The 40,986-nt window shown below is 43.2% G+C and carries 30 protein-coding genes, 1 pseudogene and 2 riboswitches; of the genes and pseudogenes, 16 read left to right on the forward strand and 15 right to left on the reverse strand.

The features are described 5' to 3' along the window. Positions 1-167: 167 nt before the first annotated feature. The 3 genes and pseudogenes from A4S05_RS42955 to A4S05_RS03785 form a co-directional block, all read right to left on the reverse strand. Positions 168-597, reverse strand: a 430-nt coding sequence (locus A4S05_RS42955) for a universal stress protein (RefSeq protein ID WP_256090812.1), incomplete at its 5' end; no start/stop codon positions are given. 2 nt (positions 598-599) lie between these two features. Next, positions 600-2,837: pseudogene (locus tag A4S05_RS03780) on the reverse strand (chloride channel protein); the annotation flags it as partial. A 169-nt stretch (positions 2,838-3,006) separates the two neighbouring features. After that, positions 3,007-4,320 (reverse strand): TldD/PmbA family protein, encoded by a 1,314-nt coding sequence (locus tag A4S05_RS03785; RefSeq protein WP_069068492.1) that lies wholly within the window; start codon positions 4,318-4,320, stop codon positions 3,007-3,009. 166 nt (positions 4,321-4,486) lie between these two features. On the opposite strand from A4S05_RS03785, the gene A4S05_RS42535 reads away from it, so the two are divergent. Further along, positions 4,487-4,756, forward strand: a complete 270-nt coding sequence (locus A4S05_RS42535; RefSeq protein WP_218107928.1) for a hypothetical protein — start codon at positions 4,487-4,489, stop codon at positions 4,754-4,756. On the opposite strand, the gene A4S05_RS03790 is transcribed toward A4S05_RS42535, so the two are convergent. Further along, positions 4,746-5,606 (reverse strand): Tab2/Atab2 family RNA-binding protein, encoded by an 861-nt coding sequence (locus tag A4S05_RS03790; protein WP_069068493.1) that lies wholly within the window; start codon positions 5,604-5,606, stop codon positions 4,746-4,748. The genes A4S05_RS42535 and A4S05_RS03790 overlap by 11 nt on opposite strands. A 484-nt stretch (positions 5,607-6,090) precedes the next feature. After that, positions 6,091-9,138 (reverse strand): beta strand repeat-containing protein, encoded by a 3,048-nt coding sequence (locus A4S05_RS44080; RefSeq protein WP_141699637.1) that lies wholly within the window; start codon positions 9,136-9,138, stop codon positions 6,091-6,093. Positions 9,139-9,744: 606 nt separating this feature from the next. Here A4S05_RS44080 and ggt point away from each other — a divergent pair. Further along, a complete protein-coding gene (ggt, locus tag A4S05_RS03805) occupies positions 9,745-11,523 on the forward strand; it encodes a gamma-glutamyltransferase (RefSeq protein ID WP_069068515.1) in 1,779 nt (592 codons plus the stop codon). Between the two features lie 77 nt (positions 11,524-11,600). On the opposite strand, the gene A4S05_RS03810 is transcribed toward ggt, so the two are convergent. Beyond that, on the reverse strand, positions 11,601-11,864 hold the full coding sequence (locus A4S05_RS03810; RefSeq protein WP_069068495.1) for a hypothetical protein: 264 nt from the start codon (positions 11,862-11,864) through the stop codon (positions 11,601-11,603). Between the two features lie 549 nt (positions 11,865-12,413). On the opposite strand from A4S05_RS03810, the gene prfB reads away from it, so the two are divergent. The 6 genes from prfB to A4S05_RS03835 all read left to right on the forward strand — a co-directional run bounded on the left by prfB (position 12,414) and on the right by A4S05_RS03835 (position 16,779). Continuing rightward, a protein-coding gene (prfB, locus tag A4S05_RS03815; RefSeq protein WP_141699638.1) for a peptide chain release factor 2 occupies positions 12,414-13,536 on the forward strand; the annotation gives its coding sequence in 2 pieces (ribosomal slippage) (positions 12,414-12,485 and positions 12,487-13,536; 1,122 coding nt in all). Between the two features lie 191 nt (positions 13,537-13,727). Next, the gene (locus A4S05_RS38510; RefSeq protein WP_084226969.1) at positions 13,728-13,883 is read left to right on the forward strand and encodes a DUF3285 domain-containing protein; all 156 of its coding nucleotides are present in this window, start codon (positions 13,728-13,730) and stop codon (positions 13,881-13,883) included. Positions 13,884-13,922: 39 nt separating this feature from the next. Beyond that, on the forward strand, positions 13,923-14,450 hold the full coding sequence (gene ybeY, locus A4S05_RS03820; RefSeq protein ID WP_069068516.1) for an rRNA maturation RNase YbeY: 528 nt from the start codon (positions 13,923-13,925) through the stop codon (positions 14,448-14,450). 153 nt (positions 14,451-14,603) lie between these two features. After that, positions 14,604-15,059 carry a diacylglycerol kinase family protein gene (locus A4S05_RS03825; RefSeq protein ID WP_069068497.1) on the forward strand — a complete coding sequence of 152 codons (456 nt, stop codon included), beginning with the start codon at positions 14,604-14,606 and terminating at the stop codon, positions 15,057-15,059. A 349-nt stretch (positions 15,060-15,408) separates the two neighbouring features. After that, positions 15,409-16,008, forward strand: a complete 600-nt coding sequence (locus A4S05_RS03830; RefSeq protein WP_069068498.1) for an anthranilate synthase component II — start codon at positions 15,409-15,411, stop codon at positions 16,006-16,008. Positions 16,009-16,011: 3 nt separating this feature from the next. Next, positions 16,012-16,779 carry an MBL fold metallo-hydrolase gene (locus tag A4S05_RS03835; protein WP_069068499.1) on the forward strand — a complete coding sequence of 256 codons (768 nt, stop codon included), beginning with the start codon at positions 16,012-16,014 and terminating at the stop codon, positions 16,777-16,779. Between the two features lie 100 nt (positions 16,780-16,879). Here A4S05_RS03835 and A4S05_RS03840 read toward each other — a convergent pair whose 3' ends face one another. Then, positions 16,880-18,121 (reverse strand): FG-GAP repeat domain-containing protein, encoded by a 1,242-nt coding sequence (locus A4S05_RS03840; protein WP_069068500.1) that lies wholly within the window; start codon positions 18,119-18,121, stop codon positions 16,880-16,882. Between the two features lie 756 nt (positions 18,122-18,877). On the opposite strand from A4S05_RS03840, the gene A4S05_RS03845 reads away from it, so the two are divergent. Continuing rightward, positions 18,878-20,191: an aminopeptidase P N-terminal domain-containing protein gene (locus A4S05_RS03845; protein ID WP_069068501.1), complete on the forward strand. Its 1,314-nt coding sequence runs from the start codon at positions 18,878-18,880 to the stop codon at positions 20,189-20,191. A 305-nt stretch (positions 20,192-20,496) separates the two neighbouring features. Here the strand turns inward: A4S05_RS03845 and A4S05_RS03850 are convergent, their stop codons facing one another. Beyond that, positions 20,497-21,687, reverse strand: coding sequence for a sensor histidine kinase (locus A4S05_RS03850; RefSeq protein WP_069068502.1), 1,191 nt, complete (start codon positions 21,685-21,687; stop codon positions 20,497-20,499). Positions 21,688-22,127: 440 nt separating this feature from the next. Continuing rightward, a riboswitch (cyclic di-AMP (ydaO/yuaA leader) is annotated at positions 22,128-22,354 on the forward strand. A gap of 97 nt (positions 22,355-22,451) precedes the next feature. Between A4S05_RS03850 and ntrB the strand changes: the two genes are divergently transcribed. From ntrB to A4S05_RS03875, 5 genes are all read left to right on the forward strand, one after another. Continuing rightward, entirely contained in the window at positions 22,452-23,303 is an 852-nt protein-coding gene (ntrB, locus tag A4S05_RS03855) for a nitrate ABC transporter permease (RefSeq protein ID WP_176726903.1), read from the forward strand. Between the two features lie 152 nt (positions 23,304-23,455). Further along, entirely contained in the window at positions 23,456-24,898 is a 1,443-nt protein-coding gene (locus tag A4S05_RS03860) for an ABC transporter substrate-binding protein (protein WP_069068503.1), read from the forward strand. A gap of 456 nt (positions 24,899-25,354) precedes the next feature. Next, a complete protein-coding gene (locus A4S05_RS03865) occupies positions 25,355-26,191 on the forward strand; it encodes an ABC transporter ATP-binding protein (RefSeq protein WP_069068504.1) in 837 nt (278 codons plus the stop codon). A 16-nt stretch (positions 26,192-26,207) separates the two neighbouring features. After that, positions 26,208-26,425: riboswitch (cyclic di-AMP (ydaO/yuaA leader) on the forward strand. Between the two features lie 179 nt (positions 26,426-26,604). Next, entirely contained in the window at positions 26,605-27,225 is a 621-nt protein-coding gene (locus A4S05_RS03870; protein WP_069068505.1) for a universal stress protein, read from the forward strand. Between the two features lie 114 nt (positions 27,226-27,339). Then, the gene (locus A4S05_RS03875) at positions 27,340-28,677 is read left to right on the forward strand and encodes an ArsB/NhaD family transporter (RefSeq protein ID WP_069068506.1); all 1,338 of its coding nucleotides are present in this window, start codon (positions 27,340-27,342) and stop codon (positions 28,675-28,677) included. A 205-nt stretch (positions 28,678-28,882) separates the two neighbouring features. Here the strand turns inward: A4S05_RS03875 and A4S05_RS03880 are convergent, their stop codons facing one another. Beyond that, positions 28,883-29,086 carry a high light inducible protein gene (locus A4S05_RS03880; RefSeq protein WP_069068507.1) on the reverse strand — a complete coding sequence of 68 codons (204 nt, stop codon included), beginning with the start codon at positions 29,084-29,086 and terminating at the stop codon, positions 28,883-28,885. Positions 29,087-29,572: 486 nt separating this feature from the next. Here A4S05_RS03880 and A4S05_RS03885 point away from each other — a divergent pair, with 486 nt between their 5' ends. Continuing rightward, the gene (locus tag A4S05_RS03885) at positions 29,573-32,692 is read left to right on the forward strand and encodes a hypothetical protein (protein ID WP_069068508.1); all 3,120 of its coding nucleotides are present in this window, start codon (positions 29,573-29,575) and stop codon (positions 32,690-32,692) included. A 316-nt stretch (positions 32,693-33,008) separates the two neighbouring features. On the opposite strand, the gene A4S05_RS03890 is transcribed toward A4S05_RS03885, so the two are convergent. The 4 genes from A4S05_RS03890 to A4S05_RS40005 all read right to left on the reverse strand — a co-directional run bounded on the left by A4S05_RS03890 (position 33,009) and on the right by A4S05_RS40005 (position 36,904). Then, positions 33,009-33,683 carry a HupE/UreJ family protein gene (locus A4S05_RS03890; protein WP_069068509.1) on the reverse strand — a complete coding sequence of 225 codons (675 nt, stop codon included), beginning with the start codon at positions 33,681-33,683 and terminating at the stop codon, positions 33,009-33,011. 361 nt (positions 33,684-34,044) lie between these two features. After that, a complete protein-coding gene (locus A4S05_RS03895) occupies positions 34,045-35,796 on the reverse strand; it encodes an ABC transporter ATP-binding protein (RefSeq protein WP_069068510.1) in 1,752 nt (583 codons plus the stop codon). A gap of 190 nt (positions 35,797-35,986) precedes the next feature. Then, entirely contained in the window at positions 35,987-36,640 is a 654-nt protein-coding gene (locus tag A4S05_RS03900; RefSeq protein WP_069068511.1) for a septal nanopore formation protein FraI, read from the reverse strand. Positions 36,641-36,643: 3 nt separating this feature from the next. Beyond that, positions 36,644-36,904 carry a hypothetical protein gene (locus tag A4S05_RS40005; protein WP_141699639.1) on the reverse strand — a complete coding sequence of 87 codons (261 nt, stop codon included), beginning with the start codon at positions 36,902-36,904 and terminating at the stop codon, positions 36,644-36,646. Positions 36,905-37,068: 164 nt separating this feature from the next. On the opposite strand from A4S05_RS40005, the gene galE reads away from it, so the two are divergent. After that, positions 37,069-38,067 carry a UDP-glucose 4-epimerase GalE gene (galE, locus tag A4S05_RS03905; RefSeq protein ID WP_069068512.1) on the forward strand — a complete coding sequence of 333 codons (999 nt, stop codon included), beginning with the start codon at positions 37,069-37,071 and terminating at the stop codon, positions 38,065-38,067. Between the two features lie 88 nt (positions 38,068-38,155). On the opposite strand, the gene A4S05_RS03910 is transcribed toward galE, so the two are convergent. Together A4S05_RS03910 and A4S05_RS03915 are read right to left on the reverse strand one after the other, a co-directional pair. Beyond that, positions 38,156-38,854, reverse strand: coding sequence for a hypothetical protein (locus tag A4S05_RS03910; protein ID WP_141699640.1), 699 nt, complete (start codon positions 38,852-38,854; stop codon positions 38,156-38,158). After that, positions 38,829-40,100, reverse strand: coding sequence for an urease accessory protein UreH domain-containing protein (locus tag A4S05_RS03915; protein WP_069068513.1), 1,272 nt, complete (start codon positions 40,098-40,100; stop codon positions 38,829-38,831). Before A4S05_RS03915 ends, A4S05_RS03910 begins: the two co-directional genes overlap by 26 nt. Positions 40,101-40,986 lie beyond the last annotated feature (886 nt).

Raw genomic sequence — 40,986 nt, forward strand, 5'->3', positions numbered from 1 at the left:
AAAATTTTCAGTCTACTTCAGTAGACTTGAGCAATTAGTCAGGGATTTACAATCCCTGGCGGGTGAACAACACCCAATCAGTACGCTATTTTTGGCAAAAGTAGACACCAGTGGCTTTTCGGCCCACCCCACAAGAATCATCCCTTGATTGAGCAACGCCGCTTTTTTTAAGTATTAATTGCACCCCTAACCAAAATCACTGTACTTTCTACACCAGAGGCGATCGCTTCGGGAATATTACCTTGAATCGCCTGCTGCAACAATCCCTCGCGCGAAGCTCCCAAAACTACAACATCATAACCTTCGGTTTTCACTAGGTTAATTACACCTTCCGCAACGGAATCAGCTTGGACTGGGAGCGCAACTACAGTACTGGACAATTTTCGCCGCCGCATCAAATGGCGGATGGCTTGTTCTAAAACTGACATATCTGGCTTGAGTTCCGATGGCTTAAACACCTGTGTCAGGCGAATTTGCGGATCATTTCCCAATGTAATTAAAGCCGGTAACAATTTAATCGCCAGAGGGGAATTGGGGCCACCAGCCATTGGGACTAGCCAGCGGTTGAAGGAGTGGGGGATTGGGGATTGGGGATTGNNGACTGGGAATGGGGAGTGGGGAGTGGGGAGTGGGGAGTGGGGAGTTTTGCCCAATTTTACTAAGACTACTTCGCAGGTGGCTTGGCGAATTACGGTGTCTACGACTGTGCCAAAAATCCGACCTGGGGTAGATGTGTTACCTTTCCATCCCATTAAAATTAGGTCGATATGTTGTTCGTTAATTGTTTCCAAAATTGCCTGCGCCACGTCGTGGGTAACTCGAATCTGCGTGTGCAGGGGAATTTTCCATTTTTTTGCTAAGACTTCTGCCTGTCGTAGCAAGCGGCGACTTTTTGCCGTTCTTACCTGTGTTTCCGATGGGGAACTGTGGCGGGGTATCAGCATCACTTGCACGCAATCTATTTCATAATGGCGATCGCGGGCAATAGCTGCTGCCATAAGTAACAAAATACCTGCTGTTTCGGGATTAGCTACGGGCACTAATAATCTACCTCTGCCGATGCTGGGCGAGCGCGTTTGGTAAACTATGTATGAAGGTTCTGGTCGCAATCCAGGAGTCCTGTTGTCACAATTGAGATGATCTGCTTCTGCCCGAATAATATCTGCACGGGTAATAATCCCAATCAGTTTCCGTCCATCCACCACTGGTAAGCGACTGATTTGATAGCGATCGAGTAAATACAGTACATTCCCCAAGGTGTGGATTGGTGTTACTGTCACTGGGACAGATGTCATAATTTCTTTTAAAAAAACATCGGCTAGGTTGCGATCGCGAAGTGTGTGATTTGTACTCTCGCGTGTTTTTAGCAAATCTGATTGCGTCACAATCCCCACTAACTTGCTATCTTCTACCACAGGAAAACCGCGATGATGGGAACGGGCAAAAGCTTGCATTGCTTCTTCCAAACTCATCTCTGCATCTAGAGTTTCCACCCGTTCTTGCATCACATCTTTTGCGGTTAACTTGGTTAATGCTCCCTCCATCGGTACTTCTTTAGTTAAAGTGATGCCCTTTAACTCCAAAAGTTTCTCATAAAGCGAACCAGGCACAACCTTATCCGCAACCAAATAAGCTGCTACAGAAACAATCATCAAAGGTAACACCAGATTGAAATCTGTAGTCATTTCAAACACAATCACAATTGCTGTGATTGGAACCTTGGAAACGGCACTAAAAAATCCACCCATACCCGCTAAGGCGTAAGTAGTAGGAGAACCAGATCCAGTAACATATAACTCAAATACACCGATAATATGTCCCAAACAAGAACCCAAAATCAGACTGGGAGCGAATAATCCCCCTGGTGCGCCTGAACCAAATGCTATCAGTGTGAGGATGAACTGGGCAGCAAAAGCGATCGCTGCTACGCTAGGATGTGCCCCTCCAGTAATTAAAGACTCTCGTAATCCGGTATTATCACGGAATGACGCCGGGAGTATGGCCACAATAATACCAGAGATAAATCCAGCTAAAGCCACCCGCAGCGGTAAGCTGATATGTAATCTTCTATAAAATTTAATACTAAATATTAAGCCGCGATTAAACAATGCACCAAACAACCCTGCCAAAATACCCAATAGCACAAAAAAGGGAATTTCGGGTATAGAAAATTGGCTGGAAGATTGCGTCAATTGCAGGTTAAGGTCAAGAGAGCCACCACCTAAAAGTCGGGATATTACCCCACCAATAAAGGATGCGATAATGGCAGTTCCCAGAGTCAGCCCTGATAAATCCTGGAGTAACTCTTCAACGATAAATAATACACCTGCGATCGGGGCATTGAAAGCAGCCGCCAAACCAGCACCCGCACCTGCTGCAATCATTTGCCGTCGATGATCTGGGGAAGTGGGAACCCAACGACTCATCCCTGCTGCTAAACTAGCCCCAACTTGGACAGTGGGGCCTTGGCGTCCCAGCGTCATACCGGAACCGATGGCGATAATAGCACTGAGTAACTTTACACCTGCCACCCGCCAAGATAATGACATCGGTACATTGGCAAGAGTTGCTTTCACTTGCGGGATACCGCTACCAGCGGCTTCTGGTGCCAACCTATCCACCAACCATCCAGCCACAAACCCCAGGATCAGACCAATTGCTGGTAGTGCCAGCCATACCGGGAAAAGGTGGGTAGTATGGACTCGCCATGTTCCCAGCCATCCCGAACCCACTTTCAGGAACACCGCAGATAGGGCAGCAACCAAACCGATAATACAAGCTTCGGCGATCGCTAAACCCTTTCTAGGCTGCCACCAGGTGCGAAAGCGCTGATTCATACCAATTTTGGATTTTAGATTTTGGATTTTGGATTGCTGTTACCGGAATCTCAGAGGATGTTTTAAAAGTCATTGGAAAATGTAACTTGTTGCTACACAGCACTATCCTCAATTACGAATTACGAATTACGTTAGCGTAGCGTTAGCGACGTAGGAGCGTCATTACGAATTAATTACTTCTCCCCGTGGTGGATAGCCCTTCTACTATCAGAGACGGAGTATAACAAGAACCATTCCAATCAGCATCATTGCCCAGTGTAACCAATTGTTTGAGGGCTGTGTAGACATTACCTGCTACCATCGTATCCTTAACACGCCCAATTACCTGACCATTTTGGACGCGGTAGCCTAAATCAACATTGATTGAAAAATCTCCAGAAATACTGCCGCCACCACCCAACATTTGATCCACAATCAAGCCATCATCTAGTTGTTCAATTAAGTCTGGTAGTGATGCCGAACCTGGCTGGATGAGAAAATTAAATAAACCAGGGGTGGGATAGCTGCCCAAGCCAGGGCGAAAACCATTTCCAGTGGTGTCAGTTCCCAATTGGCGTCCGGTGGTGCGATCGCCATAAAAATGCTGTAAAATCCCGTTTTGGATAAATACTAAAGATTTAGTTGGAGTGCCTTCATCATCAAAGGGGCAACTATAAGGGCCCGCTTCTGGATCTTGGTAGAGGGTAAGACTGGGTGCAACTACTTCCTTACCCAAACGTTCTGCCCAAGGGGAAGCCACTTCTAAGACTCGCTTGCCATTCAACGCTGCTTGTACAGTACCCCAAAGCATATCGGCGGCTTTAGAAGTGAATAAAATCGGGACACGGCCAGTAGGAGGTGAAACATTTTCTCTGGCCCAAATTAACCGTTGTAAAATTTGGTTAGCTAATCTTTCCGGGTGGAGTTCTCCCCGCTTAGTTTGACCATCAGAAACACTTAAAAAATCATCGCCGCGTACCCATTCTGCTGATATGTAGCAGCTGAGGGTAGTATCCGTATAGTGACAATCTAAACCTTTAGTGTTGACTAGTCTAGTGGTTTCAATATCACATTCCCAGTCACCATTGCATACAACATCGGGATAGGCATCACGGATGAGTGCGATCGCTTCCTTGCCCCAATCTACCAAAACCTCTATGGGCACACTTTCCCCTATATCTGGGTAGGAGGGCTGAGAGTTAGAGCCTAATTCTACTGTTTCTGGTTGATTGAGTTGACTGAGTGCCAGAGCTTTTTCCACCATTACTTCGGCTGTGACAGAACCGTAAGCCACCGTGAGTCCTGGTTGCCCGTTTCGCCAAAGCCTTAGTGCTGTGCCTTCAGATTGACTGGTTTCTAGCTGTTTGAGCCGGTTTGCCTCAAAAAACACTGGACGAGAAAGCGATCGCGACTGATACACCTCAGCTGCTTCTGCTCCAGATTTTATAGCTAGTTCCAGCAGCTGTTCTGCTAGTGTATCTTGTGACAAATTTTCAGAACCCATGACCCTTAGTGAATTGTGGATTTTGAACCGCATATCAACGCTTTCTCAAGAAAAGTGCGATCGTCAAAAGCCGACGATCAGACTTTCTGCTGATGAACGCAGATAACTATCCAAAAATCATCAGCGTATTTCGATAGTTACGATTTAAAACCGCAGATCAACACTGATGGACGCAGTTAATTATCCCAAATCATTGCCATGTCTCAACGGATCTGGTCATTTGTCATTTGTCATTTGTCATTTGTCATTTGTCATTGGTCATTTGTCATTGGTCATTGGTCATTGGTCATTGGTCATTGGTCATTGGTCATTGGTCATTGGGCATGGTTATTCTCCTTGTCCCCATGCCCCATTCCCCATTCCCCATTCCCCATTCCCCATTCCCCATTCCCCAATCCCCATTCCCCACTCCCCACTCCCCACTTTCAAAGATTAACCTCTTGCAACAGCCAAAAACCAGCAAAAGATTCTGCTTTAGGATCAGACTGCACACCGATAAAATGCACTCCGTTAGCTTTTTGCTTGGCTTCTTCAAAACCTTTAGCTTCTGCTAAGATTTGAGGCTTCTTAATATTTGCCACAATCCAGCTTTCAGTTACACCGGTTTCTAAAAGCAATCTTGCCTCTTCGCTGGTGTCAAATCTCAAAAAAGCCAACTCCAAACCAGACATCCAGCCAGCTAAGGGCAACGCTCTCGGTGAGAAAATCAAAATACCAGGAATCCGAGCTTCTGGTGAAACTTTCGCCAACTCTAAAGGAAAAGCTTCACCAAAACCAATTTCCCACTCTGGCATCTCAGCAAAATCCGCAGCATCTAAGGTAACAAATACCCACTGCTGTCCTTCCAAAGCATCTGGTAAACGTTGCGGCAAAGGTTTTTCCAAGCGGACTGAGGGATTAGTCCCCCCTTGATACCCTGCCTCTTGAGGATACACTTCCTCCATCCGCTGTTCTAACCATTGGTTGAGAACCAAAGTACGGCGGCTAGGTTGGGCGGGAATGCTCAAGTCTTGACAGGCTTTAGTAATCATATTGTTCATTTGGCGGCGGAAAAAGCGGATTTTAATTGGTGCTTTTCCAGCTTGGTCAATAGCCTCCTGCAATGCTGTCCGCAACCAGCCCGAATTTACCTGGGTACTGGGACAATATTGAGCATAGCGAAACAAAGAATCTGGTTTTGTGTCGATATCTAAGGGGCTTTCGCAGACTAAGACTTCCCAAACTTTTTTCTGATTAGCGTCCAAAATCGGACGAGAGTAAAAATCGATTTCCCAAATACTGCCCATGTTTTGCGGTAAAAATCTGGCTGTTATGTTTTCCTGATATGTTGATCATACGAGTCTTGGGGCAGCATTGGACATTGGACATGGGGCATTTGACATGGGGCATGGGGCATTGGGAATTGAGATAAATGAGTCTTTGAGGTGGATGAAGGGAGTTCTGAGATGGATGTTTGAAATTTTAACTCTTCACCATCAATCTTATTTTTTATCAGGCGATCGCTCAAGCATGGATTGCTCACAAGTGAAAAATCAAGGAGTGTGGAGAGTGTGGGGAGATAGAAAAAAGCAACAAACCTCCCACACCATGAGTGAGAAATCCGGGTCAAGGAGGATTTTATAGGTTGGCAAGTCCAAAAACTGACGATTCCTTAACCATCCCACTCCCTAATCAACCTGGCGGTTGATATAGGTCGGAGATGTTTTCGTCATCGTCCGGCTATCCATCCCCTTCCTCAGCGCAGCAGGAAGGGGAATTCCGCCGAATTAGTTAAACAACCACAAAATTGTTGTTCGTTAGTGACAACCCAGTAGATAATTCTGCAAATTGTACCTGAGTAAATGCGCCTGCATTACCATCTTGGTCAAAGAACAATGCACCTGTAGTGGAGTTATAAATAAATCGCTGGCTGCTAGTGGTTGCAGATTCTCCAAGTGTAAACTGACTTGTCTTAAGTACACCTGCTGATAAACCGCCACCAAAACCAGCAGCCGACACCTGAATTAGTTCATTAGTGGCATCGAAGTCACGTATCAGATTAAAACCTCCTTCATTGAAGAAGGTATCGAAAACAAAGGTATCAGTGCCACCTTCCCCATAGAGACTATCATTACCATAGTTACCTCTGAGGGTATCATCACCATTACCACCTTTAAGGGTGTTATTACCTGAGCTACTAGAGGCTATCAGGGAATCATTACCATCGCCCCCATCTAATAGATTATTGCCTGCTGAAAAGCTACCATCCAATGTATCGTTACCAACACCACCTTTAAGGGTGTTATTACCTGAAGCACCAGAGGCTATCAGGGAATCATTACCATCGCCCCCATCTAATAGATTATTGCCTGTTGAACCGGAAATACCCAATGTATCGTTACCAACACCACCTTTGAGGGTGTTCTCACCAGAGGTGTTAACAGCAGAGAGTAAATCATTACCATCGTCCCCATCTAATAAATTATCGCCTGTTGAACCGTAAACATTCAAGATATCATCACCAGCACCACCGTTGAGGGTGTTATCGCCAGATATGCTACCCTGAACGTAATTTCCGAATTCGTCGTAAATGTAACTAAAAGCCTGTAAAGAATCATTGCCATTGCCTCCATTGAGGAGGTGATCCCCTGTCGAAAGACTAATATTCAAGAAATCGTCACCAGCGCCACCATCTACTGTATCGTTACCATTGCCTGGGCGGAGCGTATCATTACCATTGCTTCCCACAAGATAATCATCGTAGTCTGTACCTGTGATATTTAATTGTTCGATATTCTTATAGCTAAACACTGTTGTGTCTGCCGTCGAAGAAATTACTGTAATGTTAGTAGCAGGATTGAAAGTCGAAGTAATTCCCGTGGTAGCACTGCTATAACTGAAAGACAAGATGTCGTTACCTGCTCCCCCGTCTACTGTTTGAGTGACTAACGTAGATAGGGAGTCAAAATTTAAGGAATCATTGCCATTGCCACCATTAAGGGTGTTATTGCCAGTGCCACCATTGAGAGTATCATTGCCATCGCCACCGTTGAGAATATTATTGCCATCGCCACCCCTCAAAATGTCATTGCCACTTAAGCCTTCAAGAATGTCATCACCCCCTTGACCATTGATGACATCATTTGAATTGTCAAAGCCACTAACATTGTTGTCTAGGTCGTTTAGGAAGGTGACTGTGTTTTTTTTAAAGACAGTGCTTTGGGTGGAGTTGGCATCGAAGACATCAAAGCTGTCGGTGATGGCAGTTTGCCCATAAAACAGAATATTGCCCAAATCTACAGTGGCTCCAGTAGATTTGGTAAGGTTTTCTAGGTTTTCCAGAGCAAAGTTTTCCAGGATGAATCTGGTATCACCATACCCTTGAAAGCTAATTTCCAAACTTGTGCCATTCTGGGTGAGAAGTAAATTGTCGGCAGTGAAGCTACTATCGTTCTGGAATATTAGAGTGTCCACTTCGGCTGTAACTGCTGCTGTGGGGTTTGTTCCTTTACCTACTCCATCAAAATCGGCGATCGTAGTAGTGCCATTATTAATGGTGTCGCTGTATCTACCATTGTCGTTGTATGAGCCGTCGTAAACAAATTTATCCTTACCACCGCCGCCTGTGAGGCTATCATTGCCATTACCACCACTGAGGCTATCATCGCCATTACCACCACTGAGGGTGTTGTTACCAGTGGCACCAGAGGCTGTTAGAGTATCATTGCCATCGCCTCCATCTAGGAGGTTATTGCCTGAGGAGATAGAGTTGAAGTAGGAGTCTTGATATATAGACAAAAAGCCAGAGATGTCTAGAAAATCATTGCCATCGCCTCCAAAAAGCAGGTTATCGCCTGATGATCCACTAGCACTCAAGATATCATCACCATTACCGCCGTTGAGGGTGTTATCGCCATCTGAGCCAGAGTCAGACGATGTGTACTGCTCACTCCTTACAATCCCAGAGATAGAGAGAGAATCATTGCCATCGCCCCCATCTAAGAGGTTATCGCCTAATGAACCACTAGCATTTAAAGTATCATCACCAGCACCACCGTTGAGGGTATTGTTGCCTAAAGAGCGATCGTCGTAGCCTGGTATGTAGGCGTTGTATTCGTCGCTGCCAGAGGTGGAGAGAAAATCATTGCCATCGCCCCCATTAAACAGATTATTGCTTGAGGGGGAGTCAGCATACAAAGTATCGTCACCAACACCACCGTTGAGGGTATTATTGCCCGCGCCACCCCTCAAAATGTCATTGCCACTTAAGCCTTCAAGAATGTCATCACCCCCTTGACCATTGATGACATCATTTGAATTGTCAAAGCCACTAACATTGTTGGATAGGTCGTTTAGGAAGGTGACTGTGTTTTTTTTAAAGACAGTGCTTTGAGTGGAGTTGGCATCGAAGACATCAAAGCTGTCGGTAATGGTAGTTTGCCCATAAAACAGAATATTGCCTAAATCTACAGTGGCTCCAGCAGATTTAGTGAGGTTATCCAGGTTTTCCAGAGCAAAGTTTTCCAGGATGAATTTGTAACTACCAAATCCTTGAAAGCCGATTTCCAAACTTGTACCATTCTGGGCGAGGAGCAAGTTTTGAGCAGTAAAACCACTATAGCGCTGGAAACTTAGGGTATCCACTTCGGCAATGACTGCTGCTGTGGGGTTTGTTCCTTTGCCTACTCCACCGAAATCGGTGATCTTATTAATGTAGTTTGAGCCGCCGTCAAAAAATATATCGTTGCCACCGCCACCAGTTAGGGTGTCAGTGTAACCGTTGTGTTCAAAAGCACCCTTTAGTGTGTCGTTACCGCTGGTTCCAATGATAATTGGCATAAATTTTTCCTGATTGAATAGATTTTTGGAGTAACTTCAGTTGTCAATAATCGAGTTTATGCTGTTTTACGGCACAAGTAATTTGCCAAAAGTTTAAAGCTTTCGGCATACAATATTCATTCTTTAGATAGATAGACTCGCAAATTGTTCATTAAATATTTCCCCTTTAATTCGCTTCCAAACATTACTTATCCCAGTGTTGAGAACTATCTAAGTCTTAAGCTCTGTACAAAATTTAGTTGATTTGTCAATGCATAAGTCTTACTAGTTTCAAAACACGGAATACTTGAGACAGCATAAAACAGGAAATCTTTATACATTCGTTGTCAGCGTAGCTTGCCGCTGTAGGCATCGCTCTTGAATTTCTATCTGGAAAATAGAAAACATCAAAATAACCTGACATCTAAGTAAATATTCGATATTTACTTAGATGTCTATCTTTTCAAAAAATCTTTGCATACTCTTCATATTTGTAACTGTTCAAGGAAGAGTAGGAGAGTGATGCTTACGGCGGCAAGCTACGCAAACAATGGTAATCAAAATCTGATAAATTAAGTACACTCAGATCCTATATATGTATAAGTTTTTATGAAAAATGGTATAAAAATGCTTACTGTTACTAAAGCCAAGCGAGTTGCGATGCCTGCGACGCACGTAGCCATCGCAGTCTTTTCTTTCACACTCTTTGTTTATAGCCAAGTCGCCTCGGCTGCTTTAACTTTACCCCTACGCAGCAAAAAGGGAATGGTAGTTTCAGCCCATCCCCTAGCGAGTGAAGCGGGAATTTCGATGTTACGCAAAGGTGGTAATGCAGTGGATGCAGCTGTAGCCACAACCTTTGCAATTTCTGTAGTTGAGCCTTTTTCAGCCGGAATCGGTGGCGGCGGATTTTTGCTGATGCACTCTGAAAAAACTGGCGACATCAAAGCGTTAGATTTCCGTGAACGCGCACCCCTGAAAGCTACAAGAAATATGTATCTTGACGCAGAAGGAAAGGTGCGTCCCAATGCCAGTCTTAAAGGTTATTTAGCAGTGGCGACACCAGGAACGGTGTCGGGACTTTATGAAGTGCATCGTCGCTATGGTAAGCTTTCTTGGCAAGAGGTGATGAAACCTGCGATCGCACTTGCTAAAGATGGCTTCATTCTGGGCGATGTAGCAACTTGGCGTTATCTGCAAACAAACCAATCCAGCCAGCCAGCACTTCTTAACAATCCAGCCCTGCGGGAAATTTTCACTCGCAATGGCGAATTTTACAAACCAGGGGAGAAGCTAGTACAGCGTGATTTAGCACGCACTTTAACAGCAATTGCCCAAAATCCCCAAAGTTTTTACACCGGAAGTATTGCTCGTGCGATCGCTTCTGATATGGTAAAAAATGGTGGTTTAATTACTCTAGAAGACCTCAAAGCCTACAAACCAATCTGGCGCACTCCCGTTTGTGGAAATTTTCGCCAAGCTAAAATTTGCTCAATGCCACCACCTTCATCGGGAGGCGTTCATCTATTGCAGATTTTAAATATTATCGGTGATACCGATTTTAAATCTTTAGGATGGCATCATCCCGACGCTATACATTTAATGGTAGAGGCAATGAAGATTGCTTACAGCGATCGCTCACAATATTTAGGCGATCCTGATTTTGTCAAAGTCCCTGTACAAGAACTGCTTAGTCCAGCTTACGCCAAAAAACGCCGTCAAGAAATTAATATGCAACTGGCTAGACCCTCGACCGAGATCAAGCCAGTAGATTTAAATTCTAAATGTCTGCGTCTTCCCTCATCTACTTGTCCTCGGTATGAATCTCCTGAAACCAGCCATCTTAGTGTTGTGGATGAAGAACGCAACGCCGTGAGTTTGACTTTCACGATTAATCTCAGTTTTGGTGCTGGTGTAGTGACACCGGGAACTGGAATTGTGCTCAACAATGAGATGGATGATTTTGCTGCTGCGCCAGGAGTACCTAATGCCTTTGGTTTGGTTGGCAACGATGCCAATAGCATTGCGCCCCGCAAAACTCCTCTATCTAGCATGACACCCACAATTGTCACAGAAAATGGTCATTTCCGGATGGCAGTGGGTGCGCCTGGTGGTAGCACGATTATCACCCAGGTTTTGCAAGTGATTTTAAATGTGCTGGAATACAACATGGATGTTGGTGCGGCTGTTTCTGTTCCACGCATACATCATCAATGGCTACCAGATGAGTTGCGCGTCGAATCTTGGGGCTTAGATGCTTTGACTGTGCAAGACTTACGCCATCGGGGACACAAAATAAAGGAAACTGCTCCCTGGGGTAATGGTAACGCGATCGCAGTTACACCCGATGGAACTCTAGAAGGGGCCGCCGATCCTCGCGGTGAAGGTTCCCCAAGAGGTTGGTAAGCGATTCAGTAATTGGGGAGACACAGCCACCCGCAGAATAACTAATGACTTATTGACAAATGACAAATGACCAATGACTATTGATTTTGAATTGTTGACTCTGCATAGCTGCTGTTGCCAAACTCGTTTGCCCGTGCGCTAGGTACTAGTGTCCAACCGGCTTTCAGAAGTTTTTGATAAGTTGCCCAACCTTTAGAACCACCTGGTATTTGATAATCTGGGACTGCAAAATGTCCAACAGATGTGTAGGGACGCCAAGGCTGATTGGGTTCTGTTTGCAAATACAAAATTTTCTCTCCGTCGCCACCAGACTTAGATAACCAGCACATTTGTCGATGCATTGCAAACTCCTTTGCTTTTAGCTAATAACTAACGCATAATGACAGAATTTTGTCAAGCAATACCTCACCCTTGTGGAGTACTTTTTTGCCTAATACTTTAGACAAAGTGTAATTAAGTTCTATCCATTATTAGGATAATTACTTAACAATTTATGCCTAGAGGACAGCTGTTAGTAGGACACAAAGATAAACAGTTTTCGCTCACCTTCTTTATGGGGTGAGATTTTTCTAATGTTATCCGCGTTTTTTGTGATTGGGTGTAACAATAACTACTATTTTGACTGAGGTTCGCAATCAGACCATTTGTTTTTCTGATTATATTAATCAGAGATTTTGGAAATGACTAATGACCAATGACCAATGACCAATGACCGATGACCAATGACCAATGACCTAATGATGGGATTCCCACCAATTTTCGATAAAATTTTGTTGACTAGAAATAGTGCAGAGAGAATTTGGCCAACTACAGCTAAAATTAATAAATACAAGTAGAATAAAGAGCAATTTCACAATCCAAAGCGCTCTATCTATCATTCAACAAGCACAATGGAAGTCTTAGAACTCAAACGCGAAATCGAAACGTTGTCTGGCCGCCTGGGTAAAACCCAGGACTATCTTTGACGTACCTGCACTGACAGCCAAAATTCAAGACCTCGAAAAAATATCTGCTCAACCAGAATTTTGGAATGACCAAACCCAAGCCCAACAGACTCTACAAGAACTCAACGACCTGAAAGCCCACCTCGAACAATACGATCGCTGGCACGCCAATTTAGAAGATACTAAGGCAGTTGTTGAGTTATTGGAGTTAGAAACCGATGAGGCACTACTCCAAGAAGCAGAATCTACCATCACTAAACTGAATCGTGACCTTGACCAGTGGGAGTTACAACAATTACTTTCTGGCCCCTATGATGCTGAAGGTGCTGTACTGACCATTAGTGCTGGCGCTGGTGGCACAGATGCTCAAGACTGGGCATTTATGCTGATGCGGATGTACACCCGTTGGGGCGAAGCTCACGGTTATAAGGTAACTTTAGCGGAAGAGTCGGAGGGTGATGAAGCCGGAATTAAATCGGCAACCCTAGAAATTACTGGTCGCTATGCTTATGGTTACTTGCGATCGGAAATGGGTACACATCGCTTAGTGCGAATTTCACCTTTTAATGCTAACGGCAAGCGCCAAACCAGTTTTGCCGGGGTGGAAGTAATGCCGCAGATTGATAACTCTGTGCAATTGGATATTCCAGATAAGGATTTGGAAATCACCACAACTCGGTCTGGTGGTAAAGGTGGCCAAAACGTCAACAAAGTAGAAACTGCGGTGCGGATTGTTCACCTTCCCACGGGTCTTGCGGTGCGCTGTACAGAAGAACGATCGCAGCTGCAAAATAAAGAAAAAGCCCTAAATCGCCTCAAAGCAAAGCTGTTGGTCATCGCCAAAGAGCAACGTGCCCAAGAAATTGCCGAAATTCGTGGCGATATGGTGGAAGCCTCCTGGGGAAATCAAATCCGTAACTATGTATTTCACCCTTACCAAATGGTGAAAGACTTGCGTACAAACACGGAAACAACAGCAATTGGCGATATTATGAATGGTGAACTTGATACATTCATCCAAGCTTATCTGCGCCAAGAAAATAAACTAGTAGAAAACACTCCTGCATAATTGAGAGTTATTTACAAGTAGTAAGTAAATTGTTTTTAACATTACTTACTACTTATTATTTATTTTTTCGTATTTTCAGATTGGCGCGATCGCATGGCATCTTAGATAAATTTCTCAGCAATATACAGGCGATCGCTATTCTAGCCCAGACCAACTGTTACAGTTATAAAAGAGTCTGTAGACAAATAACTATGAGCAACTCTCCTTCATCAGAACCTCAACCTAGCTACGTAAAACTCGCCATGCGAAACATGGTGCGGAAGGGTGCAACTTCCCTGAAGCATTTTGCGTTGACTGCTGTAGGGCTTTTAGCTCTCCTTGTTGGTCTTGCTTACCTAACTCACTAACGACAAACCGTAAACCTCAGACTAGGAGACTGTGTGCCCCTGAGAGTTGAACTATATGTAGAAGAGTATTTTTACGAGTTGTTCCCGACAACATCCGTAAAGATTGGGGACACTTATGCCCGAATTCCTCCTGAAACTTGGGAAAACTGGTTTAATGACTGGTTAGAAATACTTCACCCTCAGATTCCGTCAGCGCCAAGTTATGAAATTGGGTTGCGTTTGACAGATGACTCGCAAATTCAAGAACTCAATTCTCAGTATCGTCAACAAAATAAGCCTACCGATGTTTTAGCCTTTGCTGCTTTGGAAGTGGATTTTCCTCAAAGCGAAGAAATGCTAACCTCTGTGCCATTATATCTAGGTGATATTATTGTGTCTGTAGATACGGCACAACGCCAAGCTCAACAACAAGAACATAGCTTATCAACTGAGCTAGCCTGGTTAGCTGCTCACGGTTTATTGCACTTGTTAGGCTGGGATCATCCTGATGAAGAAAGTTTGGAGCGAATGTTAGAACAGCAAGTGAGATTGCTGAACGCAGTAGGTATTACTATTGACATTGAATAGCAGTAGCTTGTGTATCCGTTAGTGTCAATTTTTGGTAATACTTTTATAATACTTCTGTGGAAAATTCCCTAAAGATTGCCTCAAAGTTAATTCTGCCATTAAGATTGGCAAATATTCCCACTGTAGCAACTCTATCTTTGTATTTTTAAGTCTATGTCCCAAAAAATTTCTCCACCACCAACGCCTACCTCGTTACAAACACTTGTGTCTAACGAACGAGAATTCTCTTGGAAAGTAGCCTCTAATTTATTTGTTAGTTTTAAATATGCTTGGGCTGGAATCAGCTATAGTTTTCAAACTCAACGTAATTTTCGCATCCATGTAAGTGTTTGTGCTTTAGCGATCGCTTTAAGCGTTTTTTTACATCTGCAAGCTGTGGAAATAGCGGTAATTGGTATAACTAGTGGTTTAGTTTTGGCATTAGAGTTACTAAATACAGCGATCGAGTCCCTTGTGGACTTAACCGTTAAGCAGACATACCATGATCTGGCAAAAATTGCTAAAGATTGTGCAGCCGGTGCAGTCCTTGTCTCTGCTTTAGTAGCGGTGCTGGTAGCTGGTACGCTATTGCTCCCTCCTCTGGTAACGTTAATTATATCGGCTTTGTAGAAGTGATTTGCGGAGGCTAGTACCGCAAGGCGGAATTAAAAATTAAAAATGAATACAGTATAAGGGTTTTGTTGATTGGGAATGGGTGGTTTATTTACGCCGTGCTGTGCTAGCAAAAACCGCAGGCATCGCCAAGTAACTCGGTAAGAGGATTATACTCTGTCCGATTTTCTTTGCAGAACACATTATAAGCAATTCAAAATTTACGAAGTGGCTTGTCGTAAAGTAGCTGCTTTATATATACCTGTCCACGTCAGCGTTATTTTTACACCTACCGAACAAATAGCATGAGATATTTGTCTATGCTGTTTGCAACTGAATGAGTGTTAAAAACCAGGAGTGATGAGCTTTGATTATAGTTATCGATAATTATGACAGTTTTACATATAACTTAGTGCAATATCTGGGAGAATTGGCAGCAGAATTCCCAGTTGCAGATGAGATTAAAGTTTTTCGTAACGACAAGATATCCATAGATGAGATTCAAGCCTTAAAGCCGGAAGCCGTGGTTATTTCTCCTGGGCCTGGTCGCCCGGAAGATGCTGGCATTTCTTTACAATTGATTGAACAACTAGGACAAGAGTTACCAATTTTAGGTGTCTGTTTGGGACATCAAAGCATCGGTCAAGTATTCGGTGGTAAAATAATTCCGGCTCCAGAATTGATGCATGGCAAAACCTCTCAGGTGTCTCACACTGGGGTGGGAGTTTTCCGGGGATTAGAAAATCCTCTAACCGCCACCAGGTATCATAGTTTGGTAATCGAACGTGAGACTTGCCCAGATGTGTTAGAAATCACCGCTTGGGTTGAAGATAACACCATTATGGGAGTGCGACACCGGAACTATCCTCACATTCAGGGCGTCCAATTTCACCCAGAGAGTGTCCTGACATCTTCAGGAAAACAGTTATTGCGAAATTTTTTGGAACAGTTACAGTCAAGAGCATAATTAATGAAACGACGACAGTTGATGGGCTATGCTGGGGCGGGGTTGGTCACAGCTTTAGTTACTACCTTGGGTTCTGAATCTCAAGCTGACGCACAATCTAGCGGTTTATCAGTTCAGTGGTTGGGTCATACTTGCTTTCTTTTTACTGGTGGCGGTGCGAAAGTTCTCGTCAATCCATTTCGGGCGGTCGGCTGTACTGCTGGGTATCGTCTACCAAAAGTGGCAGCAGATTTAGTGTTGATTAGCAGTCAACTGCTGGATGAAGGTGCTGTGGACGTACTACCGGGAAATGCAAAACTCATTTACGAATCAGGAGTTTATGAGTTTAAAGGCATTAAGTTCCAAGGAATTGCCATAGACCACGATCGCAAAGGTGGTAAACAGTTTGGCTCAAATACCGCTTGGAGTTGGAAGCAAGGCGGAATTAATATCCTACACTTAGGCGGAGCCGCTGCACCCATTTCCATTGAGCAAAAAATCCTGATGGGGCGTCCCGATGTAGCATTTATTCCAGTGGGAGGCAGTGCAAAAGCCTACAATGCTGAGGAAGCAAAGCAGGCTGTTCAAGTGTTAAATCCCAAGTTAGTCATTCCGACCCATTACCGGACACAGGCTGCTGATGCTGCTAAGTGCGATATTTCACCAGTGGATGATTTCCTGACCTTGATGCAAGGTATGCCAGTGCGGCGTAGCAATGGAGATAGTATTTCCATTAGCCCTGGTAAATTGCCGGAAAATGGGGAAATTCAAGTTTTGAGTTACAAATTTTGAATAAAATGGACTGAGAAAGAACCAGGGGAAGCAGGGGGGAGAATAATGACTTCTACCTCCTACCTCCTGAATTCAGAATTCTGAATGCTGAATTCTGATTTTAGAATGTATACCACTCTGGGCCAAGCTTATCTGCTTCGCTGATGGGAGTCTCAACGGCTGTTGTCTCATTTATAGTCCAAATGTTGTCTGTACCTGCTGTCTGGTCGCGCCAGTAGATATCAGTCTTGCCATCGCCGTTGAAATCACCAAGAGATGGTACTAAGGCCGCGTTATTAGCTGGCAAGAAAGCTTCAGTTGCAACTGTTGTGCCATCCATCAACCAAGCGGTGTTTGCACCTGTGGTTCCATTGTGCCAGAAGATATCGGTCTTGCCATCACCGTTGAAATCACCAATTTTAGAAGTCCAGGATGAGTCAAGTGTAGCCAAAGCACCTTCTGTGACTAAGATGCCATTCATCGTCCAAACCTTGTTCTCACCTGTTTGAGCGTTTCTCCACAGAATGTCTGTCTTAAAGTCACCGTTGAAATCACCAAGGTTAGCAGTCCAAGCGGCATCTTGTGATTGCAGAGCAAATTCAGTCTTTTGCGTACCATCCATAAACCAAGCGGTGTTATCGCCTGTTGTGGTATTGCGCCAGAAGATATCACTCTTGCCATTGCCGTCGAAATCAACAATGGTAGGAGTTAGTGCTGTGTCTGTAGGGTCTAGAACAGTTGCATTCAGAACGGTGGTGCCATCCATCTCCCAAATAGCGTTCTCGCCAGTTGTGGCATTATGCCAGAAGATATCAGTTTTGCGATCGCCGTTGAAATCTCCAATCTGAGGACTCCAGGCTGGATCAACGCTACTTAGAACAGCCGCACTACCAACTCTGGTGCCATCCATCAGGACAACGCTATTTTCACCGGTTGTCTTATTGCGTAATAAGAAGTCGGTTTTGCCATCAGCATTGAAGTCAGCAATTTTGTAATCATAGGCCGATAGGTCAAATTGACCCAAAGAACCCTGTTCGACAACTGTTGTGCCATCCATCAACCGAATGATAATCTCACCAGTTGAAGCATTAACCCAAACTTTGTCTGTTTTACCATCACCGTTAAAGTCAGGAGTAATCGCCGCACTAGTTAAGTAAGGATTAGGATTGGGATTTGCTGACGTTTTAATAGGCGCAGTCACCGCTTGACTTTCTAGTGCTAGTGAAGAACTCTTATTTCCAAACCCCAAATCATAATTTAAACTCTTAAGAGAAGTTGTCAAGATTTCTGATTTTGCAAAAGAATCTGATAACAATCGAGATGTATTCAAACCTAAGGGTGAGGAATTTGAATTGTCAGGCATGGTGTATTTTTATTATTGGTTGTTATATTCTTTTAACTTTCTTTGGCACTCTCTTTCTGTAACGAAATAACATTTACTAGGGTTTCAATATTTCTTTAGAACTATTTTTTATTTATTAATGTCACTCTTTGAAGATAAATATTTGTTTGTTTTAAACTATTATTCTAAAAATTTCAAGTTCTATATAAGCAATTACGAAATATTTTTTGTAACTTATATATGATTGCTGATAAATGATGACTATTTTATCTCTTTTCTTTGAAATTTCAAGGTTGTATCAAAAATCTACCTACGAAACAGAAATTTATTTTATGTTTAATTAAACAGACTTAATTTAAATAGAAGCTATCGCTTTTTTATTATGGGTTGAGGAGACATATAGGACTCATATTTGATTTGGTGAAAAAACTCAGTACAACTAATAAGCCTTCTTTCCTGTTGCCTGTTGCCTATTGCCTGTCTACGCAAATTCGTTCAGAAATCAAAGCGGATTCCTATAGCTTTTATACTGTGTGTTGTTAGATTTATGAAATGTCAGAATTTATATAAGATAACAACAAGATCCCCGACTTCTTTAAGAAGTCGGGGATTTAAGTGTTTCGAGATAATTGTTTATTATCCAATGATTTATGACTTGAATCGAAACAAATATTGGTTAGAATAACTTAGATTAGCAACTATTCAGAGGCATGATCTGTGCATACTCTGGTTGCCAAAAGTGTAAAATAACACAATACTTTAATACATACATCAGCTATGCAAGCAGAATATCGGCAGCGTCGCGAGCAATTAATGGCAAAAATTGGTGATGGTACAGCCATTTTTCGCAGTGCGCCAATGGCAGTAATGCACAACGATGTCGAGTATGTTTATCGCCAAGACAGTGATTTCTTCTACTTGACTGGTTTTAATGAACCACAGGCAGTAGCAGTGTTAGCGCCGCATCATTCAGAACATCGGTTTGTACTGTTCGTCCAACCGAAGGATCGGGAAAAGGAAGTATGGACTGGTTATCTTTGTGGGGTAGATGCAGCCAAGGAAATGTATGGTGCTGATGAAGCTTACCCCATTAGCGAGTTAGATGAAAAGTTACCGCAGTATTTAGAAAAAGCCAGCCGCATTTATTATCACTTAGGACGCGATCGCACCTTCAATGATCAAATCCTGAGACATTACCAAAGTTTACTGCGGACTTATCCGAAGCGCGGCACTGGGCCGATCGCTATTGAAGATACTGGTCCTGTCCTCAACAGCATGAGATTGATCAAAAGCGAAGCAGAGTTAGAATTGATGCGTCAAGCAGCTGCGATCGCTACCGAAGCACACAATTATGCCCAAGAAATTGCCGCACCCGGACGTTATGAGTATGAAATACAAGCGGAGATGGAACGCATCTTTCGCGTGCGGGGTGGGTTAGGGCCAGCTTACCCTTCCATTGTGGCTTCCGGCGCGAATGCTTGCGTACTCCACTACATTGAAAATAATCGTCAAATGCAGGATGGAGAATTACTACTAATTGATGCCGGTTGTGCCTACGGTTATTACAACTCCGATATTACGCGGACATTTCCCGTAGGTGGCAAATTTACGCCAGAACAAAAAACCCTGTATGAAATTGTTTTAGAAGCACAAAAACAAGCGATCGCTCAAGTGCAACCAGGTAATCCTTTCAACTTAGTTCACGATACAGCAGTGCGCGTCCTCACAGAAGGTTTAGTTGAACTTGGCATTCTCAAAGGTGAAATTGACAAGTTAATTGAAGAAGAAAAATATAAGCCATATTATATGCACCGCACCAGTCATTGGTTAGGTTTGGATGTCCATGATGTGGGTGTTTACCAGCACGGTGAAGATAAACCGCAGATTTTACAACCAGGTCAAATTTTGACAGTGGAACCAGGACTATATATTGTGCCAGATACGAAACTAGCAGAAGACCAACCAGAGACAGATCCTCGATGGGTTGGTATTGGTATTCGTATTGAGGATGATGTATTAGTTACACCTGCTGGACATGAAGTGTTAACTGCGGGAGTTCCCAAAGCGGTAGATGAAATCGAAAGATATTAAAGAAGTCGGAAGTCGGAAGTCGGAAGTCGGAAGTACAGTTTTGTAACGGGGATTTAGAACAAGACTTATATCCTTGCGGCTTGGTTTAAAGCAACAGGACTTAAACCCGCCGAATCATCACAAAGACGCGATAAATCGCGTCTTTTGTCTTAACCGAACAGTATTGGTTTGTAAAGCCCTGGTGATTGGAAATCGCGGCTATACAGACAAAACCCACCTCCGTGGGTTTAAAACCCTTGATTTTGTATTAGTCCACGGAGGTGGACAATGCTAATGTAGTCGCGATTTACAATTGCCCAATACTTTTAAAATTCCATTTTCAAGGGAAAAATGACGGTGAAAGTAGAACCAACGCCTACCTGCGAGGCTAGGTTAATTTGGCCTTGCAATAGTTTTACCAACCGCGATACTATTGCTAACCCCAACCCTGTACTATCGGGAAGATAGGGGCGATCGCTAGCACTTACACGAAAATAGGGTTCAAATATTTGGTCTTGGTTTTCTGGTGCAATGCCAATTCCTGTATCAGAAACGGCGATCGCCCATCTCTGATTCTCCAACACCTGACACATTATAATCACAGTCCCCGACTCTGTATAACGAATCGCATTACTAATAAGATTTGTGATAATCTGTTGCAGTTGGAAAGAATCTGCCATTACCTTTTCGGGAGCGCGATCGCAATCCACCACAATTTGTAAATTTTTTCCCGCAGCTAAAGGTTCTAACATTTCACACACATTACCAATTAATTCACGCACATCGGTAGGCGCTAATTGGAGTTTTATCTGTCCCGCTTCATAGCGCGAAAGTTCTAATACATCATTAATCAGATGAAGTAACTGTCTACCATTGCGTAGTACCCGCTCAATATGTTCTAAATTGGTAAAGTTGTCTTTTATCTCAGTCTTGCGTCGTTGTTGGCGTAAAAATAGATCCGAGTAGCCAATAATGGAAGTGAGGGGATGTTTCAATTCGTGGGCTAATTGGGAAAGATACTCTTGATTGGCGCTAATTAACCGCGTGAGTTCCTGATTATGGAGCGTTAGTGATGCTTGCAACCGGTGTAATTCTCGCAAGCGTTGCTCAACATAACTCTTGAAACATTGAGCGATCGCTTCATCTACAATCACATCAATCAAACGCATGGAACGAATTATCTCTGATGGGGTTCCCTTCAATAAATCTGCTTGTATAGCATCAAATATTACTGTTCGCAGCAGATGATATTCTCTGGCAATTTCTGCTGGATCAAAGCCTTGTTCGGCTCGAATCGCTCCATGCTGAAAACTGGCAGTAACCATTGACCGAATATCATTATCCTGAGATTTTGAAAGAACTGTCACCATTGCTTTCAAAAGATCAGGGATGTGATCCTTTACTGCTGTATAAGATAGTTCATCAGCACTTTCAATGCGTCTATCCTTGCGAACTGCTGCAATCCATTGCTTCAGGATGATATCCGTTTTTTCAGCCAGTATTTGACTAAAATCCATTATGTTAAATTCAGCTAGGAGATAGATGAGTAAACTTCCATATCCAAATAGTTTAGCGACTGAAATGGCGATCTACCAAAAAAATTGATATGTTCCACCTATCAATAGAAATAGATTTTGCAAATTCTTTCGTTGGTTAGATTAACTAACCGTAAATAAAAATTATGCGGTATAATATATATCCTAAAAGCAAACAATAAAACTCTTGCAGTCAACAAGCTTGATACTTGACTTAATTAAAATATTTAGCTTACTGTGTAAGGATTTCAGTCACAATACAACCAAAATTAGAGATTTTCTTGATTACCGAAAAGCCAATGTAGGTACTTGACTTCAGTATTAAAATAAACAACATTTACCATAAAACAGATGTAGTTACTAAAGCATTAATGTTATGCTCTACATATAGATGTTATAATGTGCATAATTTAGTATCTATTCGAGTAAGTCAGCCTAATCCAACGCATCATAGTGCGTGACGTTGGAGCGGAGGAACCAAATTGTGGGGCGAATCTTATAGAAAGTGAGGAGTTGAGAGTGAGGAGTTAGGAATTAAATAAAATTTAATAACTCATAACTCATAACTCATAACTCATAACTCTCTTAAGAAGGGCATCTCTCAGCCCTAGCCCGTCAGCTAACTTCGTAGGCATTGAGAGGAGACTGAAGAGACGGCATTTTTATAATGTCCCGATCTCATCAGTGTCCAAGGCTGGTACTGCTCAGACTTTTTGTACCTGCACTTAATTCTGTTGAGGTCGTCAATGATATTTCAACTCAATTTAGCAGCGATCGCGGCGATCGCTGGGCAAGCTGTTTGGAGAAAGACAAAACCTGTCATTTTTAGAGATGTCTTCTTTTTACCAGTATTGGGCTTCTTGGGAATAATTGTGCTGTGGTGGATTATTGCACTTGCCAACCATCAATTGATGCCCACTCCACCAGAAGCGCTAATCGCTAATTTAGACTACATCTTAAATCCCTTCTACCAAAGAGGCCCAGGCAACTTAGGAATTGGTTGGTTGTTAATAGCAAGTCTGCGTCGGGTATTAATAGGCTTTTTGTTAGGTGCGGTAGTAGCGATTCCTTTGGGGTTTCTAATTGGAATGTCCAGACCGGCAATGCTAGCACTTAATCCGATAATTCAAATTTTTAAACCCGTATCGCCCCTAGCTTGGCTGCCTATCGCCTTAGCAATTTTCAACTTAGCAGATCCTTCCGCCATTTTTGTCATCTTTATTACCTCCTTATGGCCAACAATTATTAATACCGCATTAGGAGTTTCTAGCGTTCCCAAAGATTATTTAGATGTGGCACGAGTGCTAGAAATGCCACGTTGGCGACGAATTACAAAAATCATTTGGCCTGCAAGTTTGCCGTATGTTTTTACAGGTTTACGAATTAGTTTAGGCATAGCTTGGCTAGTAATTGTTGCCGTGGAAATGCTTACAGGTGGTGTTGGTATCGGCTTTTTTGTCTGGGATGAATGGAGTCGTTTAAACCTGAGTTCAGTCTTTTTAGCTGTGTTGATAATTGGCTTAACTGGGTTAATCCTAGATTACGCCCTGGGCAAAATCCAAGAATTAGTAACCCATCGCCCTAGAACTGCCAACTAACTAAAGGGAATTTTAGATTTTAAATTTTAGATTTTGGATTGAAGAATTGAAAATCCAAAATTTAATAATATCTGTTCGCGCAGTGTCTAATCAAACAAATCTAAAATCCAAAATCTAAAATCCAAAATTGATCCACCAGTGGAGCTACAAAAATGGGTGATAATAACTGGACTCGACGAGATTTTATTAAAGGAATCGGAGCAACCACAACCGGAATAGCGCTATCTTCCTGTGGAATTTCAGGAGATAGATCAGCCAAAGGACTAACTGAAGAAGCCTTAGCTGTACAACCAGTAGTTAGATCCCAAGACCTAGAAAAATCTGACCTTACCATTGGTTACGTTCCCGTTAATGATTGTGCGCCATTTGCGATCGCCTGGAAAAAAGGTTTCTTCCGCAAATATGGTTTGAACGTTACACTCAACCGCGAAGCTAGTTGGGCTAATTCCCGCGACGGTTTAATTTTTGGTCGCCTGGATGCTTCACCCGTAGTATCCGGTGCTGTCACCAACGCCAGAATTGGTGCTGAAGGCGCACGCCAAGCCTCCTTGTGTGCAGCCATGACCATTCATCGTCATGGTAACGCCATGACAATGAACAAAGCCATGTGGGATTTTGGGCTGCGTCCGTGGTACGAATATCAAGAACAATATGGCGATGGCGCTTTGGAAGCCTTTGGGCGCGATTTCCGAGGCTATTTTGAGAAGCAGTCGTCAGAAAACAAAGTCTGGGCGGTAGTATTAAGTTCTGCCATTTATGAATACTTTGTCCGCTACGTATCCGCCGCCGCAGGTGTTGATCCTCTCAAAGAATTTCGGATCATCATCGTTCCGCCCCCTCAAATGGTAACAAACGTGAGGATTGGTGCCATGCAAGCTTACATGGTTGCAGAACCCTGGAATACACGAGCAATAACAGGTAATGAAAACATCGGCTTTACCTTCGCACAAGGAAAAGAAGTCTGGTTAGGACACCCAGATCGACTTTTAGGAGTGATGCAATCTTTCATCGAAAAATATCCCAAAACCTATCGTTCTCTAGTCAAGGCGATGATTGAAGCCTGTCAGTATTGCAGCAAAGTAGAAAATCGCCAAGAAGTAGCCGAACTACTTACAGACCGTTCCTTTACAGGTGCTAAACCCAAAAATCAAGATGCTCCAATTGCCAAATTTACAAGTCCCGGAATTCTGGGCAACTATAATTACGGCGGCTTTGACGGCAAAGACCGCACCATCCAAGCCGATGACACCACGATTTTCTTCGATATTCCTGACAACCTTCCCAAACAGCCAGGAGAACACTCGACATTCTTATGGAGATCGAGAAGTATCTGGTTAATGACACAAGCAGCCCGGTGGGGACAAATTAAGGAATTCCCCAAAAATGCCCAGAAATTAGCCGAAGATGGCTGGAGAACAGATTTATATCGGGAGATAGCATCAGAAATGGGCATTCAGTGTCCCAAGGATGATTACAAGGTCGAACCACCAGAAGTATTTATAGATAAGAAAGGCTTCGATCCCAGCGATCCGGTGGGTTATCTGAATAGTTTTGCTATCAGGGCTAACGCTCCCACTAACTTTTTCATGTCGTGAAGTACCCCTTTTTGCTTCGCTGAAAAAGGAGCTTCCAATTTCAACTACAGCAACGACGGTCTTATTCGTCTTTTGGGTTTTCCGTTTCATCCGCTCTTGCCACGTTAGGCATTCCTATTACTAGAAATTCGGAACTAAATCTGATGATGGTCTTACAAAACGTCAACAGGCAGCCGCCCGTCTACCACAAGCAGTTTGATTTTTATTTGCACAACACCGCTTGGATTTATTGCAATATGCAGACCAGCTAACAGTGTTCTTTCCCCGATCTACCGATTTATCTGCGGCAAGTATCTTACTACTACTTTGAAGTTAGCCTGTCTGTTCAATACGGTCGGGTGGGTCAGCGACCATTTATATCATACGTCGCTAATGCTGCGCTATCAGCAGCCAGCATCCTTTTGATCGGAAACAATCCAAAATTGATTGACTAGATTATTTCGGGAGCATTTGATGATGGAATATACTTCATTACCTATTAATACCCAAACCGAAGTTATGCCCCGCACTGGATTTTTAGAAATTGAAAATTTAGTCAAGTCTTATCCGACACCTGATCAAGAGAACTTTGTCGTTTTAGATGGAGTTAATCTGACCATTGGTGAAGATGAATATATTTCTGTAATTGGTCACTCAGGTTGTGGAAAATCAACTCTACTCAAGATAGTAGCTGGTTTAGAAAAAGCAACTTCCGGCTCAGTCCGGCTAGATGGAAAAGAAATTCGTCAGCCAGGAGCCGAGCGGATGATGGTATTTCAGAACTATTCTTTGTTACCTTGGTTAACAGTACGAGAAAATATCCGTTTAGCTGTGGATGAAGTGCTAAAAAATGCTAATCGGGCTGAGAAAATTAGCATTGTAAATCAGCACTTGGCAATGGTAAACTTGACGGCGGCGGCTGACAAATATCCTGATGAAATCTCTGGAGGTATGAAACAACGAGTAGGTATTGCCAGAGCTTTAGCAATTCGTCCTAAAATGTTGCTGATGGATGAACCTTTTGGGGCACTAGATGCGCTAACTCGTGGCAAATTGCAGCGGCAAGTATTAGATATTTGGGAAAATAATCGTCAAGCAGTGATGATGATTACCCACGATGTAGACGAAGCAATTTATATGTCCGATCGCATCGTCTTGATGACCAATGGCCCAGCTGCTAATATCGGGGAGATTTTAGAAGTTCCTTTTGAGCATCCACGCGATCGCGCCGCCATGCGAAACTCAAAAGAATATTTTGAACTCCGCAACCACGCCCTAAATTTCCTTGATCGATATTTTGCCCAAGACGAGTAAATTAGATTATCATTTTTTTAGTGGGTAGCCTAATTCAAATTCATGAAAGCTGGATTTGAAACGGAGGAACCAATGTTTGGGGCTAATCTTGCAGAGAGCGGCAATTTAAGAGTAAAAAGTGAAGAATAATTAATTTTTAACTCAACACTCAGCACTCACGACTCAGCACTCCTAAGAGAGAGACACCTTCCAGTCTTAGCCCGTCAGCTAACTCCGTAGGCAATGGAAGGAACCCCCAAGAGTTTGGCTGTAATACAGTTATTATTGGGGTTTCCTTGACTGATTTAAGATTTGAGATTTTGGTTATCGTTACTCAATCTAAAATCCAAAATCCAAAATCCAAAATTTGTCCCCCCTGCTTCTCATTGCTAATTCATTTCATTGGGAGAAGTAAAGCTGTGCAAATCAAGCCAATGTTAGCACGTCTACAAAGTGCCACAGGTCGAGATGACTTAATTGAACAAATGGTACTGCTGCCAGAACCAAAAAAACCTTTTTATAACAAAGCTCAAAGCTCAAAAGCGGTTAATTTAATTGTTGCTTATGACGGATCTCCCAAAAGTCATACGGCATTAGATGTTGCCTTTTGGATTGCCCATCAAACCCGTTTAGCTACTAATGTAGAAGTTACAGTTCAAGCTGTTTATGTATTAGAAGATAATCAAAGCAGCCAGTATCCAAATATCTTGAGTTTTCCACAACAACAGCCTTCATTGGAATGTCAGGTTAGTGAAGTATCAAAGTCTGTCACACTAGTATTAACTCAACCAAAATTGCAGACAGTAGTAACTCCCCTACAACAAGCAGATATAATTCTCTGGCAAGCTCGAAGTTTGGCTGAAGAATGGCAGGGTTGCTTCAAATCTCATTTGCGCTTTGGCTGCATTTCCACAGAACTAGCCAAAGTTGTTGAAGCAGAAAATGCCGATATTCTGTTTTTAGGTTGCAACTCTGTGAATCATCCGATGATTGAGGCACTAGGCTCTAATTTTCCCTGCGCCGTTTTGGGTATTCCCAGTTGTATTGATGAATAATCGCTATTTCAAATTTCAGTAATTTTTATCCAATTTTAATCACAGATAAGTCACCTATAAATAGGTGGCTTTTTTCGCTACTATTCAACCAATTAAACTTCGAGAGGTTAGGGTGTGGAAAACTGGCAAGCAATCCTTAGTGTGATTACGTTTATAAGCGTCATTGTTTTAGTAATGACAGAATGGGTACATCTCACTATTGCGGCATTATTGGGAGCATTATTATTAGTTTTTAGCAACGTCATGACTTTGCAAGAAGCTGTTGGTTACATCGGCAAAAGTCATGGAACACTCGGTTTATTTTTTGGAGTTATGGTGTTAGTACGGGCTTTTGAGCCTACGAAGATATTTGATTATTTAGCCACTCAAATAGTACTTCTAGCTAAAGGACAAGGCAAACGTCTATTACTTGGTATTGTGGCTATAGTGACACCCATTTGTGCAGTCTTACCAAATGCCACAACAGTAATGTTGCTAGCACCTTTAATTCCACCAATGGCGGAAGAAGTTGGGATAAATTTCGTCCCCTTATTGATTTTAATGGTGTTTGTTGCTAATAGTGCCGGACTGCTGACTTTAGTTGGTGATCCTGCTACATTTATTGTCGGTGATGCTGTAAATATCAGCTTTACAGATTATTTATTGGAATTGAGTTTAGGAGGAGTAATTGCTATTGTCATAGTGATTGCAACGCTACCATTTTTATTCCGTAAAATTTGGAATACACAGTTAGATAATCTTGAAGAACTGCCGCACCCGCAAATAAATCATCCACGTGCTTTAAGCTTTGGTGCAATTATTGTATTTTTCGTCCTATTATTTTTTGTCATCGGAGAATCTTTACCAGTTCCGATTTCACCTGCTGCCGCAGCTTTGTTAGGAGCAGCTTTAGCTTTGCTTTTATCTCACCATAGCAAAATTGATTCAGTTAACAACATTTTGCGGGATGTAGACTGGAGTACATTGATATTTTTTATGAGTATTTTCGTTCTAATTGGAGGACTAGAAAAAACAGGTGTAATCAATGGCTTATCAGGAATATTGGCAGTAATTTTAGGAAAAAATATTATCCTGGGTTCCCTATTTTTATTATTTTTTGTGGGGATATTATCTAGCGTAGTTCCTAATATTCCTTTAGTGGTGGGGATGGTTCCCTTACTTAAACAATATATTGTGACTGTCGGATTAGCACCCACAGAAGTTTTAGCACAAGACTTTCAAGGACAGTTTCCGCCAGAAGTATTACCCCTGTTTTATGCCATGATGTTTGGTGCAACTTTAGGAGGTAATGGCACACTTGTAGGTGCATCATCTAATATCGTAGCCGCTGGGATTTCTGAGCAGCATGGACGCCGCATTTCATTTAAAACTTTTCTCCACTACGGTATTCCAGTGATGCTATTACAACTGGTAGCTTCAGCTTTATATGTGTTAGTTCGCTTTTTACTTTAGCTCTGAGTAGGCGTAAGTAATTAAAAGTTTGTAATAAGCGGCTCCATCTCTCAAAGTAGAGCTAAAGCCGTTTTAGGTGTTTAATTTCTAGTACTCCACCACATTAATTTTGATAAGTTCTTAGTGAGTAACTTTAGCCCTGCTTGAAGCACTAAAGTGCTGACTACGAAATATTTTCAGCAGTCAAAATGGCTGTGGCAGACTATTAGTAACCGATTATGTGTAATACGTCGCGCAGAACGCTAAAACCAGCTAAATCCCAAAGTAAATAGGCAAGAAAGCCAATAGCTGCTAATCGACCATTCCAGATTTCGGCTTGAGGAGTCCAGCCAAACAAAAATGCGTTGCGATCTATGCCGTTATAAGCTTTAGCAACAGTTGATAAATCAGTTGAAGGACGTGTTTCCATTTTTTTTACTCAAGATGTGTTTGTTAACTTTAATGTAGCTATTTATAACTAAACTGCTTTATGCCTATAGGAACAAACTATAGGCACTTCTTCTGGACGATAATCAACAACATATTGGTACGGACAAATCCACCTTGAGAGGGTGACAACAAATAACTATGTAAATAAATCCAAATTATGCATTGACAAGTTTACAATTGAGGCAAATAAATCGCTATAAATCAGCAATCAAAAATTAAAATGAACGATATATACATAATCTTATCTGCCAATTAGATGAAGTTTTTGCCAAGAGATAAGAAAAGTTATATCTTGCGCTGGATGAGGGTTTCAGCCTTTGGATGGATGCTTTAAACAGCTAAATTCTACGATTCTGATCTAAAGAGTTAGGTATTGCCATAGGTACAAAAATAAATAAATACTAAGAGTTGCTTCTCAAGAAAATCTTAATTCCCCCAAATTTAAACCTTAGAAGAAGGAAATACAATGTTCCAAAGTACGGACATCATGCTAGGACTCTACAAACCACTATTGTGGGTGGCACAGATTCCAGCAGAATCCTCAAACGTCACACCAGCACAGGCATCGGCTCTCGTTTCCGGGCCGCGCTTTTTTGTGGCTTTAATCTCCGGCGTGATTCTAGCCTTTGCTTTCCAATTAGTTCTAACTAATCTCTCCCTTGCAGCCGGTATTTCCTACCTGGGGCACTCATCTGATTCGGATTCAGATGATGGGGAAGTCGGAAGTTTGGGTGGCAGCATTCGCAAAATCGGCACAGCAGTGGGGATTTGGACATTAATCACTGTGACGATCGCCTTATTAATCGCTTCTTTCCTCGCAGTAAAATTGAGCCTGGTAATCTTAGATCCAGGATTGGGAGCGATTCTCGGTTTGGTGATTTGGGGTGCTTACTTTCTAATTCTCGTTTGGGTAAGTTCCACCACAGTAGGCTCCTTAATTGGCTCAGTCGTCAATACAGCAACCTCCGGGTTTCAGGCGATTATGGGGACTGCTACCGCCGCACTGGGCGCTAAAGCTGTGAATAACCAAGTGGTCGCAACAGCTGAAGCCGCCGCCGCCGCCGTTCGTCGGGAACTAGGAAGCGCCATTGACCCCGTAAGTATCCGGGAAAACATTGAAGATTACTTAGAAAAGATCCGTCCTCCAGAAATCGATGTGTCAAAGATTCGGAGTGATTTTGAAAATTTACTCAACGATCCGCAGTTAAAAGCGATCGCAGGGACTCCAGATATCCGCAACATCGACCGCCAAAAGTTCATCGAGTTAGTCAGCAGCCGCACCGACCTTTCCAAAAAAGACGTTAGCCGCATTGCTGATACGCTGTATAAAGTTTGGCAGCAAGTGGTAAGTCAGCAACCACCCACGGAAGACCGTTTGGGTGAGTTGATGGATTATCTAAAATCACTTCCACCAGGACAAAGCAAGACAGATGAACTCAACGCCAAGCTGGATCGGTTAGTCGCAGAAAAGGGTGGTTCCAAAGAATCTGACCAAAAGGCAGCTACGGGGCCAATTCAAAGTACACTCCAGCAAGGACTATCTGCCTTAACCGGCATTGTGTTGGGAAGAACAGATTTGTCTGATTTGGATGTAGAAAAAATCTTGCGTAGCCTCACCACTGCCAAAGATAAAGTCACCCAAGAAGCAGATAAGCTAGGGTTGCCAACACCATCGCAACCTTATAGTCCGATTCGGGCTGATGTAGAAAATTACCTCTACAACACTTATGCTTGGCAACTGAGTCCAGAAAAAATCACTCAGGAATTTCATGATGTCATCTACGACCCCGCAGCTGACCCTGGAATCGTCCGCAGGGAACTAGAACGACTATCTCGTAATGATTTCGCCAAAATCCTCCAACAGCGGGGATTGCTCACTCAAGGACAAATTCAGCGCATTGCCGATCGGTTAGAAACTGTCCGTAAAGAAGTGCTAGTGACAGTGAGAGCGAACGAAGAAAGAGATATAGTCCAAGATTTGCAACGCGCAGTGGAAAGTTATCTGCTCGTTACTCCAAAAGCAGATTTTACAGCCGAAGGCATTGAGCAGAATTTCAAACCTCTGTTGCAAGACCCAGAGGCAGATTATGAAACTCTGACATTGCGATTGGCGCAGGTTGAAAGGCAGGAAATTCGGGAGATATTGCTGCAACGTAATGATGTCCAGCTATATGAAGTAGACACCATTCTGGATGAGTTGGAAAAACAACGCGATCGCGTCTTGGTAGAATCCAAAGGACTAGCTGAACAGGCACAATATCAAGCAGAAACCCTGTGGCTGAATGTAGAATCATATCTGCGTAACACCGGAAAATCAGAACTGAATCCTGATGCCATCCGCGCCGACTTCAAAAAGTTACTGGAAGATCCCCAAGGTGGAATCACCTCAATTCGGGCGCGATTGTCTCGCTTTGACCGCGATACCTTGGTGCAATTGTTGAATCAGCGGGAAGATTTGAGTGAAGATCAAATTAATCAAATCATCAATACTGCTGAGGAGTCATGGCATAGTATTCGCCACACACCCCAAGCTTTAGCAGATAAGGCGAAAGAGCAATACGACTCTGTTACCACCACGATCGCAGATTATCTCCGGAATACTGGTAAACAAGAATTGAATCCAGAAGGTATTCAACGAGATTTGACCAGATTGTTTGAAAATCCCAAAGAGGGAGCGGTAGCACTACGCCGTCGGTTGTCGCAGTTAGACCGGGATACACTGGTGAAGTTGCTTAGTCAACGTCAAGATTTGAGTGAAGAACAAGTCAATGAAATCATTGATTCCACCCAAACTTCGATTCGCAACTTTGTACGTGCGCCTCGTCGCCTTGCTAGCCGCACACAGCAAAGAGTGGAAACATTCAAAGGTTATGTGGAAGAGTATCTGCGCCAAACAGGCAAAGAAGAACTCAATCCTGAAGGTATCAAACGCGACTTGCAATTATTGTTGCACGATCCACGAGTCGGGGTGGAAAGTTTTAGCGATCGCCTTTCCCATTTTGACCGTTCTACCATCATCGCCCTGCTGAAAATTCGGGAAGATATTTCTGATGAAGAAGCGGCGCGGATTGCCGACAACATTGTATCCGTCAGAGATCAATTTGTAGAACAAGTGCGGAATATTCAACGAGGCATTCAAGATGCAATTGATGGAGTTTTTGGCCGCATTCGTAACTACCTCAACTCCTTGGATCGCCCGGAACTTAACTATGACAGCATCAAGCACGATGTTCGCACATTCTTTGACGATCCCCAGGCGGGGTTTGATGCTCTGCGCGATCGTCTATCCTCTTTTGACCGTGATACCCTAGTGGCAATTATGAGTTCTCGTGAGGACATCTCCGAGGAAGATGCCAACCGGATTATCGACCAAATTGAACGGGCCCGCAACACAGTATTACAACGTGCAGAACGCATACAGCACGAAGCCCAACGCCGCCTAGAACAGGTGAAACATCAAGCCCAGCGGCAAGCAGAAGAAACCCGCAAAGCCGCAGCTACAGCAGCTTGGTGGCTGTTTGCCACAGCACTCGTCTCCGCGATTTTCTCTGCATTAGGAGGAGCGATCGCTGTAATTGCGCTGTAGTTTAAGTTGTCTCCGCTAACTTTTAAGCCTCCCGGTATGGGAGGCTTTTTTGTATTTAGGACTTACGCTGTAGGGTTTATTCATGAACATTGGTTTCAAGTTAAGCTTAAACGCTTATCCCACATACGTTTTACCCCCCTTAATCCCCCCTTGTAAAGGGGGGAAACAAGAAAATCTAGTTCCCTCCCCTTTACAAGGGGAGGGTTAGGGTGGGGTAACACGGTGATGGGATGGAACTCAATATCACGAGTGGGGGCGCACAGCTAGGTGTACGCCCCCACGAAGGAATGTATTCCACTGAATTGAAATATATTATTTAAATAACTGAACTGCTCAAAAACACAATGCCGATCGCACAGAAAGCGAAGCCAGCAATGGTAATTTTCCAGGGTAAAGTTCGGTTGGTTTCTCCCATACCCATTGCAACACCAATTTGTCTGGCACTCATGGCAACTGCAAACAGAGTTAAGGTCATACCTACTATATAGGCAATTAATGGTATCGTTCCTGCCCCAATAATAGATTCAGCAACAGTGTAACCCTGAAATAAACCAGCACTGATGCCCATCAGAGCAAGTACCACAAAGTTTGGTTGATTTGGCATCATCAGCATAGTACTAAAAATGATCGTAGAAATAGCGATCGCTATTTCTACACCTGGAAAATTTAGCTGGGATAGATGAATTACAATGCCCAATATTGCTGCTAAGACAAAACATCCAACTATCACAGCGCCACGAATAAACACAGATGAGAGTAAGCCAATAGCAACAATACCAACTAAACAATCCAAGCCAATTACTGGATCTGCCAGTCCCCAGAGAAAGCCTTCCCAGTAGTTAGAGATGGTATGGTCAACTGGTGTTCCACTTAATGAACTCAGCAAGCTAATTAAAAGTAGAACTGCGATCGCCCCAATATGGCGATACATTAAATTCGAGGTATAAAATTCCCGTGAAGTACGGAATGGTGATAATTTAGTTTTGAACATCACTATACGCCAAATTAGTTTTTTCGGTAATTTATACTACCCACTTACCCCAAAAAACTAACGTGGTAATTACGCTAGTACCGCAAGGCGGAATTCGTAATTCGTAATTCGTAATGACGCTCCTGCGTCGCTAACGCTGCGCTAACGTAATTCGTAATTAATTGTTTGCAAGGGTTTCAGATTGAAAACCCCAAGGCTAGGAATAGTAATACTTTTACCTCCTGCCTCCTGCCTTCTGCCTTCTGCCTCCTGCCTTCTGCCTCCTGCCTTCTGCCTCCTGCCTTCTGCCTCCTGCCTTCTGCCTCCTGCCTCCTGCCTCCTGCTATACTCAGCAAGTACACTGAATCAGTGGTTTAAGATATCACCGCAGTAATTCCTCAACTTGATGTTGGCTCCACAAAGTTCTGTATAAACCCTGTTGTTGTAAAAGTTCTAAATGATTTCCGATCTGAACAATTTTTCCCTTTTCCATCACAAAAATTCGATCAGCCGCCGCCGCTGCTGATAATTGATGGGTAATAAAAATTACTGTTTTGCGGTCTGTACCACTGGAAAGATTGTTGAGGATTTGTGTGGCTGTTTGATTATCCACACTAGAGAGAGCATCATCTAAAATTAACACTGGCGCATTGACCAGCATTGCCCTAGCTAAAGCAGTCCGTTGCCGCTGACCGCCAGAAAGAGTAATACCGCGTTCGCCAACAATAGTTTCGTATTGCTGGGGAAAATTGTTAATTTCTGATTCAATTTGAGCAAGTTTAGCAACATATTCTATCTGCTCTTGTTCGCTAACTGGATCGCCATAGCGGATATTATTTTTGATTGTGGTGCTAAATAGAAAGCTATCTTGAGGAACGTAGGCGATCGCAGATCGTAAATCTGTCAAAGCTATTTTAGTAATATCCAGCCCATCTAAAAACAACTGTCCTGATTCAATATCCAGCAAGCGCGGCAAAGCATTGGCCAAAGTCGATTTCCCCGAACCAATTGCCCCAACAATCGCTACAGTTTCTCCAGGAGCAATGGTAAAGTTAATATTTGCTAAAGCTGGAGTAGTGGAACCAGGGTAATTGTAGGTAAGATTTTTAGCTGTTAGTTCCCCTTTAAGTTCAGCCATCGGTAGATGTATCGCATCGGCTGCATCTTTAACTTTCGGTGTGACAGAGAGAATAGATTCAAGGCGATCTATACTAACTTCACCCCGTTGGTAGGCAGTAATTGTGAATCCTAAAAGGGCTGTGGGGAAAACCAGACGCTCTACATAAATTAACAGTGCTAAAAAGTCGCCAACCTGAAGTGTCCCAGAAGACATCCGCGCCGCCCCTAGCCAGATAATCACCAGTGAACTGACATTAGCTAGCCCACCAATTAACGGAAACAGCGTATTTCGGATTTTTGCCAGTTCTAAGTTAGCAGTCAATAACTGCTGATTTTTCTTAGCAAAAGCTCGACGTTCATTAGCTTCTTGGGCATAGATTTTAATTAAGGCAATGCCACTGATATCCTCCTGAATGAGTTCGCTGATGTCAGAGAGTTGCTCTTGGACTGCTGCTTGTTGTTTGCGTAAGCGATCGCTAAACAGACTCACCAGCAAGAGCATAAAAGGGTACACTGCCAGGGAGGCTAGTGTGAGATCCACACTAATGGCCAGCATTACAGGCAGTGTCAGGGCGTAGGCAAACACAGTATTTGCCAAACTCAAAACTGCAAAACCCAATAAACGCTTGATATTGTCCACATCACTGGTAGCCCGATTAATCAAATCGCCAGCAGTATTACTGGCAAAATAAGCCGGCTCCAGCTTGAGTAAGTGTTCAAAAATCCGTTGTTTCAGGTCAAATTCTACCTGCCGCCCCACCCCAAATAGCCAAATGCGGGATGCCATCCGCATTAGCCACATTGCCGAACTAAGCAAGACAATGATCACTACGTAATGTAGTATTTGGTTCCAACTGAAGGTTGTCGAGAGTTTATCGACACCAGCACGAATCAACCAAGGGATATAAACACCCAGTGCATTAACAGACAACAAAGCCAGAATGCCCAAGGACATTTCCTGCCAATGGGGTCGTAGGTAAGCACCGAGTTTAGCGAGTCGTCGAGATTTTGCCATTCAAGCAATTTTGCAACTTTATCATCATAGATTAACTGCTAGTCCCAGCAGACAGCTATGCAGAGGGAATAGGGAATAGGGAATGGGGAATGGGGAAGGGTAAAAACCTATTTGGAGACAGTGGGCTAAGTAATTCAACCCTTTGCCCTTTGCCCTTTACCCTTTACCCTTTACCCCTTTTTTTACTTTATTACCGCTGAACACGCAAGAACCTGTAAACTTCAGCGAGATAACTTTCCCAAGTTCTTGTTGTCAATAGCAACGTTTCTGAATTTGGTACAAAGTCTTCAAGCCGTAACCCGCGTGTGCGAATATCTTGAGGATTTCCTTGTAATAGGTAGGGAGGCACTCTCAAATTATAAGAAAGAATGCTATCCCCAGTCACATCAGAGATATTCACGGCAGTGGTTGGTTGCCCTAATGCTACCAGTGTCCCAGATATCGGTGCGGCACTTGCTACAGATGTTTCACCTGTCATTGCTAGAGGTGCTCTATAAAGAAAATAGGCGACTGCTGGTGTGCTTGCCAACAGCAAAATCGTCAGTGACCAACCTATCAGGTATCCTCCTGGTTTCTCTATTCCACCTCCTTTGATTTTCTGAGCTGCAAGAATCATCAGTAAAACAGAAGCTCCTAGAGGCTTGAGTGGAAAAGATATCATCCTCCACAACGACGCCACAGCTGGTTCGTTGGGGTTAAGAAATGACAGGGCTACGATTACCAAGATAACGACTAAGATTAATCGCCCTACAAAAGTTCCAGAGGGATAAAATCGCTGGAACAGAGAATATACGATAGTGCCAATCAGCAGCCACAGCAGTACTCGACTTAGCAATAGAAACATAGATTAACTCTCAAATTTTCTGGTGCGGTGAGCCAGTGTGGTGGTGAGGCAGTTCACTTTAATCGGGGTTTTCACGCCACTTCCTTCAACGGGAGGGAACCCCCGCAACGGAGTGGCTTCCCAGAAGGAACTGCCGTGCATAATTTCCCTGGATAAAACAACTGGCGACTTCCTAGCTTTAGCGACGCTATAAGCGTCACCCGTAAGGGCCAACCTAGAGGTTCCGGGAAATGGATTTATTTGATTGTCAAATTGTAATCGCACTGTTTGACTTAAAATACTTCAAACCTCACACCCAAAGACTACTACCGTCGTAGTGATTTTAGTGCAATTTTTTGACACTGCGCCTATTATTTATAATTTTCCAGAAGAGTAATGTAGCACCGGTAAACTAAATTAATTGAGTAATCCACTCAAAAGGAAAAACTATGTCGCCTGGAAAGCCTACCATTTTGGTAACAGGGGGAGCTGGATATATTGGTTCCCATACAGTGCTTGCCTTGAAGCAAGCGGGTTATAACGTTGTCATACTTGATAATTTGGTCTATGGGCATCGTGACCTTGTAGAAAAGGTTTTAGAGGTAGAACTGATCGTTGGGGATACAGGCGATCGCACTTTGCTAGATGACATATTTAAAACCCACGATATTTCTGCTGTGATGCACTTTTCTGCTTACGCCTACGTAGGAGAATCGGTGACTGACCCAGCCAAATATTACCGAAATAATGTCCTTGGTACTTTCACCCTGTTAGAAGCGATGCTGGCGGCATCTGTGAAGAAATTTGTCTTCTCTTCTACCTGTGCCACCTACGGAGTACCAGAATTTGTGCCCATTCCAGAAACCCATCCCCAAAATCCGATTAATCCTTATGGCGCTACAAAGCTAATGGTAGAGCGGATTCTCTCTGATTTTGATGTTGCTTACGGTTTCCAATCAGTGCGTTTTCGCTATTTTAATGCTGCTGGTGCTAATCCCAATGGCTTACTGGGCGAGGATCACAACCCAGAAACCCATTTGATTCCCTTGGTGCTAATGACCGCTTTAGGTAAAAGAGAATCCATCTCAATTTTCGGCACCGATTACCCCACACCCGATGGTACTTGTATTCGCGATTATATTCATGTCAACGACTTAGCAGATGCCCATATTTTGGGATTGGAATATTTATTAAAAGGTGGCGATAGCGAAGTTTTTAATTTGGGTAATGGCAGCGGTTTCTCCGTTAGAGAAGTTATTGCCGCAGCCGAACAGATAACAGGAATTTCCATACCAGTAGAAGAACGCGATCGCCGTCCTGGCGATCCCCCAATTCTCATCGGCACCAGCGAGAAAGCCAGAACAATCTTAGGCTGGCAACCTCAGTATCTATCCATCCAAGATATTGTCACTCATGCGTGGCAGTGGCATAAAAAGCGACATAAGTAGGAGGGAATGGGGAATGGGGAATGGGGAATGGGGAAGAATAATAATTATTATGTGCTTCCCCTACTCCCTACTCCCCACTCCCTACTCCCTACTCCCCACTCCGCCTCATATTTTGCAGTACAACAACTAATATGCCGATAAATCCGAGGATTGGAAGTGCGATCGCCCAAGTTGGTAATTTCTGAGATTCACCCTCTACTAAATCACCATTGACATCCCGTAGGTTTCGTGAGTTCTGTGTAGATCCACCTGCTACAGTAACTTCAAATTTGAAGTTAAAGGGTTTGAATCTTGCCCCGGAGGCTGGTCTACCATTTAGTTGCAACTCATAAATCCCTGGCTTGGGAAAGACAACTTCCGCCCCTGGGATGCCTTTATAGCGTTCAGCTGACACAGGTTCTAACTGTGGTTCTAGGAGTGGTGGCTCTCCCGCTGCATAGGGTTGGGCATAAACAGCCAACTCACAATTACACTGTGAGAGGGGAATCACCCTTCCACCTCTGCGGGTAAGGGCAAACCAAGCTTGAGAGGGTTCTCCAGCACGGGGATTATCATTTGGTTCAATGTGGAGAGTACCGCCGACATCTCCGGATACTTCCACTTTATGAGCAGATACAGGTTGCAGATTAGTTATTGATATAACTAAGCAACTCAGGAATAATAAATACTTTATTGTTCCTTGACTCTGCCAAAAAATGTTTTTGAGCGGGTAAAGCCTCTGTTTTTGACTCGTTGGGATGGAGCCAGAAAATAAGGATGATTTACCGCGATTTGGTTGGGGGAACATAAAACTTTTCTACGGCTAAATTTGACCAAAAAAAGCGCGATCGCACCATCAATACACTGAGGGTAATAATTCCCATCAGTACTGCTGCTAATTTATTTCCCCAAGTTGATTGCAAGGAACCCAGATAATGGGAACCAATCAACACAGCATGAATGGCACTCAAGAGCAAGGCTGGCACACCCAATAGATGAATCTGTCGCCAACGCTTGCCCAAAGATTTTTGCAAAGATTCCCAACTTGTTAAAGCGGCGGGGGACATTAATACCAATGCTACAGCACCCGCAGCCATACCCCACTGAAATTCTGGCGGCAGAAAAGAAAAGGCGGCAAAATTCCATTGCAATGAGTGTTCTATCATGTGGACGGTGTGAACCACAGAAAGCACAAAAGATCCCACTCCCAAGCCCCGGCGATAACGCAGTGGTGAAGCCCATAAGCCACTAATGGGACGCGCAATTAGCGCCAAAATTAAACAAATTAAAGCGGCGTGTCCGGTGTAATCTACCATTGTGTCACCAGTCCGCAATAAGGTGATGATGCCAATGGTGAGCGTCACCCAACCGCCTAATCGAAACAACTGACTGCGCCTGTCTTTACTTACCAATGATGTGGAGATGCCTACACCTAGCATTGTGGGTAAGGTTCCCAAGCCAAAAGCCAGCATAGTAGCTGTACCCATCCATAAATTGCCAGTTTCAGCGGCTTTAATTTGGGCAGCATACAGGAAACCACAGGGCATTAAACCCCAAGTCATCCCCAAAAGCATTGGTGTCCACCATTTGGTTTTTAAGGAAAGCTTAACCATTCCGCTGCTGAGGCGATCGTGTAAACTACCTTGCAATAGGGGGTGTAATACGGGAATGCGCGGTAGTAAATCGGGTTTTATTTGTCCTAATCCAAACCAAATCAGCATCACACCAGTTAGAATTGCCATCCAGCGCCGGAAGTCACTACCAACACCAGCTAGCTGTCCACCTTGTAGCAATACCGAACCCAGCGCCCCAATGCCAGCACCGACTAGAGCATAGCTCAACATCCGCCCTAGATTTAGCAGGATGTGAAATTTTAATTGCTGTTGCCAAGTCTCGGACTTTTCTAAGGTTGATGTCCGTCCTAAGGAGACTGTTTGCGCTATTTTTGGCTGATGAGACAGGGAAAATGCCACTGTTAGAGGGCCACACATCCCAAAGCAATGTCCAAAACTCCCCAGGAACCCCAGGATTGAAATCAGCAGTAAATCTACCATAAAAAAAGTCCTGAGTTCTGAGTCATGAGTCCTGAGTCTAAAAATAAAGATTTTGAAGAATTAAGAAGAACTTTTTTTCTCTTCTTCTTTGCTCAGTACTGAGTACTCAGTACTCCTCTAGTGCGGCACTTTAACTAAAGTTGCGATCGCTGTCAAAAGACAAAGCGTCAAACTTGATGTTTACTTATGAGGAAAGAAGAAAGCAAATATACCTGGCGATTAGAAATCGCGGCTACACAAACTTTCGTCCGCCTGCGCGGACTTAAGAAATTGGAAACCCGCGTAGGCAGGTTTTGTCCCCTGTAGCCGCGAATTCCATTCGCTAGGCTTTTTACAAAAGTGAGATTCTTCCAACGAGCCATCTGTCGATTGATAAGTACTTTTCCCTTAGAGCCTATTTAGTAAATATTAAGTAGAGTATATAACGGCTGTGTAGGTCTTGGATGGTTTGATAAAATCTATATTTGTTGCATTTTTCTTGACTTGAAAGTTTGAAACTGATATTAAATAATCATTGCTAGTTTGTTCTAATAAAATGAATTTCTATTGAGGCTTTGAATTAACAATAAAGTTGTCAACCTAGCAGTAAAGTCTTGATTTTACTAAATTAAACAAAAACTTATGTAGTAAGATTTAACTAAAATTCTAAGAGCCTATTTATAAATTAGATATTAAGTAGGTATGTTACGGCTATGTAAGAGGATGTTTGAAAAGTCATGATTGATGTATAAAATTTTTTTACCCCACCCTAGCCCTCCCCTTATAAAGGGGAGCCACTGCGTTGGGCGGCTTCGCCGACTTGAAGCATGTGGCGTGAGGGAACTGGATTTTATTGTTTCCACCCTTTATAAGGGGGGACTAAGGGGGGTAATAATTCGATTAAAAT

The sequence above is a fragment of the Nostoc sp. KVJ20 genome, assembly GCF_001712795.1.
In the GTDB taxonomy this organism is placed as follows: Bacteria; Cyanobacteriota; Cyanobacteriia; order Cyanobacteriales; family Nostocaceae; genus Nostoc.

What these genes read in the sequence shown, in the direction of transcription:
- A4S05_RS03785 (WP_069068492.1), bottom strand. Translation starts at nt 4,320, where the DNA reads ATGGGTTCTGAAAATTTGTCACAAGATACACTAGCAGAACAGCTGCTG.
- A4S05_RS42535 (WP_218107928.1), top strand. Translation starts at nt 4,487, where the DNA reads ATGGACGCAGTTAATTATCCCAAATCATTGCCATGTCTCAACGGATCT.
- A4S05_RS03790 (WP_069068493.1), bottom strand. Translation starts at nt 5,606, where the DNA reads ATGGGCAGTATTTGGGAAATCGATTTTTACTCTCGTCCGATTTTGGAC.
- A4S05_RS44080 (WP_141699637.1), bottom strand. Translation starts at nt 9,138, where the DNA reads ATGCCAATTATCATTGGAACCAGCGGTAACGACACACTAAAGGGTGCT.
- ggt (WP_069068515.1), top strand. Translation starts at nt 9,745, where the DNA reads ATGCTTACTGTTACTAAAGCCAAGCGAGTTGCGATGCCTGCGACGCAC.
- A4S05_RS03810 (WP_069068495.1), bottom strand. Translation starts at nt 11,864, where the DNA reads ATGCATCGACAAATGTGCTGGTTATCTAAGTCTGGTGGCGACGGAGAG.
- A4S05_RS38510 (WP_084226969.1), top strand. Translation starts at nt 13,728, where the DNA reads ATGAGCAACTCTCCTTCATCAGAACCTCAACCTAGCTACGTAAAACTC.
- A4S05_RS03825 (WP_069068497.1), top strand. Translation starts at nt 14,604, where the DNA reads ATGTCCCAAAAAATTTCTCCACCACCAACGCCTACCTCGTTACAAACA.
- A4S05_RS03835 (WP_069068499.1), top strand. Translation starts at nt 16,012, where the DNA reads ATGAAACGACGACAGTTGATGGGCTATGCTGGGGCGGGGTTGGTCACA.
- A4S05_RS03840 (WP_069068500.1), bottom strand. Translation starts at nt 18,121, where the DNA reads ATGCCTGACAATTCAAATTCCTCACCCTTAGGTTTGAATACATCTCGA.
- A4S05_RS03845 (WP_069068501.1), top strand. Translation starts at nt 18,878, where the DNA reads ATGCAAGCAGAATATCGGCAGCGTCGCGAGCAATTAATGGCAAAAATT.
- A4S05_RS03850 (WP_069068502.1), bottom strand. Translation starts at nt 21,687, where the DNA reads ATGGATTTTAGTCAAATACTGGCTGAAAAAACGGATATCATCCTGAAG.
- ntrB (WP_176726903.1), top strand. Translation starts at nt 22,452, where the DNA reads ATGATATTTCAACTCAATTTAGCAGCGATCGCGGCGATCGCTGGGCAA.
- A4S05_RS03860 (WP_069068503.1), top strand. Translation starts at nt 23,456, where the DNA reads ATGGGTGATAATAACTGGACTCGACGAGATTTTATTAAAGGAATCGGA.
- A4S05_RS03865 (WP_069068504.1), top strand. Translation starts at nt 25,355, where the DNA reads ATGGAATATACTTCATTACCTATTAATACCCAAACCGAAGTTATGCCC.
- A4S05_RS03870 (WP_069068505.1), top strand. Translation starts at nt 26,605, where the DNA reads ATGTTAGCACGTCTACAAAGTGCCACAGGTCGAGATGACTTAATTGAA.
- A4S05_RS03880 (WP_069068507.1), bottom strand. Translation starts at nt 29,086, where the DNA reads ATGGAAACACGTCCTTCAACTGATTTATCAACTGTTGCTAAAGCTTAT.
- A4S05_RS03885 (WP_069068508.1), top strand. Translation starts at nt 29,573, where the DNA reads ATGTTCCAAAGTACGGACATCATGCTAGGACTCTACAAACCACTATTG.
- A4S05_RS03890 (WP_069068509.1), bottom strand. Translation starts at nt 33,683, where the DNA reads ATGTTCAAAACTAAATTATCACCATTCCGTACTTCACGGGAATTTTAT.
- A4S05_RS03895 (WP_069068510.1), bottom strand. Translation starts at nt 35,796, where the DNA reads ATGGCAAAATCTCGACGACTCGCTAAACTCGGTGCTTACCTACGACCC.
- A4S05_RS03900 (WP_069068511.1), bottom strand. Translation starts at nt 36,640, where the DNA reads ATGTTTCTATTGCTAAGTCGAGTACTGCTGTGGCTGCTGATTGGCACT.
- galE (WP_069068512.1), top strand. Translation starts at nt 37,069, where the DNA reads ATGTCGCCTGGAAAGCCTACCATTTTGGTAACAGGGGGAGCTGGATAT.
- A4S05_RS03910 (WP_141699640.1), bottom strand. Translation starts at nt 38,854, where the DNA reads ATGTTCCCCCAACCAAATCGCGGTAAATCATCCTTATTTTCTGGCTCC.
- A4S05_RS03915 (WP_069068513.1), bottom strand. Translation starts at nt 40,100, where the DNA reads ATGGTAGATTTACTGCTGATTTCAATCCTGGGGTTCCTGGGGAGTTTT.